This window comes from Amycolatopsis ponsaeliensis (assembly GCF_030182635.1).
GTDB lineage: Bacteria > Actinomycetota > Actinomycetes > Mycobacteriales > Pseudonocardiaceae > Amycolatopsis > Amycolatopsis ponsaeliensis.
In genome coordinates this window covers 1-55,132 of record NZ_JAPZLD010000041.1, presented here as the reverse complement: position 1 = coordinate 55,132, position 55,132 = coordinate 1, and the positions used below count along the sequence as shown (strand labels likewise).

Below are 55,132 nucleotides of genomic sequence, written 5' to 3'. Positions count from 1 at the left end.
GACCAACGCGACCAGTACCAGCACCGTGAACAACGCCGGCGAGACGATCCCCGCGGCGAGCCCGACGTTGAGCGCGATCAGCTGCATCAGCCCGCGGGCGTTGATCAGCGTGCCGACGCGCAACGCGACCGGCTGCGACTCCCCCACCAGCCGCGCCGCGCCCCAGCAGGCGCCGAGCTTGCCCACGATCGCGACGACCACGCAGAGCACGGCGAACAGCAGCAGCTTCGGGTCGGCGAGCAGCGCGAACCGGGTGTTCAGGCCGGAATAGGTGAAGAACAGCGGGAGGAACACGATCCGCCCGATCGGCATGACCTTCGCGAGCACGGCGTCCGCGGCCGGCACGCGGGGGAACACGATGCCGACGCAGAAGGCGCCGAACACCGCGTACAGCCCGATGATGTCGGTGAACCAGGCGGCCGCGAACAGCGTCAGCGCCGTGATCAGCATCTTCTGGTCTGCGGAGATCCGTTCGCTGCCCATCGCCTTCGCGAGCACCCGGCGTCCGACGAGCACCAGCAGCAAGGCGAACAGCAGGCCACCGCCCACGGCCAGCGCGACCGGACCGGCCGAGCCCGCGTGCATGCCCAGCACGACGGCCAGCAGGACCCACGCCAGGACGTCGTCGAGGGCGCCGCAGGCCAGCGCGAGCGAGCCGAACCGGGTGCCGCCGAGCCCACGTTCGGTGATGATCCGGGCGAGCATCGGGAACGCGGTGATGGCCAGGGCGACCCCGACGAACGCCGCCGACGTCGCGAGCGAGACGCCGTCCTTGGCGATGCCGGCCCAGCTCGTGCCGAACACGGCGACGCCGACACCGAGCGCGAGCGGCACCACGGTGCCCGCGGCCGAGATCGCGCCGACCGACTTCGCCGAGCCGCGGATGCTGCGGAGGCTGAACTCGTACCCCGCGCCGAACATGTAGATGACCAGGCCGATCTGCCCGCCGACGTAGAGCAGCGGGCGGATGCCGTCCGGGAACAGCTCCGTCTGCACGCCCGGGAGGAGCAGCCCCAGCAGGGACGGGCCGAGCAGCACGCCGGAGATCATCTCGCCGACCACCGGCGGCTGGCCCAGCCGCACCGCGACCATGCAGACGAGCCGGCACACCACGAGGATGACCGCGACGGCGAGGAAGAACGCCGGTGCCGCTTCGGTGGGGGTCATGTCTTTCCTCCGGCGAAGTAGGTCGAGCAGAGGGCTTTCTTCCGCGCGTCGAGCACCATGTACGTGCCGAAGACGAGCTGGGCGAAGCTGCGCCAGACGTCTTCCCAGCGGTCGCGCACGGCGATCCACACCAGGGGCGCGCGCTTGCGGCGCGCACCGCGGGGCGTGAGCAGCGCCGGGCCGCGGTTCGGGATGGAGCGCGTGTGCCCGGCCGTCGAAGCGAGGCTGAACCGGCGCAGGACTTCGCGCGTCACGACCCGCATGGTCGGCGGGGCCAGGCCACGCGCCGGGCAAGCGCGGTTCTGCGCGACGCCGAACGGGATGAACTCGTCCTTGGCGGTCTGGGCCGCGAAGCCCGGGTAGCTGAAGCACAGCACGGTGCCCGCCGGGATGGTCAGGTCCGCCAGGTCGATTTCGGCGGTGGAGATCCGGTGCGCGATGCCGAACAGCGGGTACTCGCGCAGCCCGTCGTCGATGACCCGGTCCAGGTAGGCATCGTCGTCCGGGTGCTCGGCGAGGTGCCGCTGGACGTCCGGGCGCTGCGCGACGATCATCAGCAGGTGCGCCATCGCCTCGGACATCTGCACGACGGCGGTGTTGAAGAACGTGCCCTGCAGGTAGTAGGCCTGCTCCTCCGGCGTCAGGGACTGCGGCAGCGGGTGCGGGACGTCGGCGAGGCGCCGCCGCAGGTACTTCGTCAGCCGGGCCCGGCGGCGCATGTTGCGCGGCCGCACGCACTTGAGCGCCGAGACGACATCGTCGGCGTGCCCCACGATGAGGTCGCGTGCCTCGGGTGGGCACGGCTCGTCGAACACCAGCTCGTAGTAGAGCTCCGCCCAGATCGGCATCATCTCGTCGCGGAAGCGGACGAGCCCGGGCCGGACGCCGTCCAGCACGTGGGCGGCGACGCGACGGGCCAGCTCCTCGGAGTCCTTTTTGGACCGCACCAGGATGTGACGGGTGCACTTGGCGACCTCGTCGTAGCGCGGCCCGGCTTCGAGGTGCTCCTGGTGCACCTCGGGCCCGGGCGCGAGCCAGTACCAGAACAGGTCGGACAGCGCGGCGCCGCGGCTGCGGCCGTTCGCCGCCGGGTCGGCGTAGACGCGCCGGAAGTCCTCGACGCCGATCTGCTCGCCCGGGATCGTCACCACGTCCTGGCCGTTGACCAGCGAGAAGATCCGCATCCGCAGCGCCACGACCCGGCTGGGCAGCCACGCCGGCGCGGAGACGACGGCCGCGGCGGCAAGCGCTTTCCCGATCATCGCCGCACCTGGTCCGGGGTCAGATCGGCCGGGTGCCGGCCGCCGCACATAGCCAGCGCCTGGTCGAAGTCGTCACGCAGCAGCTCCAGGACCCGCGTGACGCCTTCGCGCCCGCCCGCGGCCAGGCCCCACACGACCGGGCGGCCGACGCCGACCGCGTCCGCGCCGAGGGCCACCGCCTTGACGACGTCCGTGCCGCGGCGGATCCCGCCGTCGAGCAGGACCGGGATCGCCCCGCCGACCGCCGACGCGATTTCCGGGAGGACGTCGATCGTGGCGGGCACGGTGTCGAGCTGGCGGCCGCCGTGGTTGGACACGACGATCCCGGCGACGCCGTGGTGCACCGCCAGCCGCGCGTCCTCGGGGTGGAGGACGCCCTTGATCAGCACCGGCAGCTTGGTCTTGCCCCGCAGCCACGCGATGTGGTCCCAGTTCAGCCCGGCCGACATGACGATCTCCCGGACGTGGCTCGCGTTGCCGCCACTGCGGTTTTCCCCCAGGTTGCGGAGGTTTTCCACGACCAGCCCCGACGGCAGGTCGTGGAAGTCGTTGCGGTCGTCGCGCTCGCGGCGGCCGAGCACCGGCGAGTCGACGGTCACGACGAACGCCTTGACGCCGGCGTCTTCGGCCCGGCGCACGATCGCCTCGGTGAACTCCAGGTCGGGCTGCAGGTAGAGCTGGAACCACAGGCCCGGGTCCGGCACGACCTCGCGGGCCGCCGCGGCGATGTCCTCGATCGCCGTGGTGGCGGCCATGCTGACGATCATGATCGTGCCCGCCCGGGCCGCGGCGCGGGCGGTCGCGAGCTCGCCGTCGGCGTGCGCGAGCCGGTGGAACGCGGTGGGCGCGACGAGGATCGGCATCGAGGACGACGTCCCGAGCAGCTCGATGCTCAGGTCCCGTTTGTCACTGCCGCGCAGCACCCGGGGCAGCAGCTTCAGCCGTTTGTACGCGGCTTCGTTGTCGGCCACGGTGAGCTCGTCCTGCGCGCCGCCCGCGAAGTAGTCGTAGTGCACCGGGTCGAGGCGCTGCCGGGCCGCCGCCTCGAACTCCGCGATCGTGCGCATCACAGCTCCCGGGCGAAGAACGCGGTCAGCGGTTCGACGTGCACCTCTTTGTCCCACTCGTTCTCGAGGTTCTCGGTGACGTGGTGGGTCGCGACGAGCTCGCCGCGGCGGTAGTGCCGGACGATCGGGTGCAGGTAGTGGCCTTCGCCGTGGTCGTTGGCCTGGTCCTGGGCGGCGCGCGCGACGAAGTCGAACGGGTCGATCTTGTCGTGGTCGGGGCCGTAGTCGAGGGTGACGACGTAGGCGTCGTCCGGCGGGTTCGCCAGTACCCGGTCGACCGGCACCTCTTCGAGGTAGCGGGCGGTGTCGCCGTCGATGGTGAGGACGTCGCCGAGGAAGCCGAACTGCTGGTACAGCGCGGAAGTCCGGTTGATCCGGGTGATCACGGCGTCGGTCAGCGCGTCCGGTTTGGCGGACAGCTCGGTGCTCGGCCACGGGGTGTCGTGGTAGCGCTCGTTCAGGACCTTGGCCAGCGCGCGGACGCCGTAGCGGAAGCCGTGGATGAACGCGCTCGTGGCCTTCTTGAAGTCGCGGACCTGCGTGATCGTGCCGGCGAAGTAGAGGCCGGGGACGTTGACCGACTCCCAGTCCGGCGTCTGCGCCGGGAACCGGTCGCTGATCGTGAGCTCCGGGCGGCAGTCCTCGTCGAACATCGACGCGTCGAACCGGAAGCCGGTGCAGCCGATGACGTGGTCGTAGCGGACTTCCTTGATGACCTCGTCGGCGCGGGCGAAGGCGAACTTGACGTGGTAACCGTCGGCGTCCTTGCGGATCTCGCGGACGTCGCCGTCGAGGATCGCGTGCTGGAGCTTCAGCTGGTACATGTCGAGGATGCCCGCGTTGTAGGCGCGCAGGTGCCCGACGAAGTGGGTGCGCCAGGCGAGCTTCACTGGCCGCGGGCCGCCGACGTGCACGACCGCGGCGGTCTCGATCAGGCTGTCGGCCGTCTCGAAGGCGGAGTTCCCCTTGCCCAGCACGAGAACGCGCTGGTCGGTGAAGCGCTGGGGGTCGACGTCGAAGTCCACGTACTGGTCGATCAGCTCGACGCCGGGGAACTGCGGGAGGTACGGCTTGGTGACGCCGGTGGCCATGATCAGCCGGTGCGCCCGGAATTCTTCGTCACCGGCGGTGAGGATGAAGACAGCGCTTTCCGGGTCGCGGCGGATGCGCGTCACCCGGGTGTCGTAACGGACGTCGATGTGGTGCTTCGCGACGTAGTCGGCCAGGTAGCGCAGGAGGTCCGGAGCGTCCGGGAAGAGCTTCTCGCTGTAGCCGGTGAACAAGACCGGGTCGTCGTCGCCGTCCGCGAGGATCGAGTTCCAGTCCATCCGGAGGTTGAGCTCCGGGTCGGTGTAGCCGGTGTGCTTCTTGTTGATGGAGATGAGCGTCCGGTGCCGGGGAAAGGTCTCGAAGAAGTGGCCGGGCGCGGAACCGGCCTCCAGCACCAGGTACCGGTGCCCGGCGCGGCCGAGGAACTGCCCCAGCTGCACCCCGGCGGGACCGGCCCCGACGACCAGATAATCGAGCACTTCCGCCACGACGACCTCCTGGAGCTCGGCACCGACCTTGATCGGCGCCGAGCCTGCTCCGGAGATCTCAGAAAAGGCTCAGAGTCGCACTTTCACGTGAAAGTGCCGGCCCCTGGTGGGCACTTTCACGTGAAAGTGCGCCTTACTTGCCGGCGGCGCGGGCCAGGCGTTCCGGGTAGCGCTCCCCCGCGATGGCTTCGGCGGGAGCCGCCGCCGCGATGGCCGCCAGGTCGTCCGTGGTCAGCTCCAGCGCGGCCGCGGCCACGTTCTCCTCGAGGTACGTGCGGCGCTTCGTCCCCGGGATCGGCACGACGTCCTCACCCTGGGCCTGCACCCACGCGAGCGCGAGCTGCCCCGCTGTGACGCCCTTGTCCTCGGCCAGCTTGCGCAGCGCGTCGACGATCGCCATGTTGCGGTCGAAGTTGCCCTCGGCGAAACGCGGCAGGCCGCGGCGCATGTCGTCCTCCGGCAGGTCCGCCATCGACTTCACCGCGCCGGTCAGGAAACCGCGGCCCAGCGGCGAAAACGGCACGACGCCGATGCCGAGCTCCCGGCAGGTGCCGAGGATTTCGCCCTCGATGCCGCGGGTCCACAGCGACCACTCGCTCTGCAGCGCGGTCACCGGGTGCACCGCGTGCGCGGCGCGGATCGTCGCCGCGCTCGCCTCCGAGATCCCGGCGTACCGGATCTTCCCGGCTTCCACCAGCGAAGCCAGCGCGCCCCAGGTCTCCTCGATCGGCGTGTCCGGGTCGACGCGGTGCTGGTAGTACAGGTCGATGTGGTCGACGCCGAGCCGGCGCAGCGACTCGTCGCAGCACTGCTTCACGTAGGCAGCGTCCCCGCGGGCCCCCATCGCGCCGTCGTTCCACACGATGCCGAACTTCGTCGCGAGCACGACCTCGTCGCGGCGGCCGGCGATCGCGCGGCCGACCAGCTCCTCGTTGACGCCGTTCGCGTAGACGTTCGCGGTGTCGAGCAGCGTGACGCCGAGGTCGAGGGCCCGGTGGATCGTCGCGATCGACTCTTCGTCGTTGTCGCGGACGCCGTAGGCCTGGCTCATCCCCATGCAGCCGAGTCCCTGGGCGCCGACCTCCAGGCTGCCGAGCTTCCTGGTCTTCACGCGGAAATCTCCTCCATACCGGGTGCGATGCCGGGTTCGATGCCGAGCACCTTCTGCTCGACCCGTTCGTAGTTCTCGATCTTGTAGTCCAGGATGTCGAGGCAGCCCTGCAGCTCGGCGATCCGCTCGGCGACCGATCGCCGCTGGTCCACCAGCAGGGCCTTGCGGCGGCCCGCGCTGGCGACGCCGTGGCGGCGCAGCGACGCGTACTCGCGCATGCTCTTGATGGGCATCCCGGTGGTGCGCAGCTTGGTCAGGAACCCCAGCCAGCCGAGGTCGTCGTCGGAGTAGGCCCGGCGGCCCGCGGTGTCCCGTGCGGGCGGGTCGAGCAGTTTGATGCGCTCGTAGTACCGGAGAGTGTCGATGGACAGTCCGCTACGTCGCGCGGCTTCCGCTATCGAGTAGCTCATGACCTCGACACTACGACCTGGAGTGCACTCCAGGTCAAATCCTCGTTCTGGTCAAAAATAACAGCGTTCCGATACGCTGTGTGCATGGCTCGACCACGGACACACGACGAAGCGCTCCGGCTGAAGCTCCTCGACCGCGCCGGGGAGCTCATCGCCGCCGACGGGCCGAAGGCGCTTTCCCTGCGGAAGCTGGCCGCCGACGCCGGGACGTCGACCACCGCCGTGTACTCCCTCTTCGGCAGCAAACCCGATCTGGTGAACGCCCTCTACACCGAAGGCTTCCGCCGCTTCGGCGCCCGGATGGCCGGCACCGTCCTGACCGGCGACCCGGTCGACGACCTCGTCGCGCTCGGCAGCGCCTACCGCACCAGCGCGCTGGCCGACCCCAACCTGTACGGGATCATGTTCACCAGGTCGGTGCCCGGGTTCGAGCCCAACGAAGACGCCGAGAAGCTGGCCCGGAAGACCCTCGAGCCCCTGGAAGCGATCATCCGTCGCGCGATTGCCGACGGCGTCTTCCTCGACGTCCCGCCCGAGACGGTCGCGGTCGGCTGCTGGGCCTTCGTGCACGGGCTCGTCTCGCTCGAGCTGACCGGCAACCTGCCGGAGGAGTTCGACGTCACGAACTCCTACGAGACGGCTTTGCGCGCGAACGCCTCCGGCTGGCTGCGGCCTCACAACAGCATGAGCGACCCGTCGTAGACGACCTTGCCCTGGGCGTCGCGGGCCTGGACGTGGACCTTCGCCAGCGGGTCGAGGTGGATGTTCCGCGGGACCCAAGTGGCGACCATGCCATCGACGACGCCGACCTGGACGCTCGTCCCGATGCCGAAGTCGATGGTCGCCTCGGTCGCCGTCGTGGGCAGCGCCGCCGTGTACGGGCGGCGTGCCTTCCCCTGTTCCGCCTCCGACTCGGTCCCGCCCAGGGTGTCCACGATCAGGGTGCGCGCCGGCGAGGGCTGCGGCCCGGTGAAGTCGAAGTAGGAGTTGGACTTCGTCGTCCCCGGCCGCTTGCGGTCGGGCTGGGTCGCGCAGACCACGACCCGCTCGCCGTGGCGGCCGAGGACCACCCGGTAGCCGTCGGCCTCGAGCACCGGCCCCGGCGCGTACGCCGCGGCGTCCGGGATCACCTCCATCTCCGCGGCGGCCAGGCATTCGCCCAGCGCCCGGCCCGCCGGTGACGTCCGGTCGGCGGTCACCGGCCGGTCGACGACCGACAGCAGGGCTGGTGGCGCCGCGGGCAGCGTCTTCGAGTCCCCCGCCATGGGCTTGCCCACGGTGAGCGTCGTGCGCGCCGGGTCGCTCCGGGTCTCCCCGATGAACTGGTGCGTCACCGGGGAGACGGAGATGGCCTGCGTCATGTTGTCCCCGCTCGCGGTCCGCGAGTCGAGGAAGGCACCCGACGCGGCCGGGTCGAGGACCCCGCCGACCATGCCGGTCGCGCTCTGCAGCAGCAGCCCGGTGCGGGTGCCCGGCACGTACGCGGGGGTGGCTCCCGGGTCCGACAGCGTCACGGTCGTGTCGGTGGTCTCGCAGAACATCGGCTTGCCCGCGGCGGTCGTCGCGACTGCCGTGTCCGCCCCGAAAACCTCCGTGAACAGCGGGACCCACTCCTCGCGCGGCGGCACGCGGTCCGTCTTGCCCGCTGCCCGCACGGCCGCCCAGCAGCGGTCGAGCGCGGTCGTCGCCACCTTCGCGTCGAGGGTGAGGCGGTTGCCGGGGTCCGGGGCCGGCGGCGGGCCCGCGACGGGCTGCTGCCGGATCACGTGCGTCGCGACGACCGCGCCCGCGGCCAGCACGACGACGGCCGCCGCGGCGACGTACCAGACCTGCCTGGTCCGCCGGGGTTTCCCGACACCGGCGCGGACCTCGGCGCGCAGCCGGTCGCGGACGTCGTCGGGCATGGCGCGCCGCGGCGGGAGCCCTCGGAGGTCGTCGCTCATTTCTCCTCCAGCAGGGTGCGCAGCCGGGTGCGAGCCCGGGACAGGTGGGCGCGGACGGTGACCTCGGCGACGGTCAGCAGCTCGGCCGCGTCGGCGACGCTCAGGTCGCCGAGCAGGCACAGTTCGACGACGGCGCGCTGCGACTTCGGCAGCGTCCGCACGGCTTCGACGATCTCGCGCAGCCGCTGCTCGCCGTCGATCCGCGCGGCCACCGCGTCGGCGTGGTCCGACACGACCGGTGGGTCCGGGATCTTGTGGAGCAGCCGCAGCCGCCGTCTCGCGCCGCGGTGTTCGTCGCGGGCGGCGTTGCCGGCCACCGTGTAGAGCCACGGCAGGGCGCTGTCCCGGATCAGCGTCACGTCGGCGCGGCGGCGCCAGGCGGTCAGGAAGGTGTTCGAGGTGAGGTCCTCCGCGGCGGACCACGAGCCGGTCAGCCGGTAGGCGTGGTTCCAGACGGCTTCGGCGTGCCGCTCGAAGAGTTCGCCGAAAGCCGCTTCGTCGCCGCTGGAGGCCCGGTCCCACAGTGCGCGATCACCGACAGCTCGATCACCCGGTGCCCCGTCATCCACCCGTACCCCCGTCGCATGGCTGGTCACACCCCTCAGTGGCCGGCACCGCCCCGGATGTTGCGCACAACTTCCGCGAACCGGGCGGCCACTTCCGGTCGTGATCATGGAGCAGGTCCGGACCACGGACAAGCAGACCCGAGCCTGGCGGCTTCCGGCGGCGGTCGCGTGCGTGTCGGCGGCGGTGTTCCTGCTGGCCCGGCCGCACCTCGTCGACGACACGTTCATCACGCTCGCCTACGCGCGCAACCTCGCGTTCCACGGGCACTGGGGACTGCTGGCCGACGCGACGTCGAACTCGGCGACGTCACCGGCGAACGTTCTGGCCTTGGCCGCGCTGACCTTCGTGGTGCGGGACGCCGTCTTCGCGGCCGGAGTGCTGTATGTGCTGTGCCAGGTCGCGCTCGTCCTGGCCCTGCGCCGGCTCAGCACGGCGTTGCCGCGCTGGTTCCCGGCACTGGCGTTCGCGGCGCTGACGGTGAACCCGCTGCTGCTCTCGTCGATCGGGCTGGAGGTCGCGCTGGGCGCCGCGGTCCTCGGGTGGGTGGCGGTGTTCGCCGTCGAACGACGGCCGTTCGCGTTCGGGCTGAGCGCCGGCGCCCTCGCGCTCGTGCGGCTGGACCTGCTGATCTTCGCCGTGGTCCTGGGTTTCTCGCTGCGTTCCGGACGAGCTGTGCTCGGGGCCGCGCTCGTCGCCGTGCCGTGGTTCGTCTTCAGCTGGGTCGTGCTCGGCGCGGCGGTGCCCGACACGTTCGTGATCAAGACGCTGCAAGGTGCGCAACGGACTTGGGGTGACTGGACCTTCGCCAACGGCCCGCTCTTCTACGCCCGGACGGCGCCGTGGGCGACGGTGCTGTCCTTCCTGCCGCTCGCGGCACTCCCCTTGGCGCTCCGGCGGTCGCCCGCACTCCGGCCGTTCGCGCTCCTGGCCCTGGGTGGCGTGCTCTACCACGGGATGTACGTGCTGCTGACGGTTCCGCCGTACCACTGGTACTACGGCCCGGGGATCACCGCGGCGACGCTGTTCGCCTGCGCATGGGCGGCTTCGAGCCGGATCACGACCGGCGCGGTCCTCGCACTGGTGGCCGCGAGCGTGGTCGCGTACGCGGCGCCGGGACTGCCCCGGGAGTTCGCGCCACTGACGTCCAACTACGCCTCGACCGCGAAGTACGCCGAGATCGGCCGCGACCTCCACGCGCTGGCCGGGTCACGCGTCGTCGGCAGCGCCGGGGAGATCGGCGTGCTGGCCTACACGTGCGAGTGCGCGATCGTCGACGTCTTCGCCGACCGCGGCCTGCTCCCCGCGGCCATCGACGCCCGCGGCGCCGGCGACCGCTGGGTCCGCGCGGCGCTGCGGGTGGACTACGCGTTCTTCGACTTCGACGTCCGGCCGCGGCGGCCCGACCTGGTGCTCCGCCGGTTGCCTTCACCGCCGCCGGACGCCCTCGCGCACTGGACCATCGACGCGCCGACGTTGGGCAGGCAAGAGCTTTACTTGGTGCCGTCCTGAGGGAACTGCGCGTCGGTCAGGTCGAGTTCCTGGTGATCGCCACCGTCGAAGTCGGCTCCCTCGTCGAAGACCGTGCGCGAGAACTCGAACCGGCCCCCCGAGCGGATCCGGGTGAAGCGGACGTTGCCGGCGAAGTGTGCCCGGGAGAAGAAAGCGCCTTCCTCGAAGACCGAGCGATCGAAGTTCACGATGTCGAGGAACTCCGTGCCGTAGAACCCCACCTGGTGGGTGAAGTGTGTGCCGCGGATGTGGAGCTGGCCGACGAACCGGGCGCGGCTGAAGTCGGCGGCGGCCAGGGTGCACCCGCTCAGCCGGAAGTCGACGAGAGTGGCTCGCTGCAGGTCGATCGACATCCCCGGCCAGTAGCCCGCCGCGTCGTGGCTCAGGTGCGTCTTGAGCAGCTCCTGCACGGCGAGCCGGACGAAGAGTTCACTCTCCTCGGGGTCGTCGGCCAGGTCGCTTGCCGCACTGCCCCTGAGCCCGATGACCGGGCCCTTGAACGGCATCCGCAGGTACGCGCACAGCACGTTCACGATCGTCTGGCGCTGCTTCGGGTTGTCCTGCCCGAGCCGCTCCAGCGCGTAGAGCCCGCCGAACCGCACCGGCGCCTTGTCGCTGCCGAGCTGCTCGACGGCCTTCGTGTACAGCTCGGTGACCCGCCGCTCCTCGAGGTCGCGTTCGGTCACGCCCGCGACGCGGGTCGTCTCGGTGAGCTGCAGTTCCATCGTGCGCTGGCGGCGCGTCGCCAGCCACAGCGCGAACACGCCGCCCGCGCCCGCGCCGATGCCGAACGCCGTCTTGACGGCGTCGATGCGCACCGGCGCGTCCGGCGACCCGGACCAGCCCAGCAGCAGCCACAGCAGGCCGGCGGTGACGACCGCGACCACCCCGGCGGCCGCGGCCACCCACCGCCACTTGAGGAGGGGCAAGGCCTTAGACGGCGCCGTACTGGCGGTCGCCCGCGTCGCCGAGGCCCGGGACGATGAAGCCCGAGTCGTTGAGGCGCTCGTCGATGCTGGCGGTGACGACGCGGACGGGCAGGCCGGTCTTTTCCAGGTGCGCCAGGCCTTCCGGCGCGGCCAGGGCGCAGATGGCCGTGACGTCGGCGGCGCCGCGGTCGGTGAGCAGCCGGATCGTGTACTCCATCGAGCCGCCGGTGGCGAGCATCGGGTCGAGCACCAGCACCGGCCGGTCGGCGAGCGACTCCGGCAGCGATTCGAGGTACGGCGTCGGCTTCAGCGTCTCCTCGTCGCGCGCGAGGCCGACGAAGCCCATCTGCGCGTCCGGGATCAGCTTGTGCGCCTGGTCGGCCATGCCGAGGCCGGCCCGCAGCACCGGGACGAGCAGCGGCGGCTTGGCCAGCTTGTAGCCCTCGGTGCGCGCGACCGGCGTGTGGATCCGCTCGGTCTTGACCGGCACGTCGCGCGTGGCTTCGTAGACCAGCATGACGGTCAGCTCGTGCAGCGCGGCCCGGAACGCGGCGCTGTCCGTGCGCGCGTCGCGCATCGTGGAGAGCCGGGCCTTCGCGAGGGGGTGATCGACGACGTGCACATCCATGCGGGTCAATCTAGCCGTCCCGCGAACCTTTTCACCCAGCCGCGCTGCCAGGGTGTTTCGACGGCGCGTTCGTTGTAGTGCTCCCGCACCCACGCGATCGCTTCGTCCGCGGGGACACCGGAGAGGATCGCCAGGCAGGACATCACCGTGCCGGTCCGCCCGGCACCGCCGTAGCAGGCGACTTCGACCGTTTCGACCTTGGCTCGTTCGTGGAGCGCCTTGATCTGACGGCGTGCCTCCGCGGGTTTGACGGGCAGCAGGAAGTCCGGCCAGGTGACCCATTCGTGCGGCCAGGTGATGCCCCCGCCGTGCTTGCGCCGCAACCGGCTCGTCCCCAGGTACAGCCCGAAGTCCGGTTCGGATTCGTCCGGTCGCGGGCGACCCAGCCCGCGGCCGCGGACCCGGACGCCGTCCGGGAATACCACTGTCTTCGACCCCATCGGGTCAGTGTCCTCCGGAAGGTGGACACGCAGGGTGGTTTTCGCCGCTAAGCTCCGCCGGGTGAGCGAACTGACGCCCGACCAGATGAGGGCTTCCGACGCGGACCGCGAGCGCGTCGCGCAGGTGCTGCACAACGCCCTTTCGGAAGGGCGGATCACCGTGAACGAGCTGGAAGAGCGGCTCACGACGGTCTACGCGGCGAAATTGGTGGGCGAGCTCAAGCCGGTGACGGCGGACCTGCCGACGTCCTCCGCCGCTCTCGAGGCGGCGCCGACGCGGGCACTGGGCTTCCCCGACCAGCGCATCGGCGGCCACCCGGGCTCCCCGGTGTCGATCGGCGTGATGTCCGGCGCGGTCCGCAAGGGCAGCTGGGTCCTGCCCCCGCAGCACACGAGCTTCGCGTTCTGGGGCGGCGCGGAGATCGACCTGCGCCAGGCCCGGTTCGCGGACCGCCAGTGCACGATCACGGCGGTCGCGATCATGGGCGGCATCACGATCACGGTCCCGGACGACATCAACGTGGACGTGACGGGCATCGGCTTCATGGGGGGCTTCGTCCTGGAGGACAAGTCGGGAGCACCCCCGGCACCGCCGACGGCTCCCACGGTGAAGATCAACGGACTGGGCTTCTGGGGCGGGGTCGTCGTCTACCGGAAGCCGGCTCAGCGGTCCGAGCCACCGCAGATCGAAGGGGCTTAGAGCAGCTCGGCGAGGTCGACGTTCACCGTGAAGGGGTCGGTCACGGTGAACGGCCCGTCGTGTACGGCGGCCGGCGCGTAGGTCTTGGTGGACGGATCGAGCTCGTACCGGAATACCCGGACCTTCTCCAGGTCGTCGGTGTTTTCGATCCGCCAGAAGTGCCGGATCCCGCCGGCGGCGTACTCAGCGGGCTTGTCGATCCGGTCGGCCGTGACCGAGCCGGGAGACATGAGTTCCACCACGAGCACGCAGTGCTCGGCCCTCAGCACGAACTCGTCGGGCAGTGCCGAGTCGTAGATCACGATGTCCGGCCGTCGGTTCAGGAGCGGCACGTCACGCAGCCGCAGGTCGACGTCCGTCGACACCTCGAGGCCGGGGCCGCACGCCGCTTCCAGCGCGTTCGCGAGCCGCCGAGCGAAGATCTGGCGCGAACGGCGCGGGGCCGGGTTCACGACGATGGCTCCATCAACGATTTCGATGCGGCGGCAGACCTCTTCCGGCAACGCTTCGTAATCGTCCGCGCTCAATCCGGACACTGACAGTAACATCCAGTCGGGCAGAGCGGTCATGCTCTCCCTCCCATCATCACTGCCGAGATTGATCACAAGTCCGTATACAGACTATCGGACCCACTCGAACCGGGACACCGCGAAGTGTCGGACCCGCCGCCTAGACTCAGGCCCATGACAGCCACGACCAGCACGTCAGCGGCGCCGGCCACCCCGGCACCGCTGGTGGACGCGACTCGCGACGACGCGAGCCTGCGCCGCTTCCTGCTCGGGCTGCCCGGTGTCGACCAGGTCGGCGTCGAGCAGCGCGCGGCGGGCCTCGGCACGCGCAGCATCAAGAAGGACGCCAAGCGGTGGGCCATCGACACCGCCATCTCCATGGTCGACCTGACCACCCTGGAGGGCGCCGACACCCACGGCAAGGTCCGGGCGCTGGCCGCGAAGGCCGTCCGCCCCGACCCCGAACGCCAGGACACCCCGCGCGTCGCCGCCGTTTGCGTGTACCCGGACATGGTCGCCACCGCCGTCGAAGCACTGAAGGGCAGCGGCGTGCACGTCGCGAGCGTCGCGACCGGCTTCCCCGCCGGCCGCACCTCGCGGGAGATCAAGCTGGCCGACACCAAGATCGCCGTCGATGCCGGCGCGCACGAAGTCGACATGGTGATCGACCGCGGCGCCTTCCTCGAAGGCCGCTACATGGACGTCTTCGAGGAGATCCAGGCCATCAAGGCCGCCTGCGGCGACGCCCACCTGAAGGTCATCCTCGAGACCGGCGAGCTGGCGACCTACGACAACGTGCGGCGCGCGTCGTGGCTGGCGCTGCTGGCCGGCGGTGACTTCATCAAGACGTCCACCGGCAAGGTCTCCCCCGCCGCGACGCTGCCGGTCACGCACATCATGTTGCAGGCCGTGCACGACTGGCACGTCCAGACCGGCGAGCTGCGCGGCGTCAAGCCCGCGGGCGGCATCCGGACCACGAAGGACGCGATCAAGTACCTCGTCGCGGTGCACGAGGTCGCCGGCGAGCAGTGGCTGGTCCCGGACCTCTTCCGCTTCGGCGCGTCCAGCCTGCTCAACGACCTGCTGCTGCAGCGCCGCACCCAGGTGGACGGCCACTACAGCGGCCCCGACTACGTGACGGTGGACTGATGCCTGTTTTCGAGTACGCACCGGCGCCCGAGTCGCGCGCCATCGCGAACCTGAAGGACCACTACAAGCCGTTCATCAACGGCGAGTTCGTCGACGGCTCGGGTGAGCCGCTCAAGACGATCAACCCGGCCACCGAAGAGGTACTGGCCGAGGTCGGCACGGCGTCGAAGTCCGATGTGGACATCGCGGTCAAGGCCGCGCGCAAGGCGTACGACACCGTCTGGTCGAAGATGCCGGGCACCGAGCGCGCGAAGTACCTCTTCCGCATCGCGCGGCTGATCCAGGAGCGTTCGCGCGAGCTGGCGGTGCTGGAGAGCCTCGACAACGGCAAGCCGATCAAGGAGTCGCGCGACTCCGACATCCCGACCGCGGCGGCGCACTTCTTCTACCACGCCGGCTGGGCCGACAAGCTGGATTACGCGGGCTACGGCCCCAATCCGCGGCCGCTGGGCGTCGCGGGCCAGATCATCCCGTGGAACTTCCCGCTGCTGATGCTGGCCTGGAAGATCGCCCCGGCGCTCGCCACCGGCAACACGGTGGTGCTGAAGCCGGCCGAGACGACGCCGTTGACCGCGCTGGTGTTCGCGGAGATCTGCCGGCAGGCCGAGCTGCCACCGGGCGTGGTCAACATCCTGCCGGGCGCGGGCGACATCGGTGCGTCCATTGTGGAGCACGCGGGCATCGACAAGATCGCGTTCACCGGCTCGACCGAGGTCGGCAAGGCGATCCAGCGCGAGGTCGCGGGCACGCCGAAGAAGCTGACGCTGGAGCTGGGCGGCAAGGCCGCGAACATCGTGTTCGAGGACGCGCCGCTAGACCAGGCCATCGAAGGCATCGTCAACGGCATCTTCTTCAACCAGGGCCACGTCTGCTGCGCGGGCTCGCGGCTGCTGGTGCAGGAGTCCGTCGCCGAAGAGGTGCTGGAGAAGCTGCGCTACCGCGTCTCGACGCTGCGCGTCGGCGACCCGCTGGACAAGAACACCGACGTCGGCGCGATCAACTCGGCCGAGCAGCTGGCGAAGATCCGCGGGCTCGTCGAGTCCGGCGACGCCGAGGGCGCGCAGCGCTGGACCAGCCCGTGCCCGGTGCCGGACCGCGGGTTCTTCTTCGCCCCGACGGTGTTCGCGAACGTCCAGCAGTCGATGCGGATCGCGCGCGAGGAGATCTTCGGGCCGGTGCTGTCGGTGCTGACGTTCCGCACGCCGGACGAGGCTGTCTCGAAGGCCAACAACACGCCGTACGGGCTTTCGGCCGGCATCTGGACCGAAAAGGGCTCCCGGATCCTGTGGATGGCGAACCAGCTGCGCGCGGGCGTGGTCTGGGCCAACACGTTCAACCGCTTCGACCCCACCGCCCCCTTCGGCGGCTACCAGGAATCCGGCTTCGGGCGCGAAGGCGGCCGCACCGGGCTGGAGGCATATCTCGATGTCTGATCGCATTTCCGTCGCGAAGACGTACAAGCTGTATGTCGGCGGCAAGTTCCCGCGTTCGGAGTCCGGCCGGGTGTACCCGGTGACGGACGCGAAGGGCAAGTTCCTGGCCAACGCGGCGCACGCATCCCGCAAGGACGTCCGCGACGCGGTGGTGGCGGCCCGCAAGGCGTTCCCGGGCTGGGCGGCGGCGACGGCGTACAACCGCGGCCAGGTGCTGTACCGGGTGGCCGAGGTGCTGGAGGGCCGCCGCGACCAGTTCATCGCGGAGGTTTCGGCATCCGAGGGCCTGTCGGCGAAGAAGGCCGAGTCCACAGTGGACGCGGCGATCGACCGCTGGGTCTGGTACGCGGGCTGGACGGACAAGATCGCCTCGGTCCTGGGGTCGGCCAACCCGGTGGCGGGGCCGTACTTCTCGTTCACGGTCCCGGAGCCGACCGGCGTGGTGGGCATCCTGGCGCCGCAGGGGTCGTCGTTGCTGGGCTTGGTCGAGGTCTTGGCCCCGGTCCTGGCGACGGGTTCGACGGCGGTGGTGGTGTCGAGCGCGGAGAGGCCCCTGCCGGCGATCACGCTGTCGGAGGTCCTGGCAACGTCGGACGTCCCGGGCGGAGTGGCGAACATCCTGACGGGGCGGGCGTCGGAGCTGGGGTCGTGGCTGGCCTCGCACGGTGACGTCAACGCGCTGGACCCGACGGGTGCCACGCCTGCTGAGCGTGTGGAGTTGGCCCGCGAAGCGGCGAACACGGTGAAGCGGGTGCTGACGGTCCCGGCGGCCGAGCCGGACTGGACGTCGGCGCCGGACTTGACCAGGTTGCGGCGGTACCTGGAGGCGAAGACGGTCTGGCACCCGCTGGGCGTCTGAGTTCCCGAACGGAGGTCACCACCCGGACGAACCCGGGTGGTGACCTCCGTCGCGTTCCCGGTCTTCGGCTGACGCCTACCTCGATCACCGGTACAGTCCCAGCCAGGTACGGAGCGTGACGCATCGGGGAGGGTGCAGGTGCCGGACAACGAGGAGTGGGCGTTCGAGGCGGAAATCGACCTCTGGGACGACGGCGAAACCTCAGCTCAATCGCAGGAAGACGAACCGGAGCCGAGCGGGCCCACGGGTCGCGACCCGGATCGGATCGTGACGGTCGCCGTCTCTGCCGAGGGCGCAATCCTGCAGGTCGAGCTCGCCACGGACTGGAAGAGCAAGGTCGACCCCCGCGCGCTGGACATGAGCGTGCTGACCGCCGCCAACGCGGCAACCATCGATGCCATGCTGCGGCAGGCCCGGGACGTTCAGGAGAACCCACCCGCACCACTCCGATCGGCTGCGGACGAAGCTCCCCTCACTGCCCATGACGTTCTCCGGCTCGGCGATGCCGTCATGGCCGAAGTCGATGAGATCTCGGCTCGCCTGGCCGTCGCCGATCGCCCGGTCGCCGCGACGAGTTCCGGCGGACACGTCTCGGGGACCGCCCAAAGCGGACGCTACGTCAGCTTGGACATCGATCCGACCTGGGCCTCGATAGCGAGGAACGCCGAGGTCGAGGCCGAGCTGACCGAGGTCCTGAAGTCGCTCCACCGCGATTCGGTGCCGAACGGCACGGGCCACCACGTCGGAAAGGCCACGGCCGAGCTCCTGAGCCTGGTCCACGATCCCGACCGGTTGATCCGCCGCGTCCAGGTCCACGGTTCGCCGGCGTCGAAGGAAGGTGTCGAAGACCGATGAGTGACATCGAAGTGGCCTTGGAGGCCTTGCAGTCGGACGCGGCCGTCTGGGACGAAGCGGCCGGCAGCCTGGGCGAGGCGGGGGCAGTGGTCGCGCCACTCGGTCTGACGCCGGCCGATGTCATGAGCTTCGCCGCCGGCCGGGGCTTCGACCACCAGTACGGGCTGACCCTCGCCAAGCTCGAAGACTCCCTTCGGCGGGGCGCCCTCAACTTCCACCGGATATCGGACAGCCTCCACCGGGGCGCCGCGATGTACCGGGTCTCCGAAGAAGAACACCAGCGGAAGCTGCGTCAGGCCGGCGGACGCTGACCACAGGGGGACCAGAACGATGACCAACGACGTGATCGACCAAGCAATCGCCGGGTACGACAAGTTCAGGCAGCTCGTGGAGGACCTGTTCCAGCGAGTCCGGGACACGCTGGATTGGATCCCGGATGCTCTGGCCGAGCTGGTCAAGCCGATCCGAGACGGTCTCGCCTTCATCGGGGACAAGGTCGCCGAATTCGAGCGTGCCCATGAGAAGTTCGAGCGGGACAAAGGCGACCCCGACAAGCTTCGGGCCTATGCCGCCGAGTGGGGTGACAAGTTCACGCAGCGGCTCGACACGGCGGCCGGCGCTCTGGACCCGGCATCCTTGAAAACCACGGTGTACTGGAGCGGTCCCGCGGCCCGGACCTACCAGATCGCTCTTTCCGAACAGCTCAAGAAGATCGATGCCGCCAAGGACCTCGGCAGGCAGATGCGTGACTCGCTCACCAACCTCGCCAATGCCGTCGAGACGTTCTGGCTGACCTACAACTCGATCATCTGGGGTCTGGTCGGGGCGACCGCGGCTGCCATCGTCAGTGCGGCGACCGTCGTCGGGCTGCCTGCAGCGCTCGGCATCCTCAGTGCGGAGATCGCGGCCGGCATCCCCGCGATATTCGCGATCATCAGCGTGATCGACACGACGGTGGACACCATCCAGAACGAGCTGGTGGCGATCCACGACAAAGCCGACGACCTCGGCGAAGGCTGGCAGCAGACCGACACGAGCACCATGTCGCACCCGGGCGATTGGCAGACGGCCGGATGATCGGCCCCGCCCCGGCGTCCAGTATCTGGATCCCGCCGAAACTGGCACACCGGATCCGCCGCGTCGGCACCGTCTCCGGTGCAGTCACCTTGGCCGCCGCCGCACTGGTCGGCGTCGGCATGCCGGTGATCGGCCCTTCGCTGCCCACCGCCACGAGCCCGGTCACCATGCTCACCACCAGCGCCGGTATCTTCCTCGGCCTGTTCCTGGCGGTCTCCGGCGTGACGATGACGATGGCCCGCGGCTGGGTCTCGCTCGGCCGGCACCACACCGGCACGGATTTCATCTTCGACGCCCGCCCGGCGGCGACCGGATCCGTCGTCCTGCTCTCGGCGGCCGCAGCCTCGATCCTCTCCGCACTGTTCTTCTACACGAGCTACACCGCCAACATCACTTGGTCCAGCGGCCCGCACGCGGCGAACGTCCACCCGGTGACGCCGTCGATCGCACTTTTCCTCCTGCTACCCGCGCTCGCGGTCGGCCTGACGTTGGCCAATCTCGTGGTCGGCCTGCCGCTGTTCCGCCCCTCCCAGCGCACCATCCAGCGGTACACCCGCTAGCTCATCGTCACCGAGAAGTCCGTCAGCGTGAACCTCGCCTTACCGCCACCCGTCGAGCAGAACTCGATCCCGTAGCCGATCTGGTTCACCGTCGGGTTGGGCGGGATCAAACCCTTGCCGATCGCGAACGCGATCATCGCCTTCAGGTCCAAGCTGCCCGAGTACTGCGTCGCGCGGGAAACGAACGCCACATATCCGTCGTCGTCCGCCCAGACGTCGTACGTCGATCCTCCCGCCGTGTACGTCTCCAGCTTGTCGCCCGACGGCTGCTGCTTCAGGTTCTCCGTCCACACCATCAGCTCGCTGACGCCGTTGCCGTCGCCCACCCCGTTCAGCCACAGGTCGTACGCCACGTCGTAGATGCCCACACCCGGCCCTCGGCCGGCGAACGTCGTCCGGATCACCGAATAGTCGTTGAACGGTTTCCCATTCTGTTCGTTGATGTCCTTGTGCACATTCGGATAGGTTTTCACCGACGTCGAATCGGGCTGGGTGGATTCGACATACCAGTTGTCGTACGCGCACGCGCGCAGGGTTTCCGGGCCCGCCTCGTCCGCGTTCCACATGTTGTTGTGGACGTAGTAGCCGCCGTCCGACCAGCCGCCGTCGGCCTCGGACGTCGTGAACTCGGGACTGCGGCAGCCACGCACCGGCGTCGTCGACGGCGGGGTCGGAGTTGGTGCCACCGAACGAGAAGACGGCGTCGGAACAGCAGACGACGACCCGCTGGGCGCCGTCGTCGAGGGAGCCGCCGGAGCCGGGATCGACGCCGGAGCCGCGACACCGCCGACCGGGCCGTCACCGCAGCCGGTGACCACCAAGAAGGGAATCGTCAACACCACGGCCAGCATTCTTCGTCGCATTTTCCCGCCCGCAACCCGAATTCGGCAGAACGAGGCGGAACCCTAACACGGAAACCGAAGAATCAGCTGTGATCGTCCATGGGGTCCAGATCGTGCGACGTGATCGGACGGCCCGGGAGCTCCGTGCCCGGCCGCGAACTGAGTCCGTCGATCATGATCCCGACGCACCGGCGGGCCGCCAGCTCCGCCACGTCCGGGGACTTCGCGCGCACCTGCCGCAGCAGCGTCGCGAACAGGATCGCGATGTCGCCGGAGCCGACGTCGAGGCGCAGCTTCCCCTCGGCCTTGGCGCCGTCGACGAAGTCGTCCAGGACGACCAGGATCTCGTCGCGCAGCCGGCGGACCTCCGGGTCGTTCTTCAGGATCACCAGCGCGCGCGGCGACACCATCGCCAGCTGGACGCTCAGCTGCAGCTCCACCGACTGCCGAAGCAGCCGTGAAAGCGCGCTCCACGCCGACGTCTCCTCGGCGGCGATCACGCGCGCGTCGATCAGCACCCGCTCGAAGTTGTCCATCGCGACGGCGCGGACCAGCGCGTCCCGGTCCGGGAACCGCCGGTACAGCGTGCCGACGCCGACGCCGGCCGCGCGGGCGATCTCCTCCATCGGCACCTCGGGACCGGAAACGGCGAAGATGGTCTTCGCGGCGGCCAGGATCTGGTCGCGGTTGCGCCGCGCGTCCGCCCGCAGGGTGGTCTCGGGGTCTGCCGTCATGCCGTTCGCCTCTCGCTGGATCGCGCGGGGTGATTCTCGCATGGTCAAGCGGCCACGCACTCGAACTCAAGTGAGTCACCCGTTAGCTAGTGGACGACTTCCCTCCACTTCGGTACCTTGGACTGCAGAACCGGAATGTAATCCTCCGCATACTGTAAGTCCGTTTTAGGGGGCCCGAAATGACCGAAGTCGCCGATCCCACCACGAAGGACGAAGTCTTCCCGCTGGAGCGCACCTGCCCGTTCGCCCCGCCGGCGGCGTACGGGAAGCTGCGCGAAGCGGGGCCGGTCCAGCGCGTCGAGCTGCAGTCCGGCCAGGAGGCGTGGGCGATCACCCGGCTCGAGGACGTCCGGCAGATGCTCACCGACCCGCGGTTCAGCTCCGACCGGTTCAACCCCGGCTTCCCGTTCCTGACCAAGCAGGGGCGCCCGATCCGGCGGACCAACTTCACCGCGTCGCTGATCAACATGGACCCGCCGCAGCACGGCGCGGCCCGCCGCGAGGTCGTGGGCGAGTTCACGGTCAAGCGGATGAAGGCGCTCCAGCCGCGGATCCAGCAGATCGTCGACGAGCACATCGACGCGATCCTCGCCGGCCCGAAGCCCGCCGACCTGGTCAGCGCGCTCAGCCTGCCGGTGCCGTCGCTGGTCATCTGCGAACTGCTCGGCGTCCCGTACGCCGACCACGACTTCTTCCAGGTCCGCAGCTCGACGCTGCTCAACCGCGACGTCGACCAGGACACCCGGATCAAGGCCGTCGACGAGCTGCAGGAGTACCTCGACCAGCTGGTCGGCAGCAAGGAGACCGAGCCGGCCGATGACCTGCTCAGCCGCCAGATCGCCAAGCAGCGCGAAGAGCACGGCGAAGCCGACCACGACTCGCTCGTGTCGCTGGCGTTCCTGCTGCTCATCGCCGGCCACGAGACGACGGCGAACATGATCTCGCTCGGCACCGTCGCGCTGCTGGAGAACCCGGACCAGCTCGAGCTGATCAAGAACGACCCCGGCAAGACGCTCGACGCCGTCGAGGAGTTGCTGCGGTACTTCACGATTGCGGAGTTCGCGACGTCGCGCGTCGCCACCGAGGACCTCGAGATCGGCGGCCAGCTGATCCGCGAGGGCGAGGGCGTGCTCGGCCTGAGCTACTCCGGCAACCGCGACCCGGAGGCGTTCGACAACCCGGACGAGCTCGACCTGGAGCGCGGCGCGCGCCACCACGTCGCGTTCGGCTTCGGGCCGCACCAGTGCCTCGGCCAGAACCTGGCCCGGATGGAACTGCAGATCGTCTTCGACACGCTCTTCCGCCGCATCCCGGAGCTGAAGCTGGCCGCGCCCGTGGACCAGCTGCCGTTCAAGCACGATTCGTCGATCTTCGGCCTGTACTGCCTGCCCGTGACCTGGTGAAGGGGACGCCATGACGACAGTCGAGAAGCACGAATTCCCGATGACCCGCACGTGCCCGTTCTCGCCGCCGCCGGCGTACGAGGAGATCCGCGAAGGGGATCCGGTCACGAAGGTGGGGCTGCCCGACGGCGGCTGGGCCTGGGTGGTCACCCGGCTCGACGACGTCCGGACCGTGCTGAACGACCGGCGCTTCAGCGCCGACCGGCAGCGCCCGGACTTCCCGCAACTGGTCAAGGGCGGGTTCCGGCGACAGGGCGACGAGCGCACCATGATCACCATGGACGCGCCCGAGCACGGGCCGGCCCGCAAGGCCGTGCTCGGCGAGTTCACCGTGCGCCGGATGGAGGCGCTGCGGCCGCGGATCCAGGAGATCGTGGACGGCCAGATCGACGCGCTGCTGGCCGGGTCGAAGCCCGGTGACCTGGTGGAGGCGCTGTCGCTGCCGGTGCCGTCCCTGGTGATCTGCGAGATGCTCGGCGTGCCGTACGACCAGCACGACTTCTTCCAGACCCACACGGCGAAGCTGATCAAGCGCTCGACGTCGCCGGAGGAGCGGCGGGCGGCGTTCGACACCATCCGCGGCTACATGGAAGAGCTCATCGCGGAGAAGGAGGAGAACCCGCCGGACGACCTGCTCGGCCGGCAGATCGTCAAGCTCCGCGAAGACGGCACCTACCGGCGTGCGTCGCTGGCCGCGACCGGCTTCCTGCTGCTGGTGGCGGGCCACGAGACGACGGCGAACATGATCTCGCTGTCCACCGTGGCGTTCCTCCGCAACCCCGAGCAGCTGGCGGCGATCAAGGCCGACCCGGGCAAGACGCTCGACGCCGTCGAGGAGATGCTGCGCTACTGGACGATCGTCGACGCGGCCACGGCGCGCCTGTGCGTCGAGGACGTCGAGGTCGGCGGGCAGCTGATCCGGGCCGGGGAAGGCGTGCTGGCGCTGGGTTACGCGGCGAACCGCGACCCGCGGGCGTTCGAGAACGCGGACGAGCTGGACATCGAGCGCGGCGCGCGCCACCACGTCGCGTTCGGCTTCGGGCCGCACCAGTGCCTCGGCCAGAACCTGGCCCGGATGGAACTGCAGATCGTCTTCGACACGCTCTTCCGCCGAATCCCGACGCTGGCGCTGGGCGCGGACGTCGACGATCTGGCGTTCAAGGACGACGCGAACATCTACGGCCTGTACCGGCTGCCGGTGACCTGGTAGAGATCGAACTGCCATCCCACCACAGGAGAGAACCATGAAGATCATCGCGGACACCGGCAAGTGCGTCGGCGCCGGGCAGTGCGTGCTGACCGAGCCCGAGCTGTTCGACCAGAGCGAAGACGACGGCACGGTCATCGTCCTGAACGAGACGCCCGAGGGTGCGCTGGTCGAGAAGGCTCGCGAAGCGGTGCACGTCTGCCCCAGCCAGGCCCTCTCGCTGCAGGAGTGAAGTGCCGTTAAGGCCACCTTACGGGCGTCTGACGCCCGTAAGGTGGCCTTAACGGCACTGGACGGATCAGCTGAGGCGCAGCGTCGTTTCCGGGTGGAACGCGTGGGTCTCGCCTTCGCCGCGCAGGCCTACCCGGACGTTGTCGCCCATCCGGGGCGGCGTGCGGCCGTCGACGCGGACGACGAAGCGGTCGTCGCCCACCTTGCCGTGCAGGTACGCGTCGGCACCCAGCTCCTCGACCAGCTCCACCACCAGCTCGAAGCCGCCTTCGGACACCAGTTGCAGCGACTCCGGGCGCACGCCGAAGACCACTTCACGCAGGTCCCCGGCCGCCGACACCACCGACCGCGGCAGCGGCAGGACGACGTCGCCGAGCTTGACGCCGCCTTCGGTCAGGGGCAGCGTCGCCAGGTTCATCGCCGGCGACCCGATGAAGCCCGCCACGAACGAGTTCGTCGGGTTCTCGTACAGCTCCCGCGGCGACGCGCACTGCTGCAGGACGCCGTCCTTGAGCACCGCGACGCGGTCGCCCATCGTCATCGCCTCGACCTGGTCGTGCGTGACGTAGATGGTCGTCGTGCCCAGCCGCTGCTGCAGCTTCGCGATGTTCGCCCGGGTCTCCACCCGCAGCTTCGCGTCCAGGTTGGACAGTGGCTCGTCCATCAGGAACACGCTGGGCTCGCGCACGATCGCCCGGCCCATCGCGACGCGCTGCCGCTGCCCGCCGGACAACGCCTTGGGTTTGCGGTCCAGAAACTTCGAAAGGTCCAGCATCTTGGCCGCCTCGGCCACCTTCGCCGCGACGTCCTCTTTGGACAGTCCGCGCAGCTTCAGCGCGAAGCCCATGTTGTCGGCCACCGTCATGTGCGGGTACAGCGCGTAGGACTGGAACACCATCGCGATGTCGCGGTCCTTCGGCGGCAGGTTCGTGACGTCGCGCTCGCCGATGTGGATGGCGCCCTCGTCGACGTCCTCCAGCCCGGCGAGCATCCGCAGCGCCGTCGACTTGCCCGAGCCCGAGGGCCCGACCAGGACCAGGAACTCGCCGTCCGGCACCGACAGGTCGAACTTGTCGACCGCCCGCACCTCGTGCGCGCCGGGGTAGATCCGCGACGCCTGCTCGTAACTGACAGCTGCCATGACTACTTCACCGCTCCCATCGACAGGCCCCGGACGAGGTGGTTCTGCGCGATCCAGCCGACGATCATCACCGGCAGCGAAGCCAGCAGTGCGGCGGCGGAAAGCTGGGCCCAGTACAGGCCCTCACTGGTGATGAACCCGACGAGGAACACCGGCACGGTGCCGGCGCGCGCCGCCGTCAGGTTGACCGCGTAGAAGAACTCGGTCCAGGAGAAGATGACGCAGATCAGCGCGGTCGCCGCGATCCCGGGCGCGACCACCGGCATGATGATCTTGCGCAGCAACGTCGGGAGATTCGCGCCGTCGATCCGGCCCGCCTCGATCATCTCGTGCGGCACTTCGAGGAAGAACGACCGCATCATCCAGATGGCCAGCGGCAGGTTCATCGACGTGTACAGGATGACCAGCGCCCACACCGTGTCCAGCAGTTCGGTGTTCTGCGAAATGATGTACAGCGGGATGATCGCCGCGACGATCGGCAGCATCTTCGTCGAGAGGAAGAAGCCCAGCGCGTTCGACGTGCCCTTGACCGGCGCCAGCGACAGCGCGTACGCCGCCGGGACGCCGAAGAGCAGGACCAGGATCGTCGAGAGGATCGTGACGAACGCCGAGTTGGAGACGTACGGCAGGAACCCGCCGTTCAGGACGTTCGAGATCTGGTCGAACGTCGGGCTGAACAGCAGCTTCGGCGGGTCGGTGTAGGCGTCCGCTTCCTGCTTGAACGCCGTGAGGATCATCCACAGCAGCGGGAAGACGAACAGGATCGCGATCACCCAGGTCGCCAGGGTCAGCGAGCCCTTGCCGTACTGCTTCTTGCGGGGACGTCCCGCGACGGCCGTGGTCATTTGATCCCTCCGCTCACGGAGAAGGTGCGGAACATCAAGCGCAGGGCGAAGGTCGCGACGATCATCGTCAGGATCACGACGATCACGCCCATCGCCGACGACTGGCCGACGTCGAAGCCTTCGAACGCGCGCTGGTAGATGTAGTACGGCAGGTTCGTGCTGGCCGTGCCCGGCCCGCCCTGGGTCATCAGGAAGATCGCGTCGAAGCTGTTCACGATGTAGATCGCGCCCAGCAGCGTCGCCAGCTGCAGGAACCGGGACAGGTGCGGCAGGGTGATCGAGCCGAACGTGCGCCACCGGCTCGCACCGTCCACGGAGGCCGCTTCCAGCACCTCCTTGGACTGGCTCTGCAGGCCGGCCAGGATGAGCAGCATCATGAACGGCGTCCACTGCCACACGATCTGCGCCATCACCGAGGCCAGCGGGAACTCCGAAAGCCAGTCGGTGTCGGTGCCGAAGACGAAGTGCAGCAACCCGTAGGTCGGGTCGAACACCGTCGTCTTCCACAGCAGCGCGCCCGCCGCGGGCAGGATCAGGAACGGCGTGATCAGCAGCGTGCGGACGACGCCGCGGCCGAAGAACTTGCGGTCCAGCAGGATCGCCAGGCCGAGGCCGAGCAGCAGCGCGACCAGCACGCACACCACGGTCAGCAGCACCGTGTTGAGCAGCGCGACCAGGAACGTCGTGTCACTGAAGACGTCGATGTAGTTGTCCAGGCCGACGAAGTGCCGCGAACCCGGCCGGACCAGGTTCCACGACTGGAACGAGTAGAACACGGTCAGCAGGAACGGCAGCTGCGTCACGGCGATGACGAAGATCAGCGCCGGCAGCAGCGGCAGCCGCCGCTTGGCCGCGGTGCTCAGGCCTTTCTTTTCTTCGGCCTTCGCGTGGGAGTGGGAGGTGGGGGTATCTACCGACAGCGTGGACATCACTGCACCGCCTTGTAGGAGTCGCCCACTGTCTGGGCGTAGTCCTGGGACTGCTTCAGGGCGTCGTCTACCGACTCGCGGCCGGCGATCGCGGCCGACAGCTGCTGGCTCACCCGGGTGCCCAGGTCCTGGAACTCGGGGATGCCGACGAACTGGATGCCGGGGTAGGGCACCGGGTTCGCCATGGCCTTCTGCTGGTTGGCGTCCGCGATGCCGTCCAACGTCGGCTTCGCGTAGGCCTGCGCGGCCTTGGCGTAGTCGGGAATGTCGTAAGTGGACTGACGCACACCCGGCGGGACGCGGTTCCAGCCGTAGGTCGCCCCGACCTTCTGCACGTACGCCTTGTCGGTCATCCAGGCCATGAACTTCCAGGCCGCGTCCTTGTCCTTGGCGACCTTCGGGATGCCGAGCGCCCAGGTGTAGAGCCAGCCGCTGGCCTGCGTCTTGACGACCGGCGCCGGCGCGTACCCGGACTTGCCGACGATCTTGCTGCTCGACGGGTCCTCGTTGGTGCCCGCCATGACCGTCGCGTCGTACCACATCGCCGCGTTGCCCTGCGTGTAGCGCGTGCCGCACTCGGAGAACCCGGCGCTGGAGGCGCCGACCTCGCCGTGGTCGCGGATCAGGTTGACGTAGAAGTTCGCGGCTTCCTTGAACTCCGGCGACGTCAGCTTGGCGTTCCAGTCCTTGTCGAACCACTGGGCGCCGAAGGTGTTGGCCACCGTGGTGAACGGCGCGAGGCTCTCGCCCCAGCCCGGCTTGCCGCGCAGGCAGATGCCCGCGACGCCGTTCGCCTTGTCGTCGAGCTTCGCGGCGTAGTCGGCGATCTGCTGCCACGTCGGCTTGGCCGGCATGGTGATCCCGGCCTTCTCGAAGAGGTCCTTGCGGTAGGCCAGGAACGACGACTCGCCGTAGAACGGCACCGCGTACATCTGGTTCTGGTAAGACAGCGACTGCTTGATGCTGGGGATGAAGTCGCCTTCGTCGTAGCCCGGGGTGGCCGCCATGTGCGGTTCGAGGTTCTCGAGCCAGCCGTTGGCGGCCCACTGCGGGGCCTCGTAGTTGCTGATCATCACGACGTCGAACTCGCCGCCCTCGGTGGCGGTCGACGCGGTGATCTTGGCGCGCGCCTGGTTCTCCGGCAGCGAGACGAACTTCAGGTTGATGCCCGTCGCCTTCTCGAACTCCGGGGCGAGGGAGATCGCGTCCTTCATCTGCGGGTTGGACACGATCGCGATGACGAGGGTCGAGTTACCGGTGCCGATCGAGCCGGCCCCGGCGCACCCGGTGACCAGCAGCGATGTCGCGGCGAAGAGGGTGAGGAGCTTACGCACGGCCGCCTCCCGGGAGTACCTGGACCTTGAGGCCCGAGCCGCTGCGCATCTTGGCGAGCGCCTCGGGGTACTGCTCCAGCGGCAACGTGTCCGTGAGCAGCGAATCGGTGTCGATCGCACCATTTGCGACGAGGTCGAGCGCGGTGCCGAAGCTGTGCAGCACGGCCATCGAGCCGACGATGGTGATTTCGTCGTTGTAGATGCGGAACGGCGAAAGCGCGACGCGGGCTTCGGCCGGGGCGACGCCGAAGACGAGCAGCCGGCCGCCACGGCGGATCGAGTCGAACGCGGCTTCGATGGCGGGGGCGGCGCCGGTGGCGTCGACGGCGACGTCGAACTTCTCGCCGTTCAGGTCCTTCACGTCGGCCGCGGTGGCGACGGCGCCGAGGCTGGTCGCCCGCGGCAGCCGGGCCTCGTTGCGGTCGACGACCGTGACCTGCGCTCCGGAGCGCTGCAGCAGCTGCTGCATGATCAGGCCCATGGTGCCGGCGCCGACCACGAGGAAGCGCTCTCCGGCCTCGACGCCGACGCGGCGCACGCCGTGCACCGCGCAGGAGACGGGCTCGACCAGCGCGCCCTGCTCCCAGGTCATCGAGTCGGGCATGCGGTAGCAGGTGGACGACGGGACGGCGACGTACTCGGCGAAGGCGCCGTTGACGGTGTCGCCGGTGGCGCCCCAGTTCGCGCAGAGGTTGCCGTGGCCGGCGCGGCACGGGCCGCAGTAGCCGCAGAACAGCGACGGGTCGACGGCGACGCGGTCGCCGATCTTCCACTCGCCCGGCACGTCCGCGCCGAGCTCGACGATCTCCCCGGCGAACTCGTGCCCGGGGACGATGGGATACGGCGTGGGCGGGAAGTGCCCGTCGGCGATGTGCAGGTCGGTCCCGCAGATCCCGCACGCTCCGACCTTGACGACGACCTGGCGTTCCCCGGGTTTCGGATCGGGCACCTCGCCGACCCTGATCTCACCGGGCCGGTCGACGATGGCGGCACGCATGCCTAGCCCCTTTCTCGCGCTCATATGAGCGGCGTTGACCTATGGCGTCGAGAACATGTGAAGGCATTACAGGACTGACCTCGGTGTTACGTCAACCTTTCGGGCAGATTTCGGGCTATAGTGCTCATATGAGCGCGTCCAAGAAGCAGCCGTCGCTGACTGAAGCGATCCTGCTGGCCACCATCGCCCGGCGCTTCTACGTGCAGGGACGCTCCAAGCTGGAGATCGCGGACGAGTTCGGCGTCAGCCGCTTCAAGGTGGCCCGGATGCTCGACACGGCCAGGGAGTCCGGCCTGGTCAGAGTCGAGTTCTCACTGCCGGCGCCGGTCGACCTGGCGCTGTCGGACGAGGTGCGTTCGGCGTACGGCCTGGAGCGGGCCCTGGTGCTCGAACGCTCAACCGAGCGCGAGCCGAGGGAGGTCGTCCGGGCCAAGATCGGGACTCTGTCCGCCCGGCTGCTGGAGGAGATCGCGACCCCTTCGGACGTCATCGGGCTGTCCTGGGCGCGGTCGGTGAACGCGATGACCGAGGCGATCCGGGCGCTGCCGCGGTGCCCGATCGTCCAGCTGTGCGGGGTGCAGGCGGGGATGGACATGCGCGGCCGTTCGGTGGAGACGGTCAGCCGCGTGACCTCGGTGTCCGGCGGCGACGCGTACCCGATCTTCGGCCCGCTGGTGCTGCCGGACCGCCGGACCACCGAGACGCTGCGGCGCCAGCCGGGCATCGCGGAGACGTTCGGCCAGTTCCGCAACCTGACGAAGGCGGTGGTCAGCATCGGCGCGTGGCAGCCGGGCGAGTCGACGGTGTACGACGCGCTGGACGAGGCCGAGCGAGCGGCGATCGCGGCTCGTGGGGCGACGGCGGAGGTCGCGGCGCGGCTGTTCGACGCTTCCGGGAACGCTTTGTCGACCGGGTTGGCGCACCACGTGCTGGCGATCAGCCACGAAGAGCTGACGGCGGTGCCGGAGGTGATCGCGCTGGGGTACAGCAGACCGAAGGCTTCGGCGGTGGACGCGGTGCTGCGGTCCGGCATGGTCACGACGCTGATCACCGACGCCGCGGCCGCAGTCCCGCTCCTGGCTCTGGCGGCGAAGAACCCGCCGCGCTGATACTCCCGCTGGAGTACCTTTCCGCCGGCTTCGTACTCCGGCGGGTGCAGATCTCGCGGTGCCGGGTCCGGGACGAAACCCGGGTCGCGCCGGATGTGGCCTCGCGGCCGCTCGGCGAGCCTTGACCGCGTGAAGACTTCCCCGCGCTGGCGCCAAGCCGTCGTCTGGCTGCACGTCGTGTCGTCCGTCGCCTGGATGAGCCAGGCCCTCGCCCTCGTCGTGCTGATGTCGCTGGCCCTGACGCATCCCGTCCCGGCCGCGACGTCGATGGCCGACCGGCTCGACTCCGTCCTGCTCGCCCCGATGGCGAACGTCTCGGCGTTCACCGGCCTCGTCCTCGCCGGCGCGACCGCGTGGGGCTACTTCCGGCATTGGTGGGTGCTCACGAAGTTCGCCTTGACGTTCATCCAGCTCTACGCCGGGATCTTCCTGCTCTCCCCCGCGCTGCGCGACTCCGCGGACACCGGCACGGCGACCTGGCCGCAGATCGCCGGAGCGTCGCTGATGGCGAGCGCGCTCTCGTTCCAGGCGTGGCTCTCGATCGCGAAGCCGGGTCGCAAGACACCGTGGTCCCCCGCCGCGAAGCCGCCGACCGCGCCGACCTGGGTGTTCGTCGCCGGGGTCGCCGCGCCCGCGTTCGACGTCGTCGCCGGGATCCTCGCCGGCTACCCGCTGCCGGCGTTGTCGCTGGTCACGCTGATCGTGCTCGGTCTTGAGCGGCGACGACGGCGTCGCCGTGCTCCGCGGCCCAGCGCCCGAAGCCCTCGATCGGCGCCAGCAGCGTCTCCCCCAGCGGCGTAAGCGCGTACGCGCCTTCGCGACGCTCGACGAGGCCGTCGAACTCCAGGCGTCGCAAGGCTTCCGTGAGCACCTTCGCGCTGATCCCGCCGATCGTGCGCCGGAGGTCGACGTGCCGGCGGGGGCCGTGGCGCAGCGCCCACACCACGACCGGGTTCCACGTGTTGGCGACCAAGTCGAACGCGAGCCGCGTCCGGCAGTCGGCGAGGAAGTCCATGGTTACCGTTCGGTTCCTTCCCGGGTTCCTACCGTCGTGCTGGTACCAGCCAAGCACAAGGAGGACGCATGCGGATCGGGATCTTCGGCACGGGCGGGATGGCGGACGCGCTCGGCACGCACTGGGCACGCGCCGGCCACGAACTGCTGGTGAGTGGCCGCCGCCCCGACGCACTGGCGAAGCGGCTGGGCGCGCGAAGCGGAACTTGGCGCGAAGTGGCTTCGCAGGCCGAAGTGCTGCTGCTCGCGCTCCCCGCCGACGCCGTCTTCGAGGTCCTCGCCGAGGCGGGCCCGCTGACCGGCAAGGTCCTGCTGGACTGCACCAACCAGCCGGGCCCGGATGGCGGTCTCCCGCCGGGCACCCCGGTCGCGGCCCGCATCGCGGCCGCGGCGCCGGACGCGCACGTCGTCAAGGCGTTCAACCTGGCCCACGTCGACATCTGGCGGCAGCCTCCCCGGACACTCACGGTCCCGCTTTGCGGCGACGACCCGTCGGCGCTGGACGCGGTCCGCACGCTGGTCCGCGACATCGGCTGCAAGCCGGTCCTCGGCGGCGGCCTCGACCGCGCGGCACTCCTGGAGGCGACCGCAGCGTTCGTCATCGGCCTGTGGTTCGCCGGCGAGGACGCCCAGGCGATCCTCGCGCCGGCCGGGTGAGAATGGCCCGGTGGGACTGATCGAGCACCTCGAAGCCCGGCTGGGCGCGCTCACCGGCGGCTGGAAACGCGACGGCTTCCAGGTCGGCGCGTATGCCGGCAGCCTCGGCGCGGACTGGTTCGCGACCGCCGGGCTGAGCCGGCATCCGTTGCATTCGCGCACGTCAGGGCGGCACCTGCGGCAGGAGCTGATCGTGGGCAGCCGTCCGGGCGAGCACACGACGGGCCTGCCGCACCTCCTGGGCCAAGTCGCGGACGAGCTGCTGGCATCCGGCCAGGCGCTGCTGCGAGGAGACGTCCTCGGCCCGCGCGGGCCATTGGCGCCGGGCAGCGCGATGGAAGCGTTGTACGCGGCGATTCCCGTCTACCACGACGACGAGTTCGCCGCGGTCGACCTCCCCGACGGCACCCGGGCGGCGATCGTGTGGCTGGTCCCGATCTCAGCCGCCGAAGCTGCGTACGTCGCTTCGCACGGCTGGAACGCATTCGAAGACGAGCTGGTCCGCCACGACCCGGACCTGCTGGACGTCGGCCGCGCCGAACTCCCGGTGTGCTGACCCGTCAGAGGCCGTACTCGATGGCGGTCGCGTCGGTTCCGCACTCGACCGGGGCGGGCGCCAGCGCGTACTCCACCATCGAGGCGGCCGACGCGGCCGGTGCCAAGCCCACGACCACCGCGGCGGCGACGAAGATCCCGGCCAGCAAACGCTTCATCATGGTCCCTCCCAGGTTGGGCGAACCTCCACGCTAACCCCGGAACCGCCCGGAACCGTTGCGCCATTGAGCGCACCCACTGCGTCCACGTCGCCCGATGCCAGGTCCGCCACCCGGGCGCGCAGGGGCGCTCCGCCGCGGGGCACCACCGTCACCGTCCCGTCGGCCAGATCCGTCACCACCGTGCTCAACGTCATCAGCGGGTCGCCGCCGGACGCACTGCGGTACACCTCGCCCGTCAACGCCGAGACCAGCCACTTCGCGTCCGGCTCGGCCGGGGCCAGGTGCGCGCACACCTCCGCGCGGGCCAGGCTCTCCTCCGGCGCCACGTCCCACTGCGGCGACAGCTGGCGGAAGTGGTTGGTGTGCCAGGAAAGCCCACTGCCCACAGTGGTCACCGCGGTCTCACTCCCGGCCTTCTCGACGACCGTCACCGCCGGCGAGCCGACCTGCCCCATCGTGTACGCGAACCCGCCCGCCGAAGGACGGGAACGCAGCACCGACACCGCTTCCGCCACGGAAGACGCGCGCTGAGCCGTGCGCGCCAAGAAGTGCCGGCCGGCGCACGGCGAAGGCGTCACCACGCTCACGCTGTCGATCCCCCACACCAGACCGTGCGTGGTCAGCGTGACCGTGTTGGCCGGCAGGAAACCCGGGTACCACCAGACGCACACGCCGGGCTCGCCGTCGATCAGCAGGGTCAGGAGCCGCCCGATGCCGTCGAACACCGGGGCGCCGTCCTCGTTGTGGCCGAGCAGCGAGGGCGAACCCACCCACGCCAGGTCCGTGCAGCCGGTGCCGTCGCCCGCGCCGAGGTCGCCGCGCAGGTTGGCCAGCAGCAGGTCGTCGAACGGCACGCCGGCCCCCGCTGCCAAAGCCGTCAGCTCGGCGTACGCGTCCGGGTGCTCGACCTGCGACGCCGATTCGATCGCCCGGAACAGCACCGGCGACCGCCGCGCCCGCTCGGCGACCGGCCAGGACGGCAGTCCCGCCAGGACGGTCCGGATGTCGGCGGCGGCGTACGAGCCCAGCGCCCGGAAAGCGGCTTCCCGGGGCCCGCTGACGACGGTCCAGCGCACGTCGCCGATCCGGTGCTCCCGCACTGTCGCCACCATGTGATCACGATGACTGAGCAGTCAGGAAATCGCAACGGCTAGTGCGCGCCCACCTCGATCACCCGCACCACGGCCGCGCCGGCCTCGTCGGACGCCGCCAGGTCGACCTCCGCGCTGATGCCCCAGTCGTGGTCGCCCGCCGGGTCGTCGAAGATCTGGCGCACCTTCCAGACGTCCGGCTGCTGCTCGATCATCAGCAGCGCCGGGCCGCGTGCGTCCGGGCCGGTGCCGAGCGTCTCGTACTCCTCGAAGTAGTCCTCGATCGCGTCTTCCCACGCGTCGGCGTCCCAGCCGGACCCCGCGTCCAGCTCGCCGAGCACGTTCCACGCCCGGCGCCCGAACAGCTCGACCCGGCGGAACAGCTCGTTGCGCACCAGCACCCGGAACGCGCGCTCGTTGCGCGTGACGGCCGGCGGTTCGGACGGCGGCCGCGTCGAAACCGGGCCTTCCTCGTCCGGGTGCCGCAGGGCCTCCCACTCGTCGAGCAGGCTGGAGTCGACCTGACGGACGAGCTCGCCGAGCCACTCGATGAGGTCCTGCAGCGGCTCGGTCTTGGCCTCGTCCGGCACCGTGTGGCGCAGGGAGTCGTAGACGTCCGTGAGGTAGCGCAGCACCAGCCCTTCCGAGCGGGCGAGCTGGTAGAAGCCGATGTACTCGACGAAGTTCATCGCGCGCTCGTACATGTCGCGCACCACGGACTTGGGCGACAGCTCGTAGTCGTCGACCCACGGGTGCCCCTGCCGGTAGCTGTGGAACGCGCCCTGCAGCAGCTCTTCGAGGGGCTTCGGGTACGAGACGTTCTCGAGCAGCTCCATCCGCTCGTCGTACTCGATGCCCTCGGCCTTCATGGCGTTCACGGCCTCGCCGCGCGCCTTGAACTGCTGCTGCGACAGCACCGGCCGCGGATTGTCCACCGTGGACTCCACAGTGGACACGACGTCGAGCGGGTAGCTCGGCGACTCCAGCTCGAACAGGTCGATCGCGGCCAGCGCGAACGGCGAAAGCGGCTGGTTGAGCGCGAAGTCGAACTGCAGGTCGACGGTGAGCCGGATGATCCGGCCCTGGTCGTCCGGTTCGGACAGCCGTTCGACGACACCGGCGGCGAGCAGCGCGCGGTAGATCGCGATGGCGCGCAGGATGAGCTTGCGCTGCGACGCGCGGTCCTCGTGGTTGTCCTCCAGGAGGTGCCGCATCGAGTCGAACGCGTTGCCCGGCCGCGAAATCACATTCAGCAGCATCGAGTGCGTGACCTTGAAGCTGGACGTCAGCGGCTCGGGCTCGGCCGCGATCAGCCGGTCGAACGTGCTCTCGGTCCAGTTGACGAAGCCCTCCGGCGCCTTCTTCCGGACGATCTTCTTTTTCTTCTTCGGGTCGTCGCCCGCCTTCTCCAGGGCCTTCGCGTTCTCGACGACGTGGTCGGGCGCCTGCACGACGACGTAACCGTCGGTGTCGTAACCCGCGCGCCCGGCGCGGCCGGCGATCTGGTGGAACTCGCGCGCCTTGAGGTGGCGCTGGCGGACGCCGTCGTACTTGGTCAGCGCGGAGAAGACCACCGTCCTGATCGGCACGTTGATGCCGACGCCGAGCGTGTCGGTCCCGCAGATCACCTTCAGCAGCCCCGACTGGGCCAAGGTCTCGACCAATCGGCGGTACTTCGGCAGCATGCCGGCGTGGTGGACGCCGATGCCGTGGCGGACCAGCCGCGAGAGCGTCTTGCCGAAGCCGGCGGCGAAGCGGAAGTCGCCGAGCAGGTCGGCGATGGCTTCCTTCTCGGCCTTGGTCGTGACGTTGATGCTCATCAGCGTCTGCGCCCGCTCGATGGCCGCGGCCTGCGAGAAGTGCACGACGTAGACCGGCGCCTGGCCGCCGTTGAGCAGCTCGGACATGGTCTCGTGCAGCGGGGTGAGCGCGTACCGGAAGGTCAGCGGCACCGGGCGCTGCACCGACGTGACCACCGCCGTCGGCTTGCCGGTGCGTCGGGTGAGGTCCTTTTCGAAGAAGGACACGTCGCCCAAGGTCGCCGACATCAGGACGAACTGGGCCTTCGGCAGCTCGAGGATCGGGACCTGCCACGCCCAGCCGCGGTCGGGCTCGGAGTAGAAGTGGAACTCGTCGGCGACGACCTGCCCGACCGGCGCCTCGGCACCGAACCGCAACGCGATGTTCGCCAGGATTTCGGCCGTGCAGCAGATGATCGGCGCGTCCGGGTTGACGCTGGAGTCGCCGGTCATCATCCCGACGTTGTCGGCGCCGAAGATCTCGATGAGCTGGAAGAACTTCTCCGACACGAGGGCTTTGATGGGCGCGGTGTAGTAGCTGCGGCGGCCCTGGGCGAGCGCGGTGAAGTGCGCGCCGACGGCGACGAGGCTCTTCCCGGAGCCGGTCGGCGTCGAGAGGATGACGTTCGATCCGGAGACGACCTCCATCACCGCCTCCTCCTGCGCCGGGTACAGCTCGATGCCCCGTTCGGCCGTCCAGGTCGTGAACGCTTCGAAGAGGGCGTCGGGGTCGGGATCCGCAGGCAGGAGGTCTGTGAGAGTCATCAGGCGTCCATCGTGCCATCCGCTCGTCGCAAAGTCGGCAGGGGCAATCGCGTCGCGCGTGGTAAACCCGTAGGCTTCGCGGTACCGCGCGTCGATCGGGTGATCCTTCCGGTCACGCGCGCACACGGGCGGTACTCCGGAGGGCTAAGGAATGGCACAGGACATCATCCCGATCGAACTCGGGCTGCCGCAGGGCGACGTCGTCACCCTGTGGGCCCCGCGCTGGCGGGAAGACGGCGAGGAGTGGGAAGCGTTCCTCGGCGACGAGGACGACCTGTACGCCTTCCCGGACGCCGCACACCTGGCCGCCTTCGTCCGCACGTCCGAGCGCCACGACCTGCTGGACCACCCGGCCTGGGACGCCGTGCCGTCGCTGAACGTGCCCGAGCTGATCCCGGACGAGGACCACACGTACGACCTCGTCGGCGTCCCGGAGCTCGTCGCCGAGGAGCCGGACGTCTGGCACATCGCGGAGCTGGCCGAGATCGTCGGCATCGTGCGTTCGCTCGCCGACGTCTGCGACCTCGAAGAGGTGCACGAGATCCTCGACTCGACCGAGGGCTTCTCGCTGCTCGACCAGGGCACGCTCCCGTTCACCGGGGGCGTCGGCGTGCAGGTGTGGAACGATCTGTCCGAGACGGTGTCGCAGAAGTGGGACACCGTGCTCGACGCGATCGACGGCCTGGTGACCGCGCCGGACGTCGACGAGAAGATCCTGGAGCAGACGGCCGAGGAGCTGGCGGCGTTCCACGAGGAGTCCGCCGAGGCCGAGGCCGGCGCCGAGGGCGAAGAGGACCTCGAGGCGATCGACTCCGCGGACTCCGACTCCGATGAGGACGAGGACGAGGAAGAAGAGGGCCCGGTCGGCTTCTGGGCCGAGGTCGGCATCGACCCGATCAAGATCATCACGTCCGGCGCGGAGTACTACACGCTGCGCTGCTACCTCGACGACGCGCCGGTGTTCCTCGGCAGCGAGGGCGAGATCGACGTGTTCACGTCGGAGAAGGCCCTCGCGCGGGCCCTGGCCGACGGCAAGGACCTGGCCGACACGGACCTCGCGGACGTGTCCACGTGGGACGAGGTCCTGGCGAAGGCGACGGCGGGCGAGCTCGAGGTCGAGGTCGACACCGAGAACACGTACGTGCTGACGGGCCTGGACGCGGACATCGCGGAGGGCCCGGAGGCGATCGACCCGACGCAGCTGGAGCTGGCGGTCGAGCTGATCTCGGACGCGGCGGACTGGGCGGGCGACGACTCGGCCGAGACGGCCCTGGCGGGCAACGAAAGCCTGGGCTGGCTGGTGTCGTTCGTCCTGCGCCCCGACCCGACGCGCCTCGAGCCGTCGGCGCCGTTCGACGCTGAGCAGAGCGCTTGGCGGAAGCTCGTCGAGGGGTTCGAGAACCGCCTGACGGTGGCTTGATCTTTTGACGCGAGGGCCGCCTCCCCTGGTTGGGGAGGCGGCCTTCGTCGTGTCCGGGCTCGTGGTTCGCGCGGCTTCAAAGGTCTTGAATGAGTCATTCAGGACGCTGGGTGCTCTGAATGACTCATTCAAGACACCGCAGGCATCCGGTGGCCGGCAGTGCTCAGTCGTCCGAAGCTCGTTCCGAGCGGACCGGGACCACCAGCACCGCCAACGCCGGGAAGACCGCCGCCACGCAGAACGCCAGTGCGTACCTGCTGTCGCCGATCACCAAGCCCAGCAGGGGCGGGGTCAGCGAGGCCGCGATGTTCTGGCCCGTGTTCTGCGTCCCCATCGCGCGGCCCGACCACGCCAGGCCCGCCAGCTCCGCCGACGCCGTGAAACCCAGGCCGTTGTCGGCCACCGTGATGATCCCCGCCAAGGCCAGCGCCAGCAGCACCACCCATGGCCAAGAAGCGTCGCCGAGGGCCACCAAGAGCATGACGAAGCAGCTCGACACCGCCAGCTGACGCATCGGGCGCAGCCGGCTCCCCACACGGTCCGACCACCAGCCCGACCCCAGCCGCCCCGCCGCGCCCAGTACCTGGACCACCGCCAGGTACCAGCCCGCTTCCAGGGGGCTCCAGTGCTGGACCCCCACCAGGTACGCCGGCGCGAACGCCGACACCGCGAACTGCGGCACCACCAGCAACGCGCTCGCACCGTGGACCCGCCACAGCGTCGCGTGCCGGTACGGCGAAGGTGGCTTCTCACCCGAAGACGCCCGGGGCGGCCGGGGCGGGTCCGTGACCAGCCACGCCACCAGCAGCGCGACGGCGATCGCCAGCCCGGCCGGCAGCAGCACCGCCGCGCGGAACCCGAAGTGCGCGGCCAGCGGCGGCAGCCCGAGCGCCGCGACGCCGACGCCGAGCGGCTGGGCCGTCTGGCGGATCCCCATCGCGACCCCGCGCTCGGACTTCGCGAACCAGCCCATCACGACGCGACCGCTCGCCGCGTTCACCGAAGCCGTACAGGCGCCGGCCGCCAGGAACACACCAAAGAGAAGCCCGACCGGGTGAGTTCCGACCCCGGCGTACACCAGGAGTAACCCCGAGGCACCCAGTCCGAGCGCCATGATCAGACGCTCTCCGTAACGGTCCGCAGCCGCGCCCCACGCGATCAGGGTGAACAGCAGCCCGATGCTCGGCGCCGCGACGACCGTGCCGGCCTGGGCCAGCGTCAGCCCCTCCGCGTCCCGCATGACCGGGACCAGGAACGGGATCCCGTAGAGGAACGAGCAGCTCGCGGTCTGCGCGGCGAGACCGAGCGCGAGGATGAGCCACCGTCGCGAACTCGCCTGCACCCGTTCGACCGAACCGTCCGCGACCTGCGCCATCTTCGTCACCGTCTCAATATCTGAGAACAACTTCCTATATGGTGAACGATAGTTGGCAAGGCTAAGGACCGCAACCACCCAGCGGCGGCGTCAGCTCAGCGCGGCGTACCCGGGCTTGATGACGTCGTCGATCAGCGCGAGCCGGGCATCGAAATCGATGAACGCGGATTTCATCGCGTTGATCGTGAACCACCGGAAGTCGTCGAGGTCATACCCGAAGGTCTCGTGCAGCGCGGCGAATTCGCTGGTCATCGTGCATCCGCTCATCAGCCGGTTGTCCGTGTTCACGGTCACCCGGAAGCGCAGCCGCTTGAGCAGGGCGAGCGGGTGCTCGCCGATCGAGCGCACCGTGCCTGTTTGGACGTTCGACGTCGGGCAGATCTCCAGCGGGATGCGGCGGTCACGGACATAGGCCGCCAACCGTCCAAGGTGGACCGTGCCGTCGGCGTCGCTCTTGATGTCCTCGACGATCCGCACGCCGTGCCCGAGCCGCTCGGCCCCGCAGTGCTGAATCGCCTCCCAAATGGACGGAAGTCCGAACGCTTCGCCCGCGTGAATCGTGAAATGCGCATTGTTCTGGCGCAAATACTCGAAAGCGTCGAGATTGCGGGTCGGGGGAAATCCGTCTTCGGGTCCGGCGATGTCGAAGCCGGCCACGCCGGCGTCGCGGTAGCGGACGGCCAGGTTCGCGATCTCGAGGGCCCTGGCGTGCTGGCGCATCGCGCAGAGCAACGTCCCGACGCGGATCGAACCGCCGTTCGCGGCCACGCGCCGTGTGCCCTCCGTGAACCCCGCCTGGACAGCCTCAACCACCGCATCGAGTGACAGTCCGCGTTCGACGAACAACTCCGGTGCGTAGCGCACCTCGGCGTAGACGACGCCGTCGGCGGCCAGGTCCTCGACCGCTTCCGCGGCGACCCTGACCAGCGATTCCTCCGTTTGCATCACTCCGCAGGTGTGCGCGAAGGTCTCGAGGTAGGACACGAGTGAGCCGGAGTCCGCCGCACGGCGGAACCACGTGCCCAGCTCGGCCGGATCGGTGGTGGGCAGACCGGCGTAGCCGGTGGCTTCGGCGAGCTCGGCGACCGTGGCCGGGCGGAGGCCGCCGTCGAGGTGGTCGTGCAGGAGGACCTTCGGCGCACGGCGGAGCGTCTCGCTGGTCAGAACAGGGCTTTCGTCAGGCATCCCCCAACGGTAACCTCGTTGTCATTCCCCTACATGGACGTAACTCTCAGGCTCCGGTCAACGCTCAGCGTTGACGATCATGCGACGAATCGGCCATCCGGGGGCAGCCTCCGTAATACACGCTTCACGGGGGCCATACGCACAGCAATTTCGCAATCGTTAAGCTTCGTGGCACGTCCCTCCATTTCCCCGCCGACGAAGGACACACAGCAGTGACCACTGACAACCACATTGCCGCCCCGTCCTTCGACCGGATGCGCAACATGCTGGTGCGCGCGGCCGAAGTGCGTGAGAGCGAGCAGCAGCAGATCTTCGACGCGCTCGACGACATCTACGCCCGCCTCGCGCCGGTGGACTCGCTGGGCGCGGTCCGCAAGCGGCTGTCCGAGATGCCCGACCGCACCGAGGTCAGCGTCCTGGCCGAGCGCCTCGACGAGACGATGTCGCGACTCGAGGCCCAGGACAACGCGATCGCCGCGCTGACCCGTGCCGTCGAGAGCATCGTCGACAAGCTGGCCAAGCCGTTCGCGCAGCTCGACGGCCGGCTCGACGGCATGGCCGCCCGCTTCGAGGGCGTCGCGGGCCGGATGGACGGACTCGAGGACAAGCTCCAGAACATCCACCGCCGGATCGACGAGGTCGGCAGCCACCTCGACAAGCAGGACGCGAAGCTCGACTCGATCCCGCAGTCGGTGCACGGCCCGGTCCGCGAGCGGATCGAGCAGGCCGAGGCGTCGCTGCGCGACCGCGTCGACCACGCCGACCACGAGCTGCGGGGCAAGGTCGACGAGCTGAGCCGCACCACGCAGGAGCGCATCGGCGAGCTGGACCGCGTCACCGGCGAGCGCATCGGCGCGAACACCGAGGCGCTCAAGACGGCGCTGACCGAGACCGGCGAGATGATCGACGCCTCGGACCGCCTGGAGAAGCTCGGCAACCGCCTCGAGACGGTCACCACCCGCCTCGACGAGCTGGCCGGCCGCCTCGACAAGGTGGAGGACGGCTTCCTCTCCGGCATCGGCGACCTCGACGGCGCGCTCAAGGCCGGGCTGTCCAAGGTCGAGGGCACGCTGTCCAAGCAGCCGGACACCGACTCGGTCGACACGCTGGTCCGCAAGAGCAACGACGAGAGCGTCCGCCGCATCGGCGGCCAGCTCGACGAGGCGATGGCGACGTTCGCGGAGCTGATGCTCGGCGGCGGCCCGGCCGTCCAGCAGATCTCCCCGCCGCCGCCGGCCCCGCGCCAGCCGCGTCGCAGCTCCCGCAACGGCCGCGCCCCGAAGCCGGCCGACGCCAAGGCCAAGACGGGCGAAGGCGCGGAAGAAGCCACGGAGTAACCCAGCTACACGAGAAGGCCCCCGCCGGGATCCGGTGGGGGCCTTCTCACGTCAGGCGATGGTCATGAGGGGCACCCTCATGGACTTAAGAGCCATGAGGGTGCCCCTCATGGCATTCGCCCGCGGGGATGCGACCTCGGGTGTCACTCAGTCGGGTGATCATCTTCGCGATGATCATCACACCGTGCCGCGGATCGTCTCCCGGACGATCGGGCCCGGCGCGGGGGCCGAGTCGGCGACGGCGAAGCTTCCGTTGAGCGCCGACAAAGCCGCCGGGACCGCTTCCGGCGTGTCCGTGTGCAGCTCCAGCAGCGGCTCACCCTCGGTGACCCGATCGCCGGGCTTGGCCAGGCACAGGATCCCCGCCGCGGCCTGGACCGGGTCCTCCTTGCGGGCCCGGCCCGCACCCAGCCGCCACGCCGCGACACCCACCGCGTACGCGTCCAGCGAAGCCAGCACTCCCGAAGCCGGCGCGACCACCGTGTGGACGTGCGAGGGAGTCGGCAGCGGCGCCGACGGGTCGCCGCCCTGGGCGGAGATCATCCGGCACCACGTCTCGTACGCCTCGCCGGAAGCCAGCACCGCCGCCGGGTCCACGTCGAGACCGGCGAGGGCCAGCATCTCCCGCGCCAACGCGAGCGTCAGCTCGACGACGTCCGCGGGCCCGCCGCCCTGCAAAACAGAAACCGACTCCGCGACCTCCACCGCGTTCCCGACCGCGCGCCCCAGCGGGACGTTCATGTCGGTCAGCAGCGCCGTCGTCGGGACGCCGTGGTCGACGCCGATCGAGGTCAACGTCGAGGCCAAGGTCCGGGCCTGGTCCAGGGTCTTCATGAACGCGCCCGACCCGAACTTCACGTCCAGGACCAGCCCGGACGCGCCCTCCGCGATCTTCTTGCTCATGATCGAGCTGGCGATCAGCGGGATCGACTCCACAGTGGACGTCACGTCCCGCAGCGCGTACAGCTTCTTGTCCGCCGGGGCCAGCCCGGACGTCGCCGCGCAGACCACCGCGCCGACGTCTTCCAGCTGAGCCTGAATTTCGGCCGTGGACAGCGAAGCACGCCACCCCGGGATCGACTCCAGCTTGTCGAGCGTCCCGCCGGTGTGCCCGAGCCCGCGCCCGGACAGCTGCGGCACCGCCGCGCCGCACGCCGCCACCAACGGCGCCAGCGGCAGCGTGATCTTGTCGCCGACGCCGCCCGTCGAGTGCTTGTCGACCGTCGGCCGCGAGACGTCCAAAGAGAGCCGCTCGCCCGAGGAGATCATCGCGCCGGTCCACCGCGAGATCTCGTCGGAGTCCATGCCCCGCAAGAAGATCGCCATGGCCAGCGCCGACATCTGCTCTTCGGCGACCTCGCCGCGCGTGTAGGCGTCGACGACCCAGTCGATCTGCTCGTCCGAAAGCCGGCCACCGTCCCGCTTCACCCGGATGACGTCGACCGCCGCGAACGCGCTCACGGCAGGTCGTCCGGGCCGAAGGCGTCCGGCAGCACGTCCGACATCGGCAGGATGCCGCTGGGCGTGTCCACCAGGCACGCGGAACCGCCCAATTCGAACAGGATCTGCCGGCAGCGCCCGCACGGCATCAGCAGGTCACCGGCGCCGCTGCGGCACGCCACCGCGACCAGGCGCCCGCCGCCGGACAGCCGCAGTTGGCCGGCCATCGTGCACTCCGCGCAGAGCCCGAGCCCGTAGGACGCGTTCTCGACGTTGCAGCCGACGACCACCCGGCCGTCGTCCACGATCCCGGCGACTCCCACGTGCAAGCCCGAATAAGGCGCGTACGCATGAGAAGCCGCTTCAATCGCGCGAGAACGCAGCGCGTCCCAGTCCACAGTGGACGTCATCAGTCTTCACCCCGCCGGTACGGCTGCCCGTCGGCCTTCGGCGGCCGCAGCCGCTGCGAAGCCACCGCCAGCACGATCAGCGTCACGAAGTGCGCGGTGTACGGGATGAGATCGGACGGCAGCGTGTCGTTCGACCAGTAGATCGCGTACAGCACGCCCGCGCCGACGACGCCGAGCCCCGCCGCGATCCACTGGCGGCGGAACAGCTGCACGACGACGATCACGCCGAGCAGGATCACCGCGCCGTACAGCAGCGCGAGCACCGCTTCGCCGCCGCCGGCGAGCTGCAGGCCGTCCGCGTAGCCGAACAGCGCCGCGCCGCCGAGCAGGCCGCCCGGGCGCCAGTTGCCGAAGATCATCGCCGCGAGGCCGATGTACCCGCGGCCGTTCGTCTGGTTCTCCAGGTAGTCCGCGCCGCCGCGCAGCAACACCAGCGACGCGCCACCCATGCCGGCCAGCGCGCCGGAGATGAGCATCGCGATGTACTTGTGCCGGTAGACGTTGACGCCCAGGGACTCCGCGGCCACCGGGTTCTCGCCGCACGAGCGCAGCCGCAGGCCGAAGCGGGTCTTCCAGAGCACCCAGAAGCTCACCGGCACCAGGATGATCGCGATCATCGTCAGCGGCGCCACCTCGGTGACCAGGCCGCGCAGGATGCCGGCGACGTCGGAGATCCCGACGCGCTGTTCCTTCTCGAGGTCGCCGAGCCAGTCGGACAGGCCCGAAGCCGAGTAGGTGTCGAACTTCGGCACCACCGGCGACTGCCGCGGGTTGCCCGACAGCGGCTCGAAGATGAGGTTCGCCAGGTACTTCGTGACGCCGAGGCCGAGCAGGTTGATCGCGACACCGGAGACGATGTGGTTGACGTTGAACGTCACCGTCGCCACCGCGTGCAGCAGTCCGCCCAGCGCGCCGAACACGAGCGCGGCCACCAGGCCGACCCACGCGCCGCCGTAGTACGAACCCCAGGCGGCGCCCCAGGTCCCGAGGATCATCATGCCCTCGAGGCCGATGTTGACGACGCCGGCGCGTTCGGCCCAGAGGCCGCCGAGCGCGCACAGCAGGATCGGCAGCGCCAGGCGCAACGCCGTCGAGGACGTGTTCGACGACGTCAGCGCGGCGACGCCGGTGGAGTACGACGCCGTCGAGACGACGGCGATGGCGATGACGGCCCAGATGACCCCGCGGAGCCAGCCGGGGATCCGGGACCGCTTGCGGTGCACCGGCATGGTGCCGGGGCTGCCCGGGTCGGGCCGGGAGATGTCGGTGAGCGTGGTCATCAGACCGCACCCCCTTCGGCGACCGAAGCGCCCTTGCGGCCGTTGCCGGCGAGTGCGCGGCCGACCCTGCGTTGTTCGGCGGCGAGGTCCGCCCGGCGCACGACCTCGTACGCCACGACGACCGACAGCACGATGATGCCCTGCATGATCGTCGCGATCTCCTTGGACACGTTGATCTGCTCCAGCGACACCGCCGAGGTGTCGAGGAACGCCCACAGCAGCGCGCCGAGCGCGATGCCGCCGGGGTGGTTGCGGCCCAGCAGCGCGACGGCGATGCCGGTGAAGCCGTACATCTGGGTCGAGGTGATGCCGTAGGTGTAGTCGCGGCCGAGCAGTTCCGGCATCGCGACCAGACCCGCGACACCGCCGGAGAGCAGCATCGCGATCAGCGTCATCTTCTTGGCGTTGACGCCACCCGCGGCGGCCGCGGTGGTCGACTCACCGGACGCCTTGAGCTCGAAGCCGAACCGCGTGCGGTTGAGCATGAACCAGTAGGCGGCACCGATGATCGCGGCGATGACGACGAACCCGAAGAGCGTGCCCGAGCCGAGCGGGATGCCGGGGATCCGGCCGGACGACGCGATCTCCCGCGTCCCGATGTTGTTGCCCCGCTGCACGCCGAACTGGTCGGCGTTGATGAGGAAGGCGATGATCCCGCCGACGATCGCGTTCAGCATGATCGTCGCGATCACCTCGCTCACCCCGCGGGTGACCTTGAGGATCGCCGGGATGGCCGCGTACGCCGCGCCGGCGACGACCGCGACGATGAGGATGACCAGCGTGTGGATCACCGGCGGCAGCTGGAGCGCGCCGCCGGCGATGGCCGCGACGACCGCCGCGAACCGGTACTGGCCCTCGACACCGATGTTGAAGAGGTTCATCTGGAAGCCGATGGCGACCGCGAGCCCGGACAGGTAGTACACGGTCGCGAGGTTCACGGTGTCGACCGCGGTCGAGCCCTTGAACATCTGGCCGATCATCGTGCCGTACGCCTCGAGCGGGTCGGCACCCGAGATGATCAGGGCGATCGCCGACAGCAGCACGGCGAACACGATCGCCAGCAGCGGTGGCAGCAGTTTCGTGCGCCAGGAGGTCATTCTTCGTCACCCTCTCCGGCGCCGGTCATCGCCGAACCCAGTTCTTGAGGCGTCACGGTGGCGGGGTCGGCTTCGCTGACGAGCCGCCCGCGCAGCATGACGCGGATCGTGTCGGACAGGCCGATCAGCTCGTCGAGGTCGGCCGAGATCAGCAGCACGGCGAGGCCGGCCGCGCGGGCCTGGCGGATGTTCTCCCAGATCAGCGCCTGCGCGCCGACGTCGACACCGCGGGTCGGGTGCGACGCGATCAGCAGCACCGGGTTGCCGGACAGCTCCCGCCCGACGATCAGCTTCTGCTGGTTGCCGCCCGAGAGCGCCGCGGCGGGGACGTCGATCCCCGGCGTGCGGACGTCGTACTCGCGCACGATCCGCTCGGTGTCCGCGCGCGTGCCCGCGATGTCGAGCAACTGTCCTTTGGAGACCGGTTCGCGGGTCTGGTAGCCGAGGATCCGGTTGACCCACAACGGTTGCGTGAGCAGCAGGCTGTGCCGCGTGCGGTCTTCGGCGATGTAGCCGATACCGGCCTCGCGCCGCGCCAGCGTGCCCGCCTTGGTGATGTCGCGCGCTTTGCCCTCGGCGTCGACCAGCTCGATCGTGCCGGCGGACGGCTTGCGCATGCCCATGATCGTCTCGACCAGCTCGGTCTGGCCGTTGCCCTCGACACCCGCGACGCCGAGCACCTCGCCCGCGCGCACGGTGAAGGTGATGTCGTCGAGCGCGTTGCGGTCCGAGCCCTCGGCGCCCAGCGTCAGCCCGGTCAGCCGCAGCACGGCGCGGTCGGTGACGGTGGACTCGCGGGTCTCCGGGCTGGGCAGCTCCGAGCCGACCATCATCTCCGCGAGCTGGCGGGAGGTGATGGTCTTCGGGTCGGCCGTGCCCACGGTCGTGCCGCGCCGGATCACCGTGACGGTGTCGGCGATCGCGCGCACCTCGTCGAGCTTGTGCGAAATGAAGAGGAAGGTGTAGCCGTCGCCCTTCATCTCCCGGACGGTCGCGAACAGCGCGTCGACCTCCTGCGGCACGAGCACCGCGGTCGGCTCGTCCAGGATGATGATCTTCGCCCCGCGGTAGAGCACCTTGACGATCTCGACGCGCTGGCGGTCGGCCACGCCCAGCTCTTCGAGCAGGGTGTCGGGCTTGGCGTGCAGCCCGGTCCGCTCGGCGAGCTCGGCCAGCCGCGCCCGGGCGACGCGCCCGATGCCGTGCAGGCCCTCGGCGCCGAGGAACACGTTCTCGCCGACCGTGAGGTTGTCGGCCAGCATGAAGTGCTGGTGCACCATGCCGATCCCGGCGCGGATGGCGTCCTGCGGGTTGCGCAGCTTCACCTCGTCGCCGTTGATCGCGATCGTGCCCTCGTCCGGCGGCTGCATGCCGTAGAGGATCTTCATCAGGGTGGACTTGCCGGCGCCGTTCTCGCCACAGATGGCGTGCACCTCGCCCGCGGCGACGGTGAGGTTGACGTCGGAGTTGGCCACCACGCCGGGGAACCGTTTGGTGATCCCGGTCAGCTGGACGGCGGGGACGCCCCGGTCGGGGACGGCCTCGGCCGGGGCCTCGGCAGTGCTCATGGGCGGGAGAATTCCATCTCTGTCAAAACACGTGAGGGCTCGGAGGGAGAAGTCCCTCCGAGCCCTGCCCGCGTTGTCAGCTACTTCTGCGGCTTGTCCGAAACGGTGATCGCGCCCGAGATGATCTGGGCCTTGTAGCCGTCCAGGACGTCCTTGATGTCGTCGACCTTGCCGCCGGAGGTGGCGTAGCCGACGCCGTCGACCTTGAGGTCGAACCGCTTCGGCAGGACGGTCAGGTCGCCCTTCGCGACAGCCTGGATGTAGTCGAACACCGCGACGTCGACCCGCTTGAGCATGGACGTGATGATGACGTCCTTGTCGGCCTCGACGGTCTTCTGGTTGTACTGGTCGGAGTCGACGCCGATGGCCAGCGCGTTGCCCGACTTGGCGGCGTCGAAGACACCCTTACCGGAAGCGCCGGCGGCGTGGTAGATGACGTCCGCGCCCTTGGCGATCTCGGCCGCGGCCTTGGCGTTGCCCTTCGGCGGGTCCTGGAACCCGGAGAAGTCGCCGGCCGGGGTGAGGTACTCGTCCTCGATCTTGATCTTGGACGAAACCGTCTTCGCGCCCTGCAGGAAGCCGGCCTCGAACTTCTGGATCAGCGGGGTGTTGACACCGCCGACGAAGCCGACGTGGCAGCTCTTGCTCTTGTACGCGGCGGCGACGCCGGCCAGGAACGAGCCCTGCTCCTCGGCGAAGACCAGCGGCGTGACGTTCGGGAGCGTGATCGAGTCGTCGTCGACGATCGCGAACTTGGTGTTCGGGTACTTGGCGGCGACGGCCTTGACCGCGTCGGCGTAGGCGAAGCCGACCGCGACGATCGGGTTCAAGCCCTGGGAGGCCATCTGGTCGAGGCGCTGCTGCTTGGCCGACTCGGCCTCGCTGGCGGACGCGGTGCTCTCGTTGACCGTCTTCACGCCCAGATCGGACTTCGCCTTGTCGGTGCCCGCGGCGGCGGCGTCGTTGAACGAGGCGTCACCCCGGCCGCCGACGTCGAAGGCCAGGCCGATCTTCAGCGCGCTGCCGTCCACTTTGCCCCCGGTGGCGGCGGTGCTGCTCGAAGCGGCGGGCGCGGCGGGTGGCTTCTGCGCGGTGACGCAGTCCGAGCCACCCGACGAAGGCGCGGCGCTGTTGTTGCTGCTACCACCGGCCGAGTCCTTGGCGCACCCGGCCAGGGCGAGCACCCCGGCCATGGCCGCGGCGGCCAGCGCGGTTCCACGCATGCGACGCAACGTGTGTCTCCCTCCCCGCTGATCCAGCGGATGGTCAAGGGCACGACCCGGCCCACTGCCGGGTCGACCGCCAGACCGTACCCAACGGACAGGAAAGCGCCATAGGAACGGCACGCTACGTAACACAAACGTTTACTCACGAGTCGCGCGCGCGACCGGACGTGCACCGCCCGTGATCAAAAGGCTCACAGGGCGCTGCTTTCGGCGGAGTCCCGGGCTCCGGGACGGCCGAAATACCGTTTGATGTGACTCAGTGTGCCAGCCAGACCGAAGGGTGGGCCAGTCCAGTCACCCTGTGAGATGACGGCCATTCAGGCGCAGGTGAGCCGCGCCGCGGCCCAGTCGCTGCGGTCGTAGGAGTTGCCGTCGCCGCCGTCGGTGACCACCAGGCGCAGGTACCGGGCGCCGTGGAGGTCGGCCGTCAGCGCCACCGCTGGGTCCTGCCACGTCCGGACGCCGGTCGCGGCGACCCGGGAGCCGTCCGCGTAGACCTCGAACGTCGCCGAGCCCTGCTTGTTCGTCGCCTCGCGTTCGTCGTCGACGCCGACGTCCGCGGTGAACGTCGTGCAGCGGCCGCCCAGGTAGAAGACGACCTCACTCGGGGCGTGGGCGCCGAGGCCCTTCGGGTAGACGGCGCCGTTGATCGTCAGGGGCTTGCCGTCGCCCGCCGGGATGCTGCCGTTGGACATGTCCCGCTCGACCGGGCCGTAGCCGTTCTTCTCCGCCGCCCAGCGCAGGTCGCTGGCCCAGGCCGGGGCGGCCGGTGGCGCCGCGGGCACCGTCAGCTGCTGGTCACCGGCCCAGCTCACCTGGCCGAACCCGATCGTGCGGTAGGTGACGCCGCCGCGCAGCACCGCCGTCGTGCCTTCGGTTCCGGCCGGCGGGGTGACCCGCCAGCGCCCGGCGGCGCTGTCGCCGGTACCGAGCACGAACGCCCGTGGCCGGGACAGCTGTTCGACGCGCCAGCCGGCGGGCGCGGTCAGCGTGACGCGCGGGTCGAACACCGGGACCCGGGCCTCGTCGGTCGCGGAGACCGTGACCTCGAACGGCTTCCCGGCGGGAGTGATCTCGCCCGGCACGCCGGGCACCGGCGCCGTCAGCTCGACGCCGGTGCTCACGAGCGGCGCGTTCCGCAGCCAGGAGCCGCCCGCGTGAACCCGGTACACGACCGTCGCGTGCGGCGGGACGACCGCGGAGATCCGGCCGGCGGTCTGGAGGTCGCGGTGGGCCCAGAGGTCGCGGGCGGAGTACCCGGCGGCCTTCGGGAGGCCCACGGCGGCCGCGGTGGTGCCGATCGAGGCGTTGGAGGTCGTTTCGTTGAAGAGCGCGACCGCGACGTCGCCGTTCGCGAGGGGCTTGGCGAAGACCCAGTGACCGTCCTGGTTGGACAGCACGCGCGCCTGGATCCCGCGGCGGTCCTGGTCGAGGGCGATGACCTCGGCGTTGCGCAGGACGTCGAAGTTCGCCGGCGACACCTTGCGCAAGTCGGCGCCGATGAGCAGCGGGGCGGCCATCATGGCCCACAGCGAGAAGTGGGACGCGTATTCCTCGGTCGTCATGCCACCGTTGCCGACCTCGAGCATGTCGGGATCGTTCCAGTGGCCCGGACCGGCGTACGGCGCGAGCGGCGCGTTCGCCTTGAGGATCTGGACCATCTTCGCCCAGTTGTCCTTGATGTCGCCGGTGGTGCGCCACAGGTGCCCGACGTCCGCGCCCCACTCCCACGGTTTGTTCTCGCCCCACTCGCAGAGCGAGTACACGATCGGGCGACCGGTCTTCGCCAGCGCGTCGCGCATCTTCGTGTAGCGCTCGAGCGCGGGCCGTCCCTCGTTGTTGCAGTTGTCGTACTTGAGGTAGTCGACGCCCCAGTCCGCGAACGTCCGCGCGTCGACGTCCTCGTGGTCGAGCGCGCCAGGCTGGGTCTTCGCGCAGGTCACCGTGCCCGCGCTGGTGTAGATCCCGAACTTGAGGCCCTTTGAGTGGACGTAGTCGGCCAGTGCCTTGATCCCGTTCGGGAAGCGGGCCTTGTTCGCCTGCATCCGGCCTTCGGCGTCGCGTGCCGGCTCGGCCCAGCAGTCGTCGACGTTGACGTACTGGTAACCGGCGGCCTTCAGGCCCTGGGCGACGAAGATGTCCGCGGTGTCGCGGATGATCTGCTCGTCGACCGCGCAGCCGGTGGTGTTCCAGTTGTTGAAGCCCATCGGCGGGGTGAGCGCCAATCCGTCCGGCAGTGCCTGGGCGGGCGTGACCACCGCCACGGGAAGCAGTGCCGCGACGGCGATCACCAAGCCGAGTCGTCTCACCAGAACGTCACCCCATCGTGAGAGATCCGATGTATCTGGCAGCGACAGTAGGAACGACGCGACAGTTGGTCAACAACAAACGGACCGCACCAGCCTTTTGGTCTAGTGCATCAGATATCAGATGTTGTAGAGATCAGATCTCCGGTGATCACGGCCCGCCACGGCACCGCACGGTCGAGTGTGCTGCGCCACACCGCCGGGTGGCGGTACGGGAGTACCGGTGTCTGGTCCATCACAGAGGGGAACCCGGAGGTGAGCCGCCTGCCGGGTGCGGGTCTAGCATCCGATTCATCCAGGCTCGATGACGTTGATCTCGGCAAGTTCGGCCGTTCCGGCGCGACTGCGGACCTCACCGGCCACCGGGCACAAGTCAGACGTTGGAGGCCGTTCACCGATGTCCACCACGGCGAGCACTGCCACTCAGGCAGGGGCGAGCGATCGGGCGGGTGCCTCACGCCGGCAGGGGACCTTCTACCGGGGCGACCCCGGCATGTGGTCCTGGGTGCTGCACCGCATCACCGGCGTGCTCACATTCTTCTTCCTGTTCGTGCACGTGCTCGACACCGCGCTGGTGCGCGTGTCGCCGAACACCTACGACCAGGTCATCGAGACCTACAAGACCCCGATCGTCAACCTCCTCGAGGTGGGCCTGGTCGGCGCGGTCCTCTTCCACGCGCTGAACGGCATCCGCGTCATGCTGGTCGACTTCTGGTCGAAGGGCCCGAAGCTGCAGAAGGCCATGCTGTGGGTGATCGGCGTGGTCTGGGTCGTCGTGATGGTCCCCGGTGCCTTCTTCATGCTGAAGCGCACCGTCGAAACGCTCTTCGGGGGTAACTGACATGGCCGACCTCGCCCTCGCGAACCCCCGCGCGCCGAAGCGCCCCGCCGCCCGCCGCAGCAACTTCGAGCTCTACAGCTGGCTGTTCATGCGGATCTCCGGCCTGGCCCTGATCATCCTGGTGCTCGGCCACCTGCTGATCATGAACATCCTCGACGGCGGTGTGCACCGGATCAACTGGGGCTTCGTCGCCGGCCGCTGGGCCTCGCCGTTCTGGCAGTTCTGGGACCTGGCCATGCTCTGGCTGGCCGAGATCCACGGCGGCAACGGCCTGCGCACCATCATCGACGACTACGCGCGCAAGGACAGCACGCGGTTCTGGCTGAAGATCCTGCTCTACGTCTCGATGGTGCTGATCCTGGCCGTCGGCACGATGGTGATCTTCACCTTCGACCCGAACATGCCCGCGAACTGAAGCCCGGAGACTTCCCACCATGCAGTTCCACAAGTACGACGTGGTGATCGTCGGCGCCGGCGGCGCCGGGATGCGCGCGGCCATCGAGTCCGGCCAGCGCACCCGTACGGCGGTCCTCACCAAGCTCTACCCGACCCGGTCCCACACCGGCGCGGCCCAGGGCGGCATGTGCGCCGCGCTGGCGAACGTCGAAGAGGACAACTGGGAGTGGCACACCTTCGACACGATCAAGGGCGGCGACTACCTGGTCGACCAGGACGCCGCCGAGATCATGGCGAAGGAGGCCATCGACGCGGTCCTCGACCTCGAGAAGATGGGCCTGCCGTTCAACCGCACGCCCGAGGGCAAGATCGACCAGCGCCGCTTCGGCGGGCACACGCGTGACCACGGCAAGGCCGCGGTGCGCCGCGCCTGCTACGCCGCGGACCGCACCGGCCACATGATCCTGCAGACGCTGTACCAGAACTGCGTCAAGTACGGCACGGAGTTCTTCAACGAGTTCTACGTGCTCGACCTCGTCACCAGCCCGGACGAGAACGGCAACCCGGTCGCCTCCGGCGTCGTCGCCTACGAGCTGGCCACCGGCGAGCTGCACGTCTTCCAGGCGAAGTCGATCGTGATGGCCACCGGCGGCGCGGGCAAGATCTTCAAGACGACGTCGAACGCGCACACCCTCACCGGTGACGGCCTCGGCATCATCTTCCGCAAGGGCCTGCCGCTGGAGGACATGGAGTTCTTCCAGTTCCACCCGACCGGTCTCGCGGGCCTGGGCATCCTCATCTCCGAAGCCGTCCGCGGCGAGGGCGGGATCCTGCGCAACGCGTCCGGCGAGCGGTTCATGGAGCGCTACGCCCCCACCATCAAGGACCTCGCGCCGCGCGACATCGTGGCGCGCTCGATGGTGCAGGAAGTGCTGCAGGGGCGTGGGTGCGGGCCGAACAAGGACTACGTCGTCCTGGACGTCACGCACATCCCCGAGGAGACGCTGAACGCGAAGCTCCCGGACATCATGGAGTTCTCCCGGACCTACCTGGGCGTCGACCCGGTCAAGGAGCCGGTGCCGGTGTTCCCGACCTGTCACTACGTGATGGGCGGCATCCCGACCAACATCCACGGCGAAGCGCTGCGGGACAACGAGAACGTCATCCCGGGCCTGTACGCCGCGGGCGAGGTCGCGTGCGTGTCCGTGCACGGCTCGAACCGCCTGGGCACGAACTCGCTGCTGGACATCAACGTGTTCGGCCGCCGCGCCGGCATCGCGGCCGCGGAGTACGCGCTGGCGCACGAGCACGTCGAGCTGCCTTCGGATCCGACCACTTTGGTGGAGGAGCAACTGGCGGGCCTGCTGTCGGAGCACGGCGACGAGCGCGTCGCCGACATCCGCAAGGAAATGCAGCAGACGATGGACTCGCACGCGTCGGTGTACCGGACCGAGGACACGCTGAAGCAGGCGCTGACCGACATCCAGGCGCTGAAGGCGCGGTACCAGCGGATCACCGTGGCGGACAAGGGCAAGCGGTACAACACCGACCTGCTCGAGGCCGTCGAGCTGGGCTTCCTGCTGGAGCTGGCCGAGGTCCTGGTCGTGGGCGCGATCGCGCGCAAGGAGTCCCGCGGCGGCCACGCCCGCGAGGACTACCCGACCCGCGACGACACGAACTTCATGCGGCACACCATGGCGTACAAGCAGGGCACCGGCCTGGCGTCCGACATCCGGCTCGACTACAAGCCGGTCACCTTCACCCGCTACGAACCGATGGAGCGGAAGTACTGATGACTGCCATTGCCGAAGCTCCTTCGTCTTCCGCTTCCGACGAGCACACCCCGATCACGGTCACGCTGAAGATCCTCCGGTTCAACCCGGAGGTGGATTCGGAGCCGCACTGGGAGTCCTACGAGGTCCCGGCCCAGCGCACCGACCGGCTGCTGAACCTGCTGTTCTACGTCAAGGACTACCTCGACGGAACGTTCTCGTTCCGCCGCTCGTGCGCCCACGGCGTGTGCGGGTCCGACGCGATGCAGATCAACGGCATCAACCGGCTGGCCTGCAAGGTCCTGATGAAGGACCTGCTGTCGCCGTCCGGCAAGCCGACAACGATCACGATCGCCCCGATCAAGGGCCTGACGACGTTGAAGGACCTGTACGTCGACATGGACCCGTTCTTCGAGGCTTACCGGGCGATCAAGCCGTACCTGATCACTTACGGGAACGAGCCGACCCGGGAGCGGATCCAGTCGCAGGCTGATCGCGACCGGTTCGACGACACTACCAAGTGCATTCTTTGTGCTTGCTGCACTTCGTCGTGTCCGGTGTATTGGAATGACGGGTCGTACTTCGGGCCCGCGGCGATCGTGAACGCGCACCGGTTCATCTTCGACTCCCGCGATGAGGGGGCTGAGGAGCGTCTGGACATCCTCAACGACGGCGAGGGTGTCTGGCGCTGCCGGACGACGTTCAACTGCACGGACGCCTGCCCGCGCGGGATCCAGGTGACCAAGGCGATCCAGGAAGTGAAGCGCGCACTCCTCTTCAAGCGCGTCTGACCCTCCCCGCTCAGCTTGATTGCCATGAGGGGCACCTTCATGGACTTAAAGGGCTCTTCGTACCGATGTGTGGGTGGTTGAGCGTGGCATAAAGGCGCACGCCGTTGTCCGGCTTAGTTTCTGGCTTGTCGAAGGTCAGCAACCAAGTGATCGGGGAACGG

At 69.5% G+C, this 55,132-nt stretch carries 55 protein-coding genes (1 of these 55 cut by a window edge); 23 read left to right on the top strand and 32 right to left on the bottom strand.

Annotated features, from left to right (window positions below):
- The 6 genes from QQ657_RS42360 to QQ657_RS42335 form a co-directional block, all read right to left on the bottom strand.
- Positions 1-1,167: the 5' portion of a cation:proton antiporter gene (locus QQ657_RS42360; protein WP_284748009.1), read on the bottom strand. 114 nt of this gene lie to the left of the window's left edge; the window shows 1,167 of its 1,281 coding nt (coding positions 1-1,167); its start codon is at positions 1,165-1,167; its stop codon lies beyond the left edge, outside the window.
- On the bottom strand, positions 1,164-2,429 hold the full coding sequence (locus QQ657_RS42355; protein WP_284748008.1) for a cytochrome P450 family protein: 1,266 nt from the start codon (positions 2,427-2,429) through the stop codon (positions 1,164-1,166). The genes QQ657_RS42360 and QQ657_RS42355 overlap by 4 nt, the downstream gene beginning before the upstream one ends.
- Positions 2,426-3,496 carry an alpha-hydroxy acid oxidase gene (locus QQ657_RS42350; RefSeq protein WP_284748007.1) on the bottom strand — a complete coding sequence of 357 codons (1,071 nt, stop codon included), beginning with the start codon at positions 3,494-3,496 and terminating at the stop codon, positions 2,426-2,428. The genes QQ657_RS42355 and QQ657_RS42350 overlap by 4 nt, the downstream gene beginning before the upstream one ends.
- On the bottom strand, positions 3,496-5,034 hold the full coding sequence (locus QQ657_RS42345; protein ID WP_284748006.1) for an NAD(P)-binding domain-containing protein: 1,539 nt from the start codon (positions 5,032-5,034) through the stop codon (positions 3,496-3,498). Before QQ657_RS42345 ends, QQ657_RS42350 begins: the two co-directional genes overlap by 1 nt.
- Before the next feature lie 133 nt (positions 5,035-5,167).
- Positions 5,168-6,091, bottom strand: coding sequence for an aldo/keto reductase (locus QQ657_RS42340; protein WP_284748064.1), 924 nt, complete (start codon positions 6,089-6,091; stop codon positions 5,168-5,170).
- A gap of 50 nt (positions 6,092-6,141) precedes the next feature.
- On the bottom strand, positions 6,142-6,555 hold the full coding sequence (locus QQ657_RS42335) for a MerR family transcriptional regulator (protein WP_284748005.1): 414 nt from the start codon (positions 6,553-6,555) through the stop codon (positions 6,142-6,144).
- Positions 6,556-6,639: 84 nt separating this feature from the next.
- Between QQ657_RS42335 and QQ657_RS42330 the strand changes: the two genes are divergently transcribed.
- A complete protein-coding gene (locus QQ657_RS42330) occupies positions 6,640-7,257 on the top strand; it encodes a TetR/AcrR family transcriptional regulator (RefSeq protein WP_284748004.1) in 618 nt (205 codons plus the stop codon).
- Here the strand turns inward: QQ657_RS42330 and QQ657_RS42325 are convergent.
- Together QQ657_RS42325 and QQ657_RS42320 are read right to left on the bottom strand one after the other, a co-directional pair.
- Entirely contained in the window at positions 7,230-8,498 is a 1,269-nt protein-coding gene (locus tag QQ657_RS42325) for a hypothetical protein (protein WP_284748003.1), read from the bottom strand. The two genes, QQ657_RS42330 and QQ657_RS42325, sit on opposite strands and share 28 nt — an antisense overlap.
- Positions 8,495-9,067 (bottom strand): RNA polymerase sigma factor, encoded by a 573-nt coding sequence (locus tag QQ657_RS42320; protein ID WP_284748002.1) that lies wholly within the window; start codon positions 9,065-9,067, stop codon positions 8,495-8,497. The genes QQ657_RS42325 and QQ657_RS42320 overlap by 4 nt, the downstream gene beginning before the upstream one ends.
- Positions 9,068-9,170: 103 nt before the next feature.
- Here QQ657_RS42320 and QQ657_RS42315 point away from each other — a divergent pair, with 103 nt between their 5' ends.
- Positions 9,171-10,574 carry a hypothetical protein gene (locus QQ657_RS42315; RefSeq protein ID WP_284748001.1) on the top strand — a complete coding sequence of 468 codons (1,404 nt, stop codon included), beginning with the start codon at positions 9,171-9,173 and terminating at the stop codon, positions 10,572-10,574.
- Here QQ657_RS42315 and QQ657_RS42310 read toward each other — a convergent pair.
- The 3 genes from QQ657_RS42310 to QQ657_RS42300 are packed head-to-tail and all read right to left on the bottom strand — an operon-like array spanning position 10,556 to position 12,571.
- Complete coding sequence (locus QQ657_RS42310; RefSeq protein ID WP_284748000.1) at positions 10,556-11,503, bottom strand: pentapeptide repeat-containing protein; 948 nt, start codon at positions 11,501-11,503, stop codon at positions 10,556-10,558. The genes QQ657_RS42315 and QQ657_RS42310 overlap by 19 nt on opposite strands.
- Before the next feature lie 4 nt (positions 11,504-11,507).
- Positions 11,508-12,131, bottom strand: a complete 624-nt coding sequence (gene upp, locus QQ657_RS42305; protein ID WP_284747999.1) for a uracil phosphoribosyltransferase — start codon at positions 12,129-12,131, stop codon at positions 11,508-11,510.
- Positions 12,132-12,136: 5 nt separating this feature from the next.
- Complete coding sequence (locus tag QQ657_RS42300; protein WP_284747998.1) at positions 12,137-12,571, bottom strand: protein-tyrosine phosphatase family protein; 435 nt, start codon at positions 12,569-12,571, stop codon at positions 12,137-12,139.
- An 85-nt stretch (positions 12,572-12,656) separates the two neighbouring features.
- Here QQ657_RS42300 and QQ657_RS42295 point away from each other — a divergent pair, with 85 nt between their 5' ends.
- Entirely contained in the window at positions 12,657-13,271 is a 615-nt protein-coding gene (locus QQ657_RS42295; RefSeq protein WP_284748063.1) for a DUF1707 SHOCT-like domain-containing protein, read from the top strand.
- On the opposite strand, the gene QQ657_RS42290 is transcribed toward QQ657_RS42295, so the two are convergent.
- On the bottom strand, positions 13,268-13,840 hold the full coding sequence (locus QQ657_RS42290) for a Uma2 family endonuclease (protein WP_284747997.1): 573 nt from the start codon (positions 13,838-13,840) through the stop codon (positions 13,268-13,270). The two genes, QQ657_RS42295 and QQ657_RS42290, sit on opposite strands and share 4 nt — an antisense overlap.
- Positions 13,841-13,954: 114 nt before the next feature.
- Here QQ657_RS42290 and deoC point away from each other — a divergent pair, with 114 nt between their 5' ends.
- The 7 genes from deoC (at position 13,955) to QQ657_RS42255 (ending at position 19,713) form a co-directional block, all read left to right on the top strand.
- Positions 13,955-14,929 carry a deoxyribose-phosphate aldolase gene (gene deoC, locus QQ657_RS42285; RefSeq protein ID WP_284747996.1) on the top strand — a complete coding sequence of 325 codons (975 nt, stop codon included), beginning with the start codon at positions 13,955-13,957 and terminating at the stop codon, positions 14,927-14,929.
- Positions 14,929-16,362 (top strand): aldehyde dehydrogenase family protein, encoded by a 1,434-nt coding sequence (locus tag QQ657_RS42280; RefSeq protein ID WP_284747995.1) that lies wholly within the window; start codon positions 14,929-14,931, stop codon positions 16,360-16,362. The genes deoC and QQ657_RS42280 overlap by 1 nt, the downstream gene beginning before the upstream one ends.
- Positions 16,355-17,221 (top strand): aldehyde dehydrogenase family protein, encoded by an 867-nt coding sequence (locus QQ657_RS42275; protein ID WP_284747994.1) that lies wholly within the window; start codon positions 16,355-16,357, stop codon positions 17,219-17,221. Before QQ657_RS42280 ends, QQ657_RS42275 begins: the two co-directional genes overlap by 8 nt.
- A gap of 138 nt (positions 17,222-17,359) precedes the next feature.
- Positions 17,360-18,076 carry a hypothetical protein gene (locus tag QQ657_RS42270; RefSeq protein WP_284747993.1) on the top strand — a complete coding sequence of 239 codons (717 nt, stop codon included), beginning with the start codon at positions 17,360-17,362 and terminating at the stop codon, positions 18,074-18,076.
- Positions 18,073-18,387, top strand: a complete 315-nt coding sequence (locus tag QQ657_RS42265) for a hypothetical protein (RefSeq protein ID WP_284747992.1) — start codon at positions 18,073-18,075, stop codon at positions 18,385-18,387. Before QQ657_RS42270 ends, QQ657_RS42265 begins: the two co-directional genes overlap by 4 nt.
- A gap of 19 nt (positions 18,388-18,406) precedes the next feature.
- Positions 18,407-19,153 carry a hypothetical protein gene (locus QQ657_RS42260; protein ID WP_284747991.1) on the top strand — a complete coding sequence of 249 codons (747 nt, stop codon included), beginning with the start codon at positions 18,407-18,409 and terminating at the stop codon, positions 19,151-19,153.
- A complete protein-coding gene (locus tag QQ657_RS42255; protein ID WP_284747990.1) occupies positions 19,150-19,713 on the top strand; it encodes a hypothetical protein in 564 nt (187 codons plus the stop codon). The genes QQ657_RS42260 and QQ657_RS42255 overlap by 4 nt, the downstream gene beginning before the upstream one ends.
- On the opposite strand, the gene QQ657_RS42250 is transcribed toward QQ657_RS42255, so the two are convergent.
- Both QQ657_RS42250 and QQ657_RS42245 read right to left on the bottom strand, forming a co-directional pair.
- A complete protein-coding gene (locus QQ657_RS42250; RefSeq protein WP_284747989.1) occupies positions 19,710-20,552 on the bottom strand; it encodes a GH12 family glycosyl hydrolase domain-containing protein in 843 nt (280 codons plus the stop codon). The two genes, QQ657_RS42255 and QQ657_RS42250, sit on opposite strands and share 4 nt — an antisense overlap.
- Before the next feature lie 86 nt (positions 20,553-20,638).
- Positions 20,639-21,289, bottom strand: coding sequence for a TetR/AcrR family transcriptional regulator (locus QQ657_RS42245; RefSeq protein ID WP_284747988.1), 651 nt, complete (start codon positions 21,287-21,289; stop codon positions 20,639-20,641).
- A 179-nt stretch (positions 21,290-21,468) separates the two neighbouring features.
- Here QQ657_RS42245 and QQ657_RS42240 point away from each other — a divergent pair, with 179 nt between their 5' ends.
- From QQ657_RS42240 to QQ657_RS42230, 3 genes are read left to right on the top strand one after another with little or no spacing between them, the layout of a single operon-like run.
- Positions 21,469-22,692 (top strand): cytochrome P450, encoded by a 1,224-nt coding sequence (locus QQ657_RS42240; RefSeq protein ID WP_284747987.1) that lies wholly within the window; start codon positions 21,469-21,471, stop codon positions 22,690-22,692.
- A 10-nt stretch (positions 22,693-22,702) separates the two neighbouring features.
- Entirely contained in the window at positions 22,703-23,902 is a 1,200-nt protein-coding gene (locus tag QQ657_RS42235; protein ID WP_284747986.1) for a cytochrome P450, read from the top strand.
- 34 nt (positions 23,903-23,936) lie between these two features.
- Positions 23,937-24,131 (top strand): ferredoxin, encoded by a 195-nt coding sequence (locus tag QQ657_RS42230; protein WP_284747985.1) that lies wholly within the window; start codon positions 23,937-23,939, stop codon positions 24,129-24,131.
- Between the two features lie 66 nt (positions 24,132-24,197).
- On the opposite strand, the gene QQ657_RS42225 is transcribed toward QQ657_RS42230, so the two are convergent.
- From QQ657_RS42225 to QQ657_RS42205, 5 genes are read right to left on the bottom strand one after another with little or no spacing between them, the layout of a single operon-like run.
- Positions 24,198-25,271 carry an ABC transporter ATP-binding protein gene (locus tag QQ657_RS42225; RefSeq protein ID WP_284747984.1) on the bottom strand — a complete coding sequence of 358 codons (1,074 nt, stop codon included), beginning with the start codon at positions 25,269-25,271 and terminating at the stop codon, positions 24,198-24,200.
- A gap of 2 nt (positions 25,272-25,273) precedes the next feature.
- Positions 25,274-26,116, bottom strand: a complete 843-nt coding sequence (locus QQ657_RS42220) for a carbohydrate ABC transporter permease (protein ID WP_284747983.1) — start codon at positions 26,114-26,116, stop codon at positions 25,274-25,276.
- The gene (locus QQ657_RS42215; protein ID WP_284747982.1) at positions 26,113-27,045 is read right to left on the bottom strand and encodes a carbohydrate ABC transporter permease; all 933 of its coding nucleotides are present in this window, start codon (positions 27,043-27,045) and stop codon (positions 26,113-26,115) included. Before QQ657_RS42215 ends, QQ657_RS42220 begins: the two co-directional genes overlap by 4 nt.
- Positions 27,045-28,379, bottom strand: a complete 1,335-nt coding sequence (locus QQ657_RS42210; RefSeq protein ID WP_284747981.1) for an ABC transporter substrate-binding protein — start codon at positions 28,377-28,379, stop codon at positions 27,045-27,047. Before QQ657_RS42210 ends, QQ657_RS42215 begins: the two co-directional genes overlap by 1 nt.
- The gene (locus tag QQ657_RS42205) at positions 28,372-29,376 is read right to left on the bottom strand and encodes a zinc-dependent alcohol dehydrogenase family protein (RefSeq protein ID WP_284747980.1); all 1,005 of its coding nucleotides are present in this window, start codon (positions 29,374-29,376) and stop codon (positions 28,372-28,374) included. Before QQ657_RS42205 ends, QQ657_RS42210 begins: the two co-directional genes overlap by 8 nt.
- A gap of 128 nt (positions 29,377-29,504) precedes the next feature.
- Here QQ657_RS42205 and QQ657_RS42200 point away from each other — a divergent pair, with 128 nt between their 5' ends.
- Positions 29,505-30,485, top strand: a complete 981-nt coding sequence (locus tag QQ657_RS42200; RefSeq protein WP_284747979.1) for a sugar-binding transcriptional regulator — start codon at positions 29,505-29,507, stop codon at positions 30,483-30,485.
- A 129-nt stretch (positions 30,486-30,614) separates the two neighbouring features.
- Positions 30,615-31,286, top strand: coding sequence for a hypothetical protein (locus tag QQ657_RS42195; RefSeq protein ID WP_284747978.1), 672 nt, complete (start codon positions 30,615-30,617; stop codon positions 31,284-31,286).
- Here the strand turns inward: QQ657_RS42195 and QQ657_RS42190 are convergent.
- Complete coding sequence (locus tag QQ657_RS42190) at positions 31,177-31,500, bottom strand: winged helix-turn-helix transcriptional regulator (RefSeq protein ID WP_284747977.1); 324 nt, start codon at positions 31,498-31,500, stop codon at positions 31,177-31,179. The two genes, QQ657_RS42195 and QQ657_RS42190, sit on opposite strands and share 110 nt — an antisense overlap.
- A gap of 68 nt (positions 31,501-31,568) precedes the next feature.
- Between QQ657_RS42190 and QQ657_RS42185 the strand changes: the two genes are divergently transcribed.
- Together QQ657_RS42185 and QQ657_RS42180 are read left to right on the top strand one after the other, a co-directional pair.
- Complete coding sequence (locus QQ657_RS42185; RefSeq protein ID WP_284747976.1) at positions 31,569-32,156, top strand: NADPH-dependent F420 reductase; 588 nt, start codon at positions 31,569-31,571, stop codon at positions 32,154-32,156.
- 10 nt (positions 32,157-32,166) lie between these two features.
- The gene (locus tag QQ657_RS42180; protein WP_284747975.1) at positions 32,167-32,712 is read left to right on the top strand and encodes a suppressor of fused domain protein; all 546 of its coding nucleotides are present in this window, start codon (positions 32,167-32,169) and stop codon (positions 32,710-32,712) included.
- Positions 32,713-32,716: 4 nt separating this feature from the next.
- Here QQ657_RS42180 and QQ657_RS42175 read toward each other — a convergent pair whose 3' ends face one another.
- Genes QQ657_RS42175 through QQ657_RS42165 form a run of 3 tightly spaced genes read right to left on the bottom strand, consistent with a single transcriptional unit; the run spans position 32,717 to position 36,527 of the window.
- Positions 32,717-32,872 (bottom strand): hypothetical protein, encoded by a 156-nt coding sequence (locus QQ657_RS42175; RefSeq protein ID WP_284747974.1) that lies wholly within the window; start codon positions 32,870-32,872, stop codon positions 32,717-32,719.
- Positions 32,869-33,984 carry a C45 family autoproteolytic acyltransferase/hydrolase gene (locus tag QQ657_RS42170; RefSeq protein ID WP_284747973.1) on the bottom strand — a complete coding sequence of 372 codons (1,116 nt, stop codon included), beginning with the start codon at positions 33,982-33,984 and terminating at the stop codon, positions 32,869-32,871. Before QQ657_RS42170 ends, QQ657_RS42175 begins: the two co-directional genes overlap by 4 nt.
- 38 nt (positions 33,985-34,022) lie before the next feature.
- Positions 34,023-36,527: a DEAD/DEAH box helicase gene (locus QQ657_RS42165; RefSeq protein WP_284747972.1), complete on the bottom strand. Its 2,505-nt coding sequence runs from the start codon at positions 36,525-36,527 to the stop codon at positions 34,023-34,025.
- Between the two features lie 151 nt (positions 36,528-36,678).
- Between QQ657_RS42165 and QQ657_RS42160 the strand changes: the two genes are divergently transcribed.
- Positions 36,679-37,947, top strand: coding sequence for a SatS C-terminal domain-containing protein (locus QQ657_RS42160; protein WP_284747971.1), 1,269 nt, complete (start codon positions 36,679-36,681; stop codon positions 37,945-37,947).
- Between the two features lie 163 nt (positions 37,948-38,110).
- Here the strand turns inward: QQ657_RS42160 and QQ657_RS42155 are convergent, their stop codons facing one another.
- Both QQ657_RS42155 and QQ657_RS42150 read right to left on the bottom strand, forming a co-directional pair.
- Positions 38,111-39,322 carry an MFS transporter gene (locus QQ657_RS42155; RefSeq protein WP_284748062.1) on the bottom strand — a complete coding sequence of 404 codons (1,212 nt, stop codon included), beginning with the start codon at positions 39,320-39,322 and terminating at the stop codon, positions 38,111-38,113.
- A 90-nt stretch (positions 39,323-39,412) separates the two neighbouring features.
- Positions 39,413-40,507 (bottom strand): adenosine deaminase, encoded by a 1,095-nt coding sequence (locus QQ657_RS42150; protein ID WP_284747970.1) that lies wholly within the window; start codon positions 40,505-40,507, stop codon positions 39,413-39,415.
- 212 nt (positions 40,508-40,719) lie between these two features.
- Here QQ657_RS42150 and QQ657_RS42145 point away from each other — a divergent pair, with 212 nt between their 5' ends.
- Positions 40,720-41,844 (top strand): coiled-coil domain-containing protein, encoded by a 1,125-nt coding sequence (locus QQ657_RS42145; protein ID WP_284747969.1) that lies wholly within the window; start codon positions 40,720-40,722, stop codon positions 41,842-41,844.
- A 177-nt stretch (positions 41,845-42,021) separates the two neighbouring features.
- On the opposite strand, the gene QQ657_RS42140 is transcribed toward QQ657_RS42145, so the two are convergent.
- The 7 genes from QQ657_RS42140 to QQ657_RS42110 form a co-directional block, all read right to left on the bottom strand.
- Positions 42,022-43,305 carry a thymidine phosphorylase gene (locus QQ657_RS42140; RefSeq protein WP_284747968.1) on the bottom strand — a complete coding sequence of 428 codons (1,284 nt, stop codon included), beginning with the start codon at positions 43,303-43,305 and terminating at the stop codon, positions 42,022-42,024.
- On the bottom strand, positions 43,302-43,694 hold the full coding sequence (locus tag QQ657_RS42135) for a cytidine deaminase (protein WP_284747967.1): 393 nt from the start codon (positions 43,692-43,694) through the stop codon (positions 43,302-43,304). Before QQ657_RS42135 ends, QQ657_RS42140 begins: the two co-directional genes overlap by 4 nt.
- The gene (locus QQ657_RS42130; protein WP_284747966.1) at positions 43,694-44,974 is read right to left on the bottom strand and encodes an ABC transporter permease; all 1,281 of its coding nucleotides are present in this window, start codon (positions 44,972-44,974) and stop codon (positions 43,694-43,696) included. The genes QQ657_RS42135 and QQ657_RS42130 overlap by 1 nt, the downstream gene beginning before the upstream one ends.
- Positions 44,974-46,071 (bottom strand): ABC transporter permease, encoded by a 1,098-nt coding sequence (locus QQ657_RS42125; protein ID WP_284747965.1) that lies wholly within the window; start codon positions 46,069-46,071, stop codon positions 44,974-44,976. Before QQ657_RS42125 ends, QQ657_RS42130 begins: the two co-directional genes overlap by 1 nt.
- Positions 46,068-47,639 (bottom strand): ABC transporter ATP-binding protein, encoded by a 1,572-nt coding sequence (locus QQ657_RS42120; protein ID WP_284747964.1) that lies wholly within the window; start codon positions 47,637-47,639, stop codon positions 46,068-46,070. Before QQ657_RS42120 ends, QQ657_RS42125 begins: the two co-directional genes overlap by 4 nt.
- 80 nt (positions 47,640-47,719) lie before the next feature.
- The gene (locus QQ657_RS42115; RefSeq protein ID WP_284747963.1) at positions 47,720-48,862 is read right to left on the bottom strand and encodes a BMP family lipoprotein; all 1,143 of its coding nucleotides are present in this window, start codon (positions 48,860-48,862) and stop codon (positions 47,720-47,722) included.
- A 320-nt stretch (positions 48,863-49,182) separates the two neighbouring features.
- On the bottom strand, positions 49,183-51,174 hold the full coding sequence (locus QQ657_RS42110) for an NPCBM/NEW2 domain-containing protein (protein ID WP_284747962.1): 1,992 nt from the start codon (positions 51,172-51,174) through the stop codon (positions 49,183-49,185).
- A gap of 394 nt (positions 51,175-51,568) precedes the next feature.
- On the opposite strand from QQ657_RS42110, the gene sdhC reads away from it, so the two are divergent.
- The 4 genes from sdhC to QQ657_RS42090 are packed head-to-tail and all read left to right on the top strand — an operon-like array spanning position 51,569 to position 54,971.
- Positions 51,569-52,012: a succinate dehydrogenase, cytochrome b556 subunit gene (gene sdhC / locus QQ657_RS42105; protein ID WP_284747961.1), complete on the top strand. Its 444-nt coding sequence runs from the start codon at positions 51,569-51,571 to the stop codon at positions 52,010-52,012.
- A 1-nt stretch (position 52,013) separates the two neighbouring features.
- A complete protein-coding gene (locus QQ657_RS42100; protein WP_247060758.1) occupies positions 52,014-52,427 on the top strand; it encodes a succinate dehydrogenase hydrophobic membrane anchor subunit in 414 nt (137 codons plus the stop codon).
- Between the two features lie 19 nt (positions 52,428-52,446).
- Positions 52,447-54,201, top strand: coding sequence for a succinate dehydrogenase flavoprotein subunit (sdhA, locus tag QQ657_RS42095; RefSeq protein ID WP_284747960.1), 1,755 nt, complete (start codon positions 52,447-52,449; stop codon positions 54,199-54,201).
- Positions 54,201-54,971 (top strand): succinate dehydrogenase iron-sulfur subunit, encoded by a 771-nt coding sequence (locus QQ657_RS42090; protein WP_284747959.1) that lies wholly within the window; start codon positions 54,201-54,203, stop codon positions 54,969-54,971. Before sdhA ends, QQ657_RS42090 begins: the two co-directional genes overlap by 1 nt.
- Positions 54,972-55,132: the final 161 nt, after the last annotated feature.

Excerpts from the sequence above, each read along its gene's own strand:
- sdhC (WP_284747961.1), top strand. The coding sequence starts at position 51,569 with ATGTCCACCACGGCGAGCACTGCCACTCAGGCAGGGGCGAGCGATCGG.
- QQ657_RS42280 (WP_284747995.1), top strand. The coding sequence starts at position 14,929 with ATGCCTGTTTTCGAGTACGCACCGGCGCCCGAGTCGCGCGCCATCGCG.
- QQ657_RS42235 (WP_284747986.1), top strand. The coding sequence starts at position 22,703 with ATGACGACAGTCGAGAAGCACGAATTCCCGATGACCCGCACGTGCCCG.
- QQ657_RS42355 (WP_284748008.1), bottom strand. The coding sequence starts at position 2,429 with ATGATCGGGAAAGCGCTTGCCGCCGCGGCCGTCGTCTCCGCGCCGGCG.
- QQ657_RS42255 (WP_284747990.1), top strand. The coding sequence starts at position 19,150 with ATGATCGGCCCCGCCCCGGCGTCCAGTATCTGGATCCCGCCGAAACTG.
- QQ657_RS42120 (WP_284747964.1), bottom strand. The coding sequence starts at position 47,639 with ATGAGCACTGCCGAGGCCCCGGCCGAGGCCGTCCCCGACCGGGGCGTC.
- QQ657_RS42230 (WP_284747985.1), top strand. The coding sequence starts at position 23,937 with ATGAAGATCATCGCGGACACCGGCAAGTGCGTCGGCGCCGGGCAGTGC.
- QQ657_RS42290 (WP_284747997.1), bottom strand. The coding sequence starts at position 13,840 with ATGACCGCTCTGCCCGACTGGATGTTACTGTCAGTGTCCGGATTGAGC.
- QQ657_RS42155 (WP_284748062.1), bottom strand. The coding sequence starts at position 39,322 with ATGGCGCAGGTCGCGGACGGTTCGGTCGAACGGGTGCAGGCGAGTTCG.
- QQ657_RS42185 (WP_284747976.1), top strand. The coding sequence starts at position 31,569 with ATGCGGATCGGGATCTTCGGCACGGGCGGGATGGCGGACGCGCTCGGC.
- QQ657_RS42295 (WP_284748063.1), top strand. The coding sequence starts at position 12,657 with ATGAGGGCTTCCGACGCGGACCGCGAGCGCGTCGCGCAGGTGCTGCAC.
- QQ657_RS42220 (WP_284747983.1), bottom strand. The coding sequence starts at position 26,116 with ATGACCACGGCCGTCGCGGGACGTCCCCGCAAGAAGCAGTACGGCAAG.
- QQ657_RS42125 (WP_284747965.1), bottom strand. The coding sequence starts at position 46,071 with ATGACCTCCTGGCGCACGAAACTGCTGCCACCGCTGCTGGCGATCGTG.
- QQ657_RS42335 (WP_284748005.1), bottom strand. The coding sequence starts at position 6,555 with ATGAGCTACTCGATAGCGGAAGCCGCGCGACGTAGCGGACTGTCCATC.
- QQ657_RS42130 (WP_284747966.1), bottom strand. The coding sequence starts at position 44,974 with ATGACCACGCTCACCGACATCTCCCGGCCCGACCCGGGCAGCCCCGGC.
- QQ657_RS42135 (WP_284747967.1), bottom strand. The coding sequence starts at position 43,694 with ATGACGTCCACTGTGGACTGGGACGCGCTGCGTTCTCGCGCGATTGAA.
- QQ657_RS42115 (WP_284747963.1), bottom strand. The coding sequence starts at position 48,862 with ATGCGTGGAACCGCGCTGGCCGCCGCGGCCATGGCCGGGGTGCTCGCC.
- QQ657_RS42215 (WP_284747982.1), bottom strand. The coding sequence starts at position 27,045 with ATGTCCACGCTGTCGGTAGATACCCCCACCTCCCACTCCCACGCGAAG.
- QQ657_RS42165 (WP_284747972.1), bottom strand. The coding sequence starts at position 36,527 with ATGACTCTCACAGACCTCCTGCCTGCGGATCCCGACCCCGACGCCCTC.
- QQ657_RS42205 (WP_284747980.1), bottom strand. The coding sequence starts at position 29,376 with ATGCGTGCCGCCATCGTCGACCGGCCCGGTGAGATCAGGGTCGGCGAG.
- QQ657_RS42190 (WP_284747977.1), bottom strand. The coding sequence starts at position 31,500 with ATGGACTTCCTCGCCGACTGCCGGACGCGGCTCGCGTTCGACTTGGTC.
- QQ657_RS42275 (WP_284747994.1), top strand. The coding sequence starts at position 16,355 with ATGTCTGATCGCATTTCCGTCGCGAAGACGTACAAGCTGTATGTCGGC.
- QQ657_RS42175 (WP_284747974.1), bottom strand. The coding sequence starts at position 32,872 with ATGATGAAGCGTTTGCTGGCCGGGATCTTCGTCGCCGCCGCGGTGGTC.
- QQ657_RS42225 (WP_284747984.1), bottom strand. The coding sequence starts at position 25,271 with ATGGCAGCTGTCAGTTACGAGCAGGCGTCGCGGATCTACCCCGGCGCG.
- upp (WP_284747999.1), bottom strand. The coding sequence starts at position 12,131 with ATGGATGTGCACGTCGTCGATCACCCCCTCGCGAAGGCCCGGCTCTCC.
- QQ657_RS42150 (WP_284747970.1), bottom strand. The coding sequence starts at position 40,507 with ATGCCTGACGAAAGCCCTGTTCTGACCAGCGAGACGCTCCGCCGTGCG.
- deoC (WP_284747996.1), top strand. The coding sequence starts at position 13,955 with ATGACAGCCACGACCAGCACGTCAGCGGCGCCGGCCACCCCGGCACCG.
- QQ657_RS42265 (WP_284747992.1), top strand. The coding sequence starts at position 18,073 with ATGAGTGACATCGAAGTGGCCTTGGAGGCCTTGCAGTCGGACGCGGCC.
- QQ657_RS42160 (WP_284747971.1), top strand. The coding sequence starts at position 36,679 with ATGGCACAGGACATCATCCCGATCGAACTCGGGCTGCCGCAGGGCGAC.
- QQ657_RS42330 (WP_284748004.1), top strand. The coding sequence starts at position 6,640 with ATGGCTCGACCACGGACACACGACGAAGCGCTCCGGCTGAAGCTCCTC.
- QQ657_RS42240 (WP_284747987.1), top strand. The coding sequence starts at position 21,469 with ATGACCGAAGTCGCCGATCCCACCACGAAGGACGAAGTCTTCCCGCTG.
- QQ657_RS42245 (WP_284747988.1), bottom strand. The coding sequence starts at position 21,289 with ATGACGGCAGACCCCGAGACCACCCTGCGGGCGGACGCGCGGCGCAAC.
- QQ657_RS42260 (WP_284747991.1), top strand. The coding sequence starts at position 18,407 with ATGACCAACGACGTGATCGACCAAGCAATCGCCGGGTACGACAAGTTC.
- QQ657_RS42170 (WP_284747973.1), bottom strand. The coding sequence starts at position 33,984 with ATGGTGGCGACAGTGCGGGAGCACCGGATCGGCGACGTGCGCTGGACC.
- QQ657_RS42325 (WP_284748003.1), bottom strand. The coding sequence starts at position 8,498 with ATGAGCGACGACCTCCGAGGGCTCCCGCCGCGGCGCGCCATGCCCGAC.
- QQ657_RS42200 (WP_284747979.1), top strand. The coding sequence starts at position 29,505 with ATGAGCGCGTCCAAGAAGCAGCCGTCGCTGACTGAAGCGATCCTGCTG.
- QQ657_RS42315 (WP_284748001.1), top strand. The coding sequence starts at position 9,171 with ATGGAGCAGGTCCGGACCACGGACAAGCAGACCCGAGCCTGGCGGCTT.
- sdhA (WP_284747960.1), top strand. The coding sequence starts at position 52,447 with ATGCAGTTCCACAAGTACGACGTGGTGATCGTCGGCGCCGGCGGCGCC.
- QQ657_RS42300 (WP_284747998.1), bottom strand. The coding sequence starts at position 12,571 with ATGGGGTCGAAGACAGTGGTATTCCCGGACGGCGTCCGGGTCCGCGGC.
- QQ657_RS42090 (WP_284747959.1), top strand. The coding sequence starts at position 54,201 with ATGACTGCCATTGCCGAAGCTCCTTCGTCTTCCGCTTCCGACGAGCAC.
- QQ657_RS42100 (WP_247060758.1), top strand. The coding sequence starts at position 52,014 with ATGGCCGACCTCGCCCTCGCGAACCCCCGCGCGCCGAAGCGCCCCGCC.
- QQ657_RS42350 (WP_284748007.1), bottom strand. The coding sequence starts at position 3,496 with ATGCGCACGATCGCGGAGTTCGAGGCGGCGGCCCGGCAGCGCCTCGAC.
- QQ657_RS42340 (WP_284748064.1), bottom strand. The coding sequence starts at position 6,091 with ATGGGGATGAGCCAGGCCTACGGCGTCCGCGACAACGACGAAGAGTCG.